This window comes from Candidatus Thiodictyon syntrophicum, from assembly GCF_002813775.1.
Taxonomy (GTDB): Bacteria; Pseudomonadota; Gammaproteobacteria; order Chromatiales; family Chromatiaceae; genus Thiodictyon; species Thiodictyon syntrophicum.
Map to the genome: position 1 here is coordinate 688,186 of NZ_CP020370.1, position 56,702 is coordinate 744,887.

General features: G+C 63.1%; 54 protein-coding genes and 3 pseudogenes (2 of these 57 only partly in view). 14 read left to right on the top strand and 43 right to left on the bottom strand.

Going from position 1 to position 56,702, the window contains the following annotated elements; genetic code table 11:
• The 4 genes from THSYN_RS02970 to THSYN_RS02985 form a co-directional block, all read left to right on the top strand.
• Positions 1-415, top strand: partial view of an MMPL family transporter gene (locus THSYN_RS02970; protein WP_100917830.1) — the end only. It extends 1,922 nt beyond the left edge of the window; the window shows 415 of its 2,337 coding nt (coding positions 1,923-2,337); its start codon lies beyond the left edge, outside the window; it ends in the stop codon at positions 413-415.
• Positions 412-1,239 carry a polysaccharide deacetylase family protein gene (locus THSYN_RS02975; RefSeq protein ID WP_100917831.1) on the top strand — a complete coding sequence of 276 codons (828 nt, stop codon included), beginning with the start codon at positions 412-414 and terminating at the stop codon, positions 1,237-1,239. The genes THSYN_RS02970 and THSYN_RS02975 overlap by 4 nt, the downstream gene beginning before the upstream one ends.
• Positions 1,236-1,976, top strand: a complete 741-nt coding sequence (locus THSYN_RS02980) for a class I SAM-dependent methyltransferase (protein WP_100917832.1) — start codon at positions 1,236-1,238, stop codon at positions 1,974-1,976. The genes THSYN_RS02975 and THSYN_RS02980 overlap by 4 nt, the downstream gene beginning before the upstream one ends.
• Before the next feature lie 120 nt (positions 1,977-2,096).
• Entirely contained in the window at positions 2,097-3,428 is a 1,332-nt protein-coding gene (locus tag THSYN_RS02985; RefSeq protein WP_100917833.1) for a cation:proton antiporter, read from the top strand.
• Positions 3,429-3,615: 187 nt separating this feature from the next.
• Here THSYN_RS02985 and THSYN_RS02990 read toward each other — a convergent pair whose 3' ends face one another.
• The 15 genes and pseudogenes from THSYN_RS02990 to THSYN_RS03060 form a co-directional block, all read right to left on the bottom strand.
• Positions 3,616-4,389, bottom strand: a complete 774-nt coding sequence (locus THSYN_RS02990) for a glycosyltransferase family 2 protein (protein ID WP_100917834.1) — start codon at positions 4,387-4,389, stop codon at positions 3,616-3,618.
• The gene (locus tag THSYN_RS02995; protein WP_100917835.1) at positions 4,386-5,207 is read right to left on the bottom strand and encodes a lysophospholipid acyltransferase family protein; all 822 of its coding nucleotides are present in this window, start codon (positions 5,205-5,207) and stop codon (positions 4,386-4,388) included. Before THSYN_RS02995 ends, THSYN_RS02990 begins: the two co-directional genes overlap by 4 nt.
• Complete coding sequence (locus THSYN_RS03000) at positions 5,188-6,228, bottom strand: chorismate transformation FkbO/Hyg5 family protein (protein WP_100917836.1); 1,041 nt, start codon at positions 6,226-6,228, stop codon at positions 5,188-5,190. Before THSYN_RS03000 ends, THSYN_RS02995 begins: the two co-directional genes overlap by 20 nt.
• Complete coding sequence (locus THSYN_RS03005; protein ID WP_100917837.1) at positions 6,225-7,568, bottom strand: NAD(P)/FAD-dependent oxidoreductase; 1,344 nt, start codon at positions 7,566-7,568, stop codon at positions 6,225-6,227. Before THSYN_RS03005 ends, THSYN_RS03000 begins: the two co-directional genes overlap by 4 nt.
• Before the next feature lie 333 nt (positions 7,569-7,901).
• On the bottom strand, positions 7,902-8,348 hold the full coding sequence (locus THSYN_RS03010) for a hotdog family protein (RefSeq protein WP_100917838.1): 447 nt from the start codon (positions 8,346-8,348) through the stop codon (positions 7,902-7,904).
• A gap of 284 nt (positions 8,349-8,632) precedes the next feature.
• A pseudogene (locus tag THSYN_RS37145) lies at positions 8,633-9,100 on the bottom strand (beta-ketoacyl synthase chain length factor); the annotation flags it as partial.
• A 49-nt stretch (positions 9,101-9,149) separates the two neighbouring features.
• The gene (locus THSYN_RS03020; protein WP_100917840.1) at positions 9,150-10,343 is read right to left on the bottom strand and encodes a beta-ketoacyl-[acyl-carrier-protein] synthase family protein; all 1,194 of its coding nucleotides are present in this window, start codon (positions 10,341-10,343) and stop codon (positions 9,150-9,152) included.
• Positions 10,344-10,547: 204 nt separating this feature from the next.
• Complete coding sequence (locus THSYN_RS03025) at positions 10,548-11,450, bottom strand: LpxL/LpxP family acyltransferase (protein WP_100917841.1); 903 nt, start codon at positions 11,448-11,450, stop codon at positions 10,548-10,550.
• Positions 11,447-11,752 carry an ApeI family dehydratase gene (locus THSYN_RS03030; RefSeq protein ID WP_100917842.1) on the bottom strand — a complete coding sequence of 102 codons (306 nt, stop codon included), beginning with the start codon at positions 11,750-11,752 and terminating at the stop codon, positions 11,447-11,449. The genes THSYN_RS03025 and THSYN_RS03030 overlap by 4 nt, the downstream gene beginning before the upstream one ends.
• Positions 11,749-13,116: an AMP-binding protein gene (locus tag THSYN_RS03035; RefSeq protein WP_100917843.1), complete on the bottom strand. Its 1,368-nt coding sequence runs from the start codon at positions 13,114-13,116 to the stop codon at positions 11,749-11,751. Before THSYN_RS03035 ends, THSYN_RS03030 begins: the two co-directional genes overlap by 4 nt.
• Before the next feature lie 42 nt (positions 13,117-13,158).
• The gene (locus tag THSYN_RS03040; protein WP_172965359.1) at positions 13,159-13,404 is read right to left on the bottom strand and encodes a phosphopantetheine-binding protein; all 246 of its coding nucleotides are present in this window, start codon (positions 13,402-13,404) and stop codon (positions 13,159-13,161) included.
• A gap of 353 nt (positions 13,405-13,757) precedes the next feature.
• Entirely contained in the window at positions 13,758-14,477 is a 720-nt protein-coding gene (locus tag THSYN_RS03045) for a P-loop NTPase family protein (RefSeq protein ID WP_100917845.1), read from the bottom strand.
• A gap of 255 nt (positions 14,478-14,732) precedes the next feature.
• Positions 14,733-15,449 carry an ABC transporter ATP-binding protein gene (locus THSYN_RS03050; protein ID WP_100917846.1) on the bottom strand — a complete coding sequence of 239 codons (717 nt, stop codon included), beginning with the start codon at positions 15,447-15,449 and terminating at the stop codon, positions 14,733-14,735.
• Positions 15,442-16,659 (bottom strand): ABC transporter permease, encoded by a 1,218-nt coding sequence (locus tag THSYN_RS03055; protein ID WP_100917847.1) that lies wholly within the window; start codon positions 16,657-16,659, stop codon positions 15,442-15,444. The genes THSYN_RS03050 and THSYN_RS03055 overlap by 8 nt, the downstream gene beginning before the upstream one ends.
• On the bottom strand, positions 16,656-17,849 hold the full coding sequence (locus tag THSYN_RS03060; protein ID WP_100917848.1) for an efflux RND transporter periplasmic adaptor subunit: 1,194 nt from the start codon (positions 17,847-17,849) through the stop codon (positions 16,656-16,658). Before THSYN_RS03060 ends, THSYN_RS03055 begins: the two co-directional genes overlap by 4 nt.
• 865 nt (positions 17,850-18,714) lie before the next feature.
• Between THSYN_RS03060 and THSYN_RS35155 the strand changes: the two genes are divergently transcribed.
• The gene (locus THSYN_RS35155) at positions 18,715-19,392 is read left to right on the top strand and encodes an IS701 family transposase (protein WP_157817418.1); all 678 of its coding nucleotides are present in this window, start codon (positions 18,715-18,717) and stop codon (positions 19,390-19,392) included.
• Here THSYN_RS35155 and THSYN_RS03075 read toward each other — a convergent pair.
• Positions 19,387-20,397, bottom strand: a complete 1,011-nt coding sequence (locus tag THSYN_RS03075) for an IS1 family transposase (RefSeq protein ID WP_100917404.1) — start codon at positions 20,395-20,397, stop codon at positions 19,387-19,389. The genes THSYN_RS35155 and THSYN_RS03075 overlap by 6 nt on opposite strands.
• A gap of 117 nt (positions 20,398-20,514) precedes the next feature.
• On the opposite strand from THSYN_RS03075, the gene THSYN_RS03080 reads away from it, so the two are divergent.
• Entirely contained in the window at positions 20,515-21,282 is a 768-nt protein-coding gene (locus tag THSYN_RS03080) for a transposase (RefSeq protein WP_236848781.1), read from the top strand.
• Between the two features lie 223 nt (positions 21,283-21,505).
• Here the strand turns inward: THSYN_RS03080 and THSYN_RS03085 are convergent, their stop codons facing one another.
• Complete coding sequence (locus tag THSYN_RS03085; RefSeq protein WP_157817419.1) at positions 21,506-22,687, bottom strand: hypothetical protein; 1,182 nt, start codon at positions 22,685-22,687, stop codon at positions 21,506-21,508.
• A gap of 534 nt (positions 22,688-23,221) precedes the next feature.
• On the opposite strand from THSYN_RS03085, the gene THSYN_RS03090 reads away from it, so the two are divergent.
• Positions 23,222-24,412, top strand: a complete 1,191-nt coding sequence (locus THSYN_RS03090; RefSeq protein ID WP_100917851.1) for an IS4 family transposase — start codon at positions 23,222-23,224, stop codon at positions 24,410-24,412.
• 87 nt (positions 24,413-24,499) lie between these two features.
• Here the strand turns inward: THSYN_RS03090 and THSYN_RS03095 are convergent, their stop codons facing one another.
• The 4 genes and pseudogenes from THSYN_RS03095 to THSYN_RS03110 all read right to left on the bottom strand — a co-directional run.
• Complete coding sequence (locus THSYN_RS03095) at positions 24,500-24,910, bottom strand: type II toxin-antitoxin system VapC family toxin (RefSeq protein ID WP_216644667.1); 411 nt, start codon at positions 24,908-24,910, stop codon at positions 24,500-24,502.
• Positions 24,907-25,179: an antitoxin gene (locus THSYN_RS03100; RefSeq protein WP_100917852.1), complete on the bottom strand. Its 273-nt coding sequence runs from the start codon at positions 25,177-25,179 to the stop codon at positions 24,907-24,909. The genes THSYN_RS03095 and THSYN_RS03100 overlap by 4 nt, the downstream gene beginning before the upstream one ends.
• 109 nt (positions 25,180-25,288) lie before the next feature.
• Positions 25,289-26,755, bottom strand: coding sequence for a glutamate synthase subunit beta (locus tag THSYN_RS03105; RefSeq protein ID WP_100917853.1), 1,467 nt, complete (start codon positions 26,753-26,755; stop codon positions 25,289-25,291).
• Between the two features lie 40 nt (positions 26,756-26,795).
• Positions 26,796-27,581, bottom strand: a pseudogene (locus THSYN_RS03110) (GltB/FmdC/FwdC-like GXGXG domain-containing protein); the annotation flags it as partial.
• A 140-nt stretch (positions 27,582-27,721) separates the two neighbouring features.
• Here THSYN_RS03110 and THSYN_RS03115 point away from each other — a divergent pair.
• Positions 27,722-28,729, top strand: coding sequence for an AAA family ATPase (locus THSYN_RS03115; protein ID WP_100917854.1), 1,008 nt, complete (start codon positions 27,722-27,724; stop codon positions 28,727-28,729).
• 144 nt (positions 28,730-28,873) lie between these two features.
• On the top strand, positions 28,874-31,264 hold the full coding sequence (locus THSYN_RS03120; RefSeq protein WP_236848782.1) for a S8 family peptidase: 2,391 nt from the start codon (positions 28,874-28,876) through the stop codon (positions 31,262-31,264).
• Between the two features lie 168 nt (positions 31,265-31,432).
• Here the strand turns inward: THSYN_RS03120 and THSYN_RS03125 are convergent, their stop codons facing one another.
• The 8 genes and pseudogenes from THSYN_RS03125 to THSYN_RS03160 all read right to left on the bottom strand — a co-directional run.
• A complete protein-coding gene (locus THSYN_RS03125) occupies positions 31,433-32,617 on the bottom strand; it encodes a hypothetical protein (RefSeq protein ID WP_100917856.1) in 1,185 nt (394 codons plus the stop codon).
• 15 nt (positions 32,618-32,632) lie between these two features.
• The gene (locus tag THSYN_RS03130; RefSeq protein WP_172965225.1) at positions 32,633-33,406 is read right to left on the bottom strand and encodes a hypothetical protein; all 774 of its coding nucleotides are present in this window, start codon (positions 33,404-33,406) and stop codon (positions 32,633-32,635) included.
• Positions 33,387-33,851 carry a hypothetical protein gene (locus tag THSYN_RS03135; protein WP_100917858.1) on the bottom strand — a complete coding sequence of 155 codons (465 nt, stop codon included), beginning with the start codon at positions 33,849-33,851 and terminating at the stop codon, positions 33,387-33,389. The genes THSYN_RS03130 and THSYN_RS03135 overlap by 20 nt, the downstream gene beginning before the upstream one ends.
• 92 nt (positions 33,852-33,943) lie before the next feature.
• Complete coding sequence (locus THSYN_RS03140; protein WP_100917859.1) at positions 33,944-34,213, bottom strand: J domain-containing protein; 270 nt, start codon at positions 34,211-34,213, stop codon at positions 33,944-33,946.
• A 42-nt stretch (positions 34,214-34,255) separates the two neighbouring features.
• Positions 34,256-34,906: a hypothetical protein gene (locus THSYN_RS03145; protein WP_157817420.1), complete on the bottom strand. Its 651-nt coding sequence runs from the start codon at positions 34,904-34,906 to the stop codon at positions 34,256-34,258.
• 52 nt (positions 34,907-34,958) lie between these two features.
• Positions 34,959-35,198: a hypothetical protein gene (locus tag THSYN_RS03150; RefSeq protein WP_157817421.1), complete on the bottom strand. Its 240-nt coding sequence runs from the start codon at positions 35,196-35,198 to the stop codon at positions 34,959-34,961.
• A gap of 277 nt (positions 35,199-35,475) precedes the next feature.
• Positions 35,476-36,942, bottom strand: a complete 1,467-nt coding sequence (locus THSYN_RS03155; protein WP_100917862.1) for a glutamate synthase subunit beta — start codon at positions 36,940-36,942, stop codon at positions 35,476-35,478.
• Positions 36,935-38,695: pseudogene (locus THSYN_RS03160) on the bottom strand (GltB/FmdC/FwdC-like GXGXG domain-containing protein); the annotation flags it as partial. The gene THSYN_RS03155 and the pseudogene THSYN_RS03160, both read right to left, overlap by 8 nt.
• A 203-nt stretch (positions 38,696-38,898) precedes the next feature.
• On the opposite strand from THSYN_RS03160, the gene THSYN_RS03165 reads away from it, so the two are divergent.
• The 3 genes from THSYN_RS03165 to THSYN_RS03175 all read left to right on the top strand — a co-directional run bounded on the left by THSYN_RS03165 (position 38,899) and on the right by THSYN_RS03175 (position 41,763).
• Positions 38,899-39,855 carry a hypothetical protein gene (locus THSYN_RS03165; RefSeq protein ID WP_100917863.1) on the top strand — a complete coding sequence of 319 codons (957 nt, stop codon included), beginning with the start codon at positions 38,899-38,901 and terminating at the stop codon, positions 39,853-39,855.
• A gap of 12 nt (positions 39,856-39,867) precedes the next feature.
• Positions 39,868-40,437, top strand: a complete 570-nt coding sequence (locus THSYN_RS03170; RefSeq protein ID WP_100917864.1) for a hypothetical protein — start codon at positions 39,868-39,870, stop codon at positions 40,435-40,437.
• Between the two features lie 342 nt (positions 40,438-40,779).
• Positions 40,780-41,763 (top strand): Rpn family recombination-promoting nuclease/putative transposase, encoded by a 984-nt coding sequence (locus THSYN_RS03175; RefSeq protein ID WP_100917865.1) that lies wholly within the window; start codon positions 40,780-40,782, stop codon positions 41,761-41,763.
• A 380-nt stretch (positions 41,764-42,143) separates the two neighbouring features.
• Here the strand turns inward: THSYN_RS03175 and THSYN_RS03185 are convergent, their stop codons facing one another.
• From THSYN_RS03185 to THSYN_RS03205, 7 genes are all read right to left on the bottom strand, one after another.
• A complete protein-coding gene (locus THSYN_RS03185) occupies positions 42,144-42,935 on the bottom strand; it encodes a hypothetical protein (protein WP_157817422.1) in 792 nt (263 codons plus the stop codon).
• A gap of 196 nt (positions 42,936-43,131) precedes the next feature.
• Complete coding sequence (locus THSYN_RS33360; protein ID WP_157817423.1) at positions 43,132-43,335, bottom strand: hypothetical protein; 204 nt, start codon at positions 43,333-43,335, stop codon at positions 43,132-43,134.
• 189 nt (positions 43,336-43,524) lie between these two features.
• A complete protein-coding gene (locus tag THSYN_RS03190) occupies positions 43,525-44,031 on the bottom strand; it encodes a hypothetical protein (RefSeq protein ID WP_100917868.1) in 507 nt (168 codons plus the stop codon).
• A 183-nt stretch (positions 44,032-44,214) separates the two neighbouring features.
• Entirely contained in the window at positions 44,215-44,721 is a 507-nt protein-coding gene (locus THSYN_RS33365; protein WP_157817424.1) for a hypothetical protein, read from the bottom strand.
• 108 nt (positions 44,722-44,829) lie between these two features.
• Positions 44,830-45,327, bottom strand: a complete 498-nt coding sequence (locus tag THSYN_RS33370; RefSeq protein ID WP_157817425.1) for a hypothetical protein — start codon at positions 45,325-45,327, stop codon at positions 44,830-44,832.
• A gap of 12 nt (positions 45,328-45,339) precedes the next feature.
• Complete coding sequence (locus THSYN_RS03200; RefSeq protein ID WP_157817426.1) at positions 45,340-45,687, bottom strand: hypothetical protein; 348 nt, start codon at positions 45,685-45,687, stop codon at positions 45,340-45,342.
• Positions 45,688-45,901: 214 nt separating this feature from the next.
• Positions 45,902-46,513, bottom strand: a complete 612-nt coding sequence (locus THSYN_RS03205; protein ID WP_100917871.1) for a hypothetical protein — start codon at positions 46,511-46,513, stop codon at positions 45,902-45,904.
• Between the two features lie 189 nt (positions 46,514-46,702).
• On the opposite strand from THSYN_RS03205, the gene THSYN_RS33375 reads away from it, so the two are divergent.
• Positions 46,703-47,131, top strand: a complete 429-nt coding sequence (locus THSYN_RS33375) for a hypothetical protein (protein ID WP_157817427.1) — start codon at positions 46,703-46,705, stop codon at positions 47,129-47,131.
• 46 nt (positions 47,132-47,177) lie between these two features.
• On the opposite strand, the gene THSYN_RS03215 is transcribed toward THSYN_RS33375, so the two are convergent.
• Complete coding sequence (locus THSYN_RS03215) at positions 47,178-47,564, bottom strand: hypothetical protein (protein WP_100917873.1); 387 nt, start codon at positions 47,562-47,564, stop codon at positions 47,178-47,180.
• A 243-nt stretch (positions 47,565-47,807) separates the two neighbouring features.
• Positions 47,808-48,158, bottom strand: coding sequence for a hypothetical protein (locus THSYN_RS33380; RefSeq protein ID WP_157817428.1), 351 nt, complete (start codon positions 48,156-48,158; stop codon positions 47,808-47,810).
• A 361-nt stretch (positions 48,159-48,519) separates the two neighbouring features.
• Here THSYN_RS33380 and THSYN_RS03220 point away from each other — a divergent pair, with 361 nt between their 5' ends.
• A complete protein-coding gene (locus THSYN_RS03220) occupies positions 48,520-48,879 on the top strand; it encodes a helix-turn-helix domain-containing protein (RefSeq protein ID WP_157817429.1) in 360 nt (119 codons plus the stop codon).
• A gap of 117 nt (positions 48,880-48,996) precedes the next feature.
• Here THSYN_RS03220 and THSYN_RS03225 read toward each other — a convergent pair whose 3' ends face one another.
• From THSYN_RS03225 to aroB, 5 genes are all read right to left on the bottom strand, one after another.
• Positions 48,997-49,407 carry a type II toxin-antitoxin system VapC family toxin gene (locus THSYN_RS03225; protein WP_100917875.1) on the bottom strand — a complete coding sequence of 137 codons (411 nt, stop codon included), beginning with the start codon at positions 49,405-49,407 and terminating at the stop codon, positions 48,997-48,999.
• Positions 49,404-49,676, bottom strand: a complete 273-nt coding sequence (locus tag THSYN_RS03230; protein WP_100917876.1) for an antitoxin — start codon at positions 49,674-49,676, stop codon at positions 49,404-49,406. Before THSYN_RS03230 ends, THSYN_RS03225 begins: the two co-directional genes overlap by 4 nt.
• A 115-nt stretch (positions 49,677-49,791) precedes the next feature.
• Positions 49,792-51,258, bottom strand: a complete 1,467-nt coding sequence (locus tag THSYN_RS03235) for a glutamate synthase subunit beta (protein WP_100917862.1) — start codon at positions 51,256-51,258, stop codon at positions 49,792-49,794.
• Entirely contained in the window at positions 51,251-55,918 is a 4,668-nt protein-coding gene (gene gltB / locus THSYN_RS03240; protein ID WP_100917877.1) for a glutamate synthase large subunit, read from the bottom strand. The genes THSYN_RS03235 and gltB overlap by 8 nt, the downstream gene beginning before the upstream one ends.
• A 720-nt stretch (positions 55,919-56,638) precedes the next feature.
• Positions 56,639-56,702 carry the end of a 3-dehydroquinate synthase gene (gene aroB / locus THSYN_RS03245; protein ID WP_100917878.1) on the bottom strand. It continues 1,010 nt past the right edge of the window, so the window shows 64 of its 1,074 coding nt (coding positions 1,011-1,074); the start codon falls outside the window, past its right edge; it ends in the stop codon at positions 56,639-56,641.

A 56,702-nucleotide genomic window follows, 5' to 3' on the forward strand; every position in this document is an offset into this window, starting at 1 on the left:
GGCCATCGCGCTGTCGCTGGCGGGTCTGGCCGCGATCTTCGGCCTGCTGTTGGTTGCCACCCGCTCGCCGGTGCGCGTGTTGCGCATCGCCGCCCCGCTGGTTGCCGCCGTGGCCGTGACCATCGCCGGGCTGGTCCTGGCCGGTCAGCAACTCACTATCCTGCACCTGGTGGGCATGCTGCTGGTGGTGGCCGTCGGTTCCAACTACGCCCTGTTTTTTGACCAGGGGGCGGTCGCGGGGGGCATGGCACCGCGGGTCCTGGCCTCACTCGTACTCGCGGTCGGCACGACCGTAGCGGGTTTCGGCATTCTGGCCTTCTCCAGCGTGCCGGTGCTCAACGCGGTCGGCTGCACCGTCGGTCCGGGGGCGGTGCTGGCCCTGGTCTTCTCCGCCATCCTGACGCGACGCCCATGAGGGTCCCGCCGCCGCCCCACGCGCGCCGCCGATGGCGCCCCACGCCGCTCTTGCAGGCGAGCGTCGCGCTGCACCTCGGGGCCTTGGGGTTGCTTGCGATCCAGCCGGGCTGGTGGCCCTGGGCGGTGGGTGGGGTGGCCGCCAACCACCTGGCCCTGACCGCGGTCGGTCTCTGGCCGCGCAGTCGCGCCCTCGGCCCCAACTGGGTGCGACTGCCGACGGCGGCGGGGCAGATCGCGCTCACCATCGATGACGGCCCCGACCCGGAGGTGACGCCGGCGGTGCTCGAACTGCTCGAGCGGTTCGACGCCCGCGCCAGCTTTTTTTGCATCGGCGCCAAGGCTGCGCGCTATCCCGAACTGTGCCGGGAGATCGTGCGGCGGGGCCATGCCGTCGAAAACCACGGCCAGCATCATTATCATCAGTTCGCCCTCCTCGGGCCGCGCCGTATGGCCCGCGAGATCGCGGCCGGTCAGGACAGCCTGGCCGCCATAACCGGCCAGCGGCCGTCTTTTTTTCGGCCCACGGCCGGCCTGCGCAGCCCCTTCCTGGAACCTATCCTGGCCCGCCACGGCCTCTATCTGGCCAGTTGGACCCGCCGCGGCTATGACACCCGCAACCGGGACGGTGACGACGTGGTCCGTCGCTTGACCACTGGTCTGGCCGCCGGCGACATCCTGCTGCTGCATGACGGCAACGCGGCCCGTACCGCGGGGGGCGCGCCGGTGATCCTGGTCGCACTGCCCCGTGTTCTGGAACGAGCGGCCGCCGCCGGCCTCACCCCCATCACTCTGCGTTCCGCCCTGGAGCGGCCCCCGCTATGATCGTCAGCCCCGCGGCCCTACGCAGACGCCTCATCGACCAGGCCAGCGAGCCTTACCGGGCACTAGGCAGGTTTGCCTACCATTTCGCCCGCGGCAAACTCGGTCGCGATCCGGTGTTCGTTGGTATGCTGGAACGCGGGCTCTTCCCGGACGCGGCCCGCATCCTCGATTTGGGTTGCGGTCAGGGCCTGCTGGCGGCCTGGCTGCTGGCCGCCCGGCAACTCTATGATGCCGGCGATTGGTCGGCGCAGTGGCCGGCCCCCCCGCGGGTCGCCGAGCTGCGCGGCATCGATCTCCTGACGATCGATGTGCAGCGCGCGCAGCGTGCCTGCGGCAGCTGGGCCCGCTTCGAAGCGGGTGATATGCGGCAGATGGATTTCGGCCAGGCGGATGTCGTGGTCATCATGGACGCTGCGCATTACGTCGATGGGCCGTCGCAGGACGACCTCCTGCGCCGGGTAAGGGCCGCCCTGCCGCCCAATGGCCTCTTCCTGACGCGCGTGGGAGACGCCGGCGGCGGTCTGCGGTTCCAGTTGAGCAACTGGATCGATCGCGCGGTCGCCCTGTTCCGCGGGCTGGGCTGGCGGCGCTTGTATCCCCGCCGCCTGCCGGATTGGATCCAGGCGCTGGAGGCCTTGGGCTTCCGGGTCGAGACCGCCCCCATGAACGGTCTGCTGCCGTTCGCCAACGTCATGCTGATCGCCCGGCTGGGCGAAAGCGCCGCGGTCGGCAACTAGGTCAGTGTCATGACAATAGCGATAAGCGCATGACAATTCGGAAAAAATCTGTGTTCATCTGTGTTCATCTGTGGATCTTAGGATCACCGGTCCGGTCATCTCGGTAAATGGAGGCATGATATGACGGCGTCCGCCGCGGCCGTGACCGTCCATCAGACTGAGACCCTGCTGTTCTTCACTCTGCTGCAATTGACGGTGATCATTCTGGCCGCCCGCCTGGGGGGAGGGGTCGCGCAGCGCCTCGGGCAGTCACCCGCGGTGGGGGAAATCATCGTCGGCATCCTGCTCGGGCCGTCCCTGTTCGGCGTGCTGGCGCCCGACCTTTTCGCCTATGTCTTTCGCTCGGCCGCGCCCGCTCCGATGCAGATGTTGTCGCAAATCGGACTGATCTTGCTGATGTTTCAGATTGGCCTGGAGTTCGACTTCGCGCACCTGCTGGACCGGCGGCACCGCCGCGCCGTCACCTATATTGCCGCCGCCGGCATGGTGGCGCCATTCGCCCTGGGCTTCGGCTTCGGGTACGCCACGGCGCCCTTGCTGTCACCCGGTGTTGACCCCGTCGCCTCGGCGCTCTTTATTGCCACCGCCTTCTCCATCACCGCGCTGCCCATCCTCGGGCGCATGATGATCGAGTTCAAGATCACCCATCAGCCCATCGGCGTCATCGCCATCAGCGCCGCCGCGATCAACGACGTGGTCGGCTGGCTGCTGCTCGCCCTGGTCACCGCGCTCTCGCTGGCCCAGTTCAACGCGCTTGACTTCGGCCTCAAGGTCCTGCTGGTCGCGGGATATTTTTTGACCTGGTGGTTCGGCGTGCGCCCCCTGATGAAGCGCCTCATCCGCATCAGCCAGGCCGGACCGGCGCCGACGGGCGAGAAGGCCGGGCGCGGCAAGCTCACCCATAATCTCCTTGGTATCCTGCTGGCCGGCATCTTCATCTCCGCCATCACCACCTATCAGATCGGCATCTTCGCCATCTTCGGCGGTTTCATGATGGGGGTGATACTCTATGACGAGCATGAGCTGATCGCGGCCTGGAAGGAACGCATCGGCCACTTCGTCATGGTCTTCTTTCTGCCCATCTTCTTCACCTACACCGGTCTGCGTACCAACATCGGAAGCCTGAATTCCGCTTCTGCTTGGGGTTGGTGCCTGTTGCTGATCGCCCTGGCGACCCTGGGCAAATTCGGCGGCAGCTATGTCGCGGCGCGCTGGGCCGGGCTCTCGCATCTGGAGGGCAAGGTGCTCGGCATCATGATGAACACCCGCGCCCTGATGGAACTCATCGTGATCAACGTCGGCTATGATTTGGGCGTCATTTCCCAGCAGGTCTTCACCATGCTGGTCCTGATGGCCATCTTCAGTACCGTCATCACCACCCCGGGCCTGCGCCGCTGGTTGCCGGGCTTGGGGATCGGCATTTATACGGCCCAGCCCCGTCACGGCGGCTAAGCATCGAATACGGTGGTGGTCGTTTTCGTTGTCGTTGTCGTTGTCGTTGTCGTTGTCGAGGTTATCGTAGCGCCCCGGATTCTCTCCGACCTCGAAGTGCATCGCTTATCCGATTACGATTACGACAACGACAACGACAACGACAACGACCGCGATGCCAAAGGCATTCCCAGTGGACTTGTGTAAGTTATCGGTGAACCATTCCCAAGCGTCGCCGCAGGAGCGCGGGCAGGCGCCGCAGGAAACCCAGCAGCAGCCGCGTGTGCATCCAGGTCAGCAGGGCATTGTCGCGCAGATAGTTGAAGTGAGAAACGCCACCCTGGTCGGCGCGCAGATAGCTCACTGGGGCGGGCCGGTTGATGGGGCTTACACCGCACCAGCACAGGCGCACCGCCGCCTCGGGATCGAAATCGAAGCGGCGCATCCAGCGCTGCGCGTGCATCACCCGACACAGGGGTGCGATGGGATAGACGCGGAAACCGTAGAGCGAGTCGCCAATACCCAGCCACAGGGTTTCCAGGTTGGCAAACCAGTTCGATACCTTGCGGCCCTGGACCCGCAGTTTCGGTGCGTCGGCGTCGAACCTCGGCACACCCAGCACCATCGCGTCCAGCGTCCCCATGGAAGTAGCCATGAAGTCAGGGATGGCCGCGGCCGGATGCTGGCCGTCCGCGTCCATGGTGAGGGCGTGGGTGAAGCCGGCACTCGCGGCCAGTTCCAGGCCATGCAGAACCGCCGCGCCCTTGCCGCTGTTGACGGGTAACACGAACACCCGCAGCCCGGGGTCGCCGGCCGCCATTTCCTGGAGGCCCGTAGCGGTCCCGTCAGTGCTGCCGTCCACCACCACCCACACGGGTGTCCAGTACCGGCGGGCCGCGCGTACCACGTCATAGACCAGGGCGCCGGAGTCGTAGCTGGGGATCAGCACCAGATGGGTACCGGTCGAGGCGGGCGGTATCATGACTGCCCGGCAGGAGGCGGCAGGGGGCTATTGCGCAACTCCTCGCTGAAGTAACGCTCCAGTTCCGCGGTGAATTCACCGGCCTGTTGCGGGGGCGCGAAGCGGCGGCCCAGCCGGATGCGATAGGTGATCGGTAGCGTAGGGCGGCGCCACAATGGCCAGCCCTTGCCGAGGAAGGCCGAATCGCTCTCGATGAATACCGTCTGGATCGGCACCCGGGCCCGCCCGGCGATGAGAGCGGCCACCGGCGTGCAGGCGTTGACGGGCCAGCGGGTGGTGCGGGTGCCTTCAGGAAACAGCAACAGGTGATTGCCGTTTTTCAGCTCGGCGATGGCCTGCCTGATCATGCTCAGCGGTGCATCGTTGCGGATGTAACCGGCCAGCCGGGCGCTGGCACCCAGGAAAACGTTGTCGACGATGTCCACCTTCATGATGCAGGCGAGGTCGGAAAGCCGCGACATCACCAGCAGGGCATCGAGCAGGCCGGGGTGGTTGGGCGCGATCACCAGCGGCGGCCCGCCGCGCAAGGCATCGAGGGCCTGGATATCGAAACGGCAGGCACCAACCAACCCCAGGATACCGAGGTAGGCGCGGCACATGACGGTGATCGCCCAACGGCCAAGCCGGTTGGCCAAAGACTTCGGCAAGAGCGCATAGAATGGTATCGCCAGCAATGACCACGCCAGCGACAGCGCGGCGAGCAGGCCCAGACCGAACCATAGCGCAACGTATTCGTACGCGCTCCGGCTGGCGCGCCGGCACCATCCCGGCGATACGCTCAGGTCGCGGCTGCGGGTCTTAGCCGGGGGCAATGGCATGACCGCCGGAGGCCTCGATCTCGACCAGCAGGTCCGCGCGGCAGACATCGGCCTGCAAGAACACGGCCGCTACCGGGGCGCCGATGAACTCCAGCAATGCGCGGCGCACGCTGACCAGGTCTCCGGCGTAGCGGATATAGACCTTATAGGCGAGATTGCAGAGCCGGAATCCGGCGCCCGGGGCGCGGCGGTTCGCTGCCGCGACGACGGCGGCGATGTTATGGAGCGATTCGCGTGTCTGCGCGTCCACATCGCCCGCGTGCAGGGTCTGATGACCGACGATACTGGCCGTGCCGGAGATGAACAGCAGGTCGCGCCCACGCAGGTTGACCAGTGACGCGCGCGAGAACGTAGGGCTGCGCGGGCCGTATTGGTTGGGGTAGTCGTAGGCACTGATCTGGCGAGGGTTTTCAATGCCCAGCGGGTCCGCGCGGGCAGCCAGGAAGGCGACCTGAAGGGCCGCGCCGGCGCTGCCCAGCGCGCAGGCGGCCGGCACGTTGCCGATGACGCTGCGGCCGTGTGAAAGGAACGCGTCCTGACGGCCGATGTTGAACTGGCGATAACGCTCCAGGTGGTGACTGACGCGGTTGACCCCGGGGAAATAGTTCCAAAAGCGCAGGATGGCGTGGTAGCCGCGGGATTGGATCAGTTCAAAAATCGACTCGTAGGCGGCTTGGGTCGCGGCCTGCAGGGGCCCGCGACCATCCCCGGGCGTCACCCTGGTCGGTTCGTCGCGCGTCAGACAGCCGAACAGCAAGGTGTCACCCTCGCGGTAATGGATGCCCTGATGCCGGCCGGACCTCAGTGCCTCCGCGGTGGACCAGACCTCGCAGATGGCATCCTGCCCCTCCAACAAGGGCATGTCCACCGCCAGGAGCGGCAACCCCGCGGCCTCATCGGCAATGGCGGGGTGGGAAAAGCAGAGGCCGCCGAGCGCGTCGGGCCAGCCGTCGCGGGCCGGTTGCGCAAGCCGCGCAACGGGGAGATAGTCCAGCCGCAGAATATCCCCGGGAGGCGTCATCGGCAGCCGATCTCTTGCGTATCTTCGACGTAACGCACATTCACCTTGCGCTGCTGCCAGGCCATGAGCGTGGACTTCAGGTTCGACAGGGCCGACAGGTAATAGATCACCTTGAACGCAAAGACCGAACGCCAGATCGGCGTGGTGCCGAAGATGTCGCCGGCCAGGACCGACAGCAGCGCCTCCTTGACCCGGAAAACATTGCGCGGTGCCATAAACATGTCGCGCATGGTGGGGCTGGTAACACGATAGATGAACCAGGAGAATTCCTTGGGCCCGTGTTTGATGGCGCGATCGAACGCCCGCAAGGCCTGGGCCGCCTGCGCCGGTTCGCGCAGGCAGGTATCCACCGCCGCGGCGCCGGCGAAGGCGCTCTGCATGGCCAGCATGACGCCGGACGAGAACACCGGGTCGATGAAGGCGTAGGCATCGCCGAGCAGCAGCCAGTTGGCGCCGTGGGTACGGTCGCAGGTATAGGAAAAATTGCCCGTGGCCTCGACGCCCGTCACCAGTTCGGCGCCCTGCAGCCGCTGCGCGAGGGCGGGGCACAGGGGGATGAGATCCAGGAAGAACTCGCGCACCGGCTTGGTGCGGGTCTTCATGTAATAGGGCCAGGTGACGACCCCGACGCTGGTCGCGCCGTCGGCGAGCGGAATGAACCAGAACCACCCATGCGCAAACCAGAAGATGGTGATGTGGCCCTCCTTGCGGCCCGCGTGCCGTTGCGCGCCCTTGAAGTGAGCATAGAGCGATGAGCTGTTGTGCTTGGGGTTGCGGTGCTTGGCCTTTAATTGGTTGCCGAGGAAGGTGTCGCGGCCGGATGCATCAATGAGGAAGCGGCAGTGCCAGGTCTCGGTACGGCCATCATCATGCTCCGCCCGTACCATGGCACCTGCATCGTGCGGGAGGAATTCCACATTGCGGACGCGACAACCTTCGATGACATCGGCGCCCTTACGCCCGGCATTGCGGATCAGGATCTCGTCGAACTGCGAACGGCGCACCTGGTAGGCGTGCGGCATCGATTTATCCCAGGCCTCGGCGAACTCGAATGACTGACTGTGGTCGTGCCAGGGGGAGATGAATTCCGCTCCCCATTTCGGCATGCCGATCGCCTCCACCGCGGCACGCACGCCCAGTCTGTCGAATAACGGCAGGTTGGCCGGCAGCAGCGATTCGCCGACGTGGAAGCGGGGATGGTGCGCCCGCTCCAGCAGGGTGACCCGATGGCCTTGCTCGGCCAGCAGGGTGGCCGCGGTGGCGCCGGCCGGCCCCCCGCCGATCACCAGGACGTCACAGGATCGAGCGGCGTGACTTGGTTGTGTGAGATCAGACGGCATGGCAGTTCTCCCCGTTGCGCGGTTGACGGCACAACCTCGCGGAGGTCTCGCCGCATGGACGAAAAATCAGACGAATGTCAATGGACTGAGCAATCCGACTGCGGACGCGCCGGTAATTGTATCATAAAAAACGACGGCGGTTTCCTTTATACCCCAAGCCGGGTGCGATCAGAACTGATGTGTTAACGCACATGTCGTAGGGTGCGCGATGCGTACCCTACAGCTATCGGACGTTCTCACGGACCGGGCGTCGTTGTCGTTGTCGTAATCGTGCTCGGATTATTCGATTACGACAACGACAACGACAACGTACCCGCGATCTCGGTCACCACATCAGTTCTGATCACACCCCCCAAGCCCCCCGACGACGGTCAAACGGCCGCCGGCGACGGGCAACCCCCCGCCCTCGACCAGAAACCGGTAGATGGCACTCGGGCCCAAGGCCAGTTCGCGCCAGACCGAAATCCGCAGCGGGGCCTCGATCTGGTCCAGGTAATCCTGGGACAGCGTGATCTCCTTCACCGCCGCCAGCAGTGACCGCTGCGCCGTGTCGGGGGCCGCGCGCGCGGCCAGGGCCGCGTGCAGGGCGGTCGCCTGGCAGGCGTATTCGATGGCGTGGACAGCGGCGAGGCGCCCATTGCGGCGCAGTGGATGGTGCGGGTCCCCATGGGACACCGCGGTACAGACCAGGGACTCCGGGTCCCAGGACACCAACGTATCGAGCAGGCACATGGGGGCGGCGTGGGGCAGTAGGGCGCAAAGGTCATTGCTGTCGGACATCGCTAGCCTACCCGGACCAGCAGGTCCAGGTCCTCGAGATAGGGTAGCCGGACCGCCCCCCCGCCGCCGACCGCAATGCGAAAGAGCAGCGGCAGGACCCGGGCCGCGGCATTGCCGGTACGCAGGACCTCAAGCGCCGGGTCCAGGCCCGGGGGTAACCGGTCCGGCTCGCCCGCGCCGACCAAGTCCAAGGCGAGGGTGGCCAGGGGCGGCGCCGCACCGCGCGCCGCCGCGCTCAGCACCAGGGCGCAGGCGAAGGGGCCCTCCAGGTGGCGATGGGAATCCAGCAGCGCGGGGCCGGGCAGGTCATAGGCCACCAAGAGCACGGGCCGGTCGGTATCGGCGAGCTGGGCGGCGCACTCCAGGAGACCAGCGGCCAGACTGCCGTCCCAGGCGGAGAGGCTGGTGGACGCCTGGCGGCAGCCGTGGGCGATGGACCAGTAGCCGGCCACCGCGTTGTGGACCGAGTTGTGGAAGACGGTGGGTGAGACCGGGGTGTGGCGACCGAAGATGTCGGTGCAGAGCCGATCGATGATGCCCAGGTCCGACTCGGACGCGGTAAACACGCTTGACAGTTCGCGCGGGTCCAGCGCGAGCCCCGTGCTTGCCTGCTCCGCCGCGGCCAGGGCCAGCCGGGTCCCGAGTGTTGCGCGGCGCCGCTCGTTAGGCGGCAGTGCGGCGGGTGCCAGGGGGGGATAGGGGCCGCAGCATAGGGCCGCCGACCGGTCAGGACGGCCCCGGCGCTCTCCCAGTCCGGCAGGCCTGGGGCCACCAGGCCCACGCCGAGCAGGTGCAGTGGGGTCATGGCCGCCCCAGGATCAGGCAGCAATTGCTGCCGCCGAAGCCGAATGAATTGCTCATGACCCGGCGGGGTGCCCCCGGGCGGGGGTGCTCCAGCACCCGCAGGGCGAGATCCGGGTCCTGGACCTTGGTCCCCTGGGTACCGGGGAGCAGCCCGCCCGCCATGCAGACCAGGCACAGGGCGGCCTCGACAGCCCCGGCCGCCCCCAGGGTGTGACCGGTCGCGCCCTTGGTGGAGCCGGCGGCGACCCCCGACCCGAAGACCCGGGCCATGGCCCGATCCTCCGCGCGATCGTTCACCGGGGTGCCGGTCCCGTGGAGGTTGACGTAATCGATGGCGGCGGGGGCCAGCCCGGCCCGCGCGAGCGCCGCCGTCATCGCCAGCACGGCGCCGTCGCCGTCCGGATGGGGCGAGGAGATATGGTGGGCGTCGCTGCTCTCCCCGGTGCCTAAGAGGACCGGCTGGCCGGGCGCAGACGCGACCCGTTCCAGCAGCAGAAAGCCCGCGCCCTCCCCGATGCTGATGCCGGTCCGCCCCAGGCCCCAGGGGCTGGCCGGCCGGGGGGAGAGCAGTTCCAGCGACTGGAAGCCGTGGAGGGTGGTGGCGCACAGGGTATCGACCCCGCCCACCACCGCCGCATCGCACAATCCGGCCCGCAGGTAGCGGTCGCCGGCGGCAATGGCCTTGGCCCCGGAGGAGCAGGCGGTGGAGATGACCAGGGCAGGACCCGCGAGCCCCAGGAGGCGTCGGCAACAGGCGGCGAGCGCAAAATTGGTATGGGTATGGGCGTAACGCAGGTCCGCCCCGAGCGTGTCGCGACCCTGCTCAAAGTATCGCCGATAGCACTGCTCCGTGTGGTTGAGTCCGGCGGTGCTGGTGCCGAGGAAGACCCCGACACGCCCCGCCCCATGGCGCCGGATGGCCTCGGTGACCCGCTCCCGGAAGCCGTCCTGCCCCAGGGCCAGGGCGGCCAGACGGTGATTGCGGCAGTCGAAGTCGGCGAGCGCGCCGGTCAGGGGCGCCGTCTCCAGCCCCTCGACCTGGCCCACCCAGGTGTCCAGGTCGAGGCCGGGGAGCGTGCAGCGGCGCAGCCCGGGGCTTTCCCCGCCCAGGGCGGCGAGGGTGGCGGCACACCCGGCGCCGAGCGCGCTCGTCAGGGTGTAGGCGGTGATACTGGCTGGGATGGGGGGCATGGGGACATCCGGTTCCGGCGGTCGGGTCGAGGCGCATCGGATCAAGAAACAAGCGGTACGCGAATGAACGCAAATCAGCGCGCAAAAGGCAAGGGGGGATTGTCGGCGGCCTGGGCTCTTGGTGGGTCTTGGGCGGGGTCGGTAGCCCTGAAACCTGTGCTCAGCCGTCGCCGCTCAGCCGTCAGCCGGATGTATATCAGCGCCTTACGAGCCTTCGCCGTCGTCCCAGAAGTCGTAGAAATTAAACCAGTTGTAGGGGGCCATGCGCGTGTGGTGCTCCAGGCGGGCGGCATAGCGCTGGACCCACTCGGCCAGGATCTCGCGCCGCCGGGGACGCGGGGCATCGAGCCGGTCCGTGAAGGGCTCGAAGTACACGTCGTATCGGTTACCGCCGCGGTAGAGCCCGAAGAACAGCAGCACCGGGACCCGGGTGACCGCCGCCAGGGCCAGGGGACCCAAGGGAAAGGGGGCGGTGCGGCCAAAGAAGCGGCAGGCAATCCGGGGCTCCCCCGGGGCGTTGCGGTCGCCCAAGAGCCCGACGACGCCACCCGCGTCCAGGGCCTCCTTGACCGCCAGCAAGGTGTTGGGTGCGCCCAGCGGGATCACCGTCTGCGCAATCCCGGGGTTCAAGGCCGCCAGCACCGAGGTGACGATCTCATTATGTTCGGGCTGCATCAGGATCTTGAGCGGGAGCCGCTCGCGCTCCACGCCCGGGGCGCGCAGGACCTCGAAGCTCCCCAGGTGCGAGCCCAGGAGCAGGAACCCCTGGCCGGACGCGACCAGCGCGGTCACCCACTCTTCCCCATGCAGCCGGACCGCAAGCAACGATTGGCGCCCGGCGATCAGGAAGACCCGGTCCAGGATGGTGGCGGCGAAGCAGTGGATATGCCGCGCGACCTGGACCAGACCCGCCGGGCGACCCCAGACCTGCGCCAGGAAGCGGCGTGACGCCGCCCGCTGCGGACCGGCCCTGACGAGGAAGTACAGGGTAATGGGATAAAGCAGGAGGCGTGCCGCCCCGCGGCCCAGGTGCAGCGCGACCCACCGGATGATAGCGACGGCCAGGCGATTCCCACGCTCGCGCTGGTCCGCCCAACCGGCGCTCATTGCGCCGGTGCGACGCGGATCAGACCGGAGCAGATCAACTCGTTCGCACGCAGACAACGGAAGGCCACCAACCCATCCGCCCGCGCCGCGCCCCCGGCGGGGGGCTCGAAGCGGACCTGCACCGGCTCATTCGGGCTCAAGGGGGCGTGGAATTTGGCGAACGCGAGCGCGTAGAAGGGACCGTCCCAGGCCGCGAGGACCTGCTCCAGGATCAGCGAGCCCGGCACCACCGGCAGGTTGGGGAAATGGCCGGCGAGGGCCGGATGCCTGCCCGGGATGACGAAGCCGCCGGCGCCGCTCATCGCGCGCCGCCCCCGCGGGCCTGCACCAACTCCAATAGCCGCTCGCGCGGGCACTTGCCCGTCTCGTTGCGCGGCAGCCGATCCACCAGGACCAGGGTGCGCGGCAGGAAACAGGGTTCGATCCGCTCGCGCAGGGCCGCCAGCAGGGCCGCCCGGTCGAGTCCGGGGGCGACGGCGACCACGGCCAGGCGCCGCACCTCGGGCCCCTCACCGGCGGGGATCACGAAGACCCCGTCGGTGACCCCCGGGATGGCGTTCAGGCGCAGGTTCAGATCCGCTAGCGAGGCCCGCTTGCCCGCGATCTTGACCATGTCGCTGCCGCGTCCGAGCAGTTGGAAGGTCCCGTCGTCATGCAGCTTCAGGATATCGCTCAGGGGGACCGGTGCGGGCAGGAAGTCCGCCGTGACCGCACACCGCTCGCCTTGGGCCGCCGCGCTCGCGCTGTCATACCACTGCCAGTGCGGGCCATCGAGCGTCCGCCGACTGGCGATGGAGCCGGCCTCGGTGCAGCCGTAGATCTCGCACACCCGGGTGCCCAGGCGCTCCTCCACCAGCCCCGCCAACTCCCCGCTCAGGGGCGCCGTGGCGGAGATCACCAGCGCGATCTCGGGCCAGTCGCCCATCGAATCGACGCAGGTTGCCAGGTGGATGGGGGTCGTCACCAGCACGCGCGGTGCCGGGACTCGGGCGAGGGCGAGTCGCAGGTCCTCCGGGAAGAAGGGCCGGCCCGCGTCCACCGCGGCGCCGACCGCCAGCGGGACCGCCACCGACAGCTCCAGGCCGTACATGTGCTGGGGCGGCACCGTCGCCACCACCGTGGTCGCGGGTCCGATGCCGAAGCGCCGCGCCGCCACCGCGGCGCAGGCCATTACGTCGCCCCAGCGCTTGGGGTGGGGCTGGGGCTTGCCGGTACTGCCCGAGGTGAAGACCAGGATCGCCTCCCAGGCGGCGGCAATGACCGGGGCTTGGGCCAGGGGCGGGGGCCGCGCTGCGGCCGGATCGACCGGCGCTGCCACCAGCCATGCGGGAGGAGCGAGTCCTGCCACCGGCGAGTCGCTCAGGCACAGTGCGCCGGGGTAGGCCGCGACGATCTCCTCGATGCTCTGCACCAGGCGGTTGGGCGGCAGGAGGGTCTGGACCCCGCGCACCAGGGCCGCGCACAGCGCCAGGATGAAGAGTCCGCGGTCCTCGCACAGGTTGATCACATAGGGGGCCGGCGGCAGTGCCGCGGCAAGCCGGACGGCCTGCGCCAACAGGTCCACCTGCGACAGGACTTGACCCGGCCGGCGCACCAGCGGCGAGGATGCCCCGGTGGCGGGCCCCAAACCGGGCATCAGTGGGACCGCGGCGATGGTGTCTGGCATCGGGCTCTCTACCGGCTAACGCCGACTGGACCGCGCGCCGGGTCACCGGTTGGCGCGAATGTGCTCGGTCAGGCTGCGCAGCGAGGCGAAGACCGCCCGCAGCGCCGGATCCTCGGAGCTCAAGGTGACGCCGTATCGCTGCGAGACGGCGAGCGCCAACTCGAGGGCGTCGATCGAGTCGAGTCCCAGCCCCTGACCGAACAGCGGCGCGTCGGGATCGATCTCCTCGGGCCTCACGTCTTGCAGCTGCAGCGTCTCGACGATGAGGCGGCCGACCTCGCTCAGCAGTGAATCTTCGCCCATTCGCTTCTCCCCTTATCACACGACCGGTCGCCCACTGACCAAGCGCCCATGAGCGGGCGCCGACGCCCAAGGGCTCGGGTTATCTGGTCCGCACGGCCGCGCGATTATGGGGTCAACGCCGACCGGCCGCAAGCCGGGTCGCGGCACCCGGCGGCGCGGGCGGGATGCCGCCGCTCGGCCAGCGCCGGCGGCCGGGCATGCGCTGCCGCTTAGGCGCGCAGCAGGCCGAACCGGACCCGGCGCCCCGCGGCGCGCAAGCCAACCTCTTCCAGGGTGCACGGCACCACCGCCTCGGGCGCGACCCGGCCCCCGCGCAGGCGTCCCCAGGCTCGCCCACCTCAGCCGGAAACCGGCGCCGACGCGGGGGTGAAGAGGGTCGGCCCGACCTGATCGAGTTGCTGGTAGACCCGGCGCAGCCAGACCTTGACACGCTGACGGTCCATCAGGCCCAGGCCGGAGTCTTTGTTGTGGGCGCCGGCCCACAGGCTGATGCCCTGGTGGTCGATCTTGCGCATGGTGCCGGCGTGCAGTTCGGGCAGGTCCAAGACCAGGCCCCCGAGCTGCTGGGTGCGCGCGCGCACCGGCGACGCGTCGAAGGCGGAAAAATCCCGGCCGCGGCCGTAGTTTCTGACCGCGACATAGGCGGCGTGGTCCAGGTAGCGCTCGCACAGGGCGGCGAGCAGGGCGATGCCGTCGGCGCCATCGTCCAGCACATGCCAGAAGATGACCGGAATCTGCTCCTCGCCGGCCAGGTTGAGCAGATCGTTCTGCTCGATCCAGCGGTGCAGCGGCAGCGAGGTTTGGGCGGCGAGGTCCACGAGGATGTCCTGGTCCGTCGCCAGTGCGGCCTCCATCAACTGGTCGGCGCTCTCGAACTCATCCAGCGCGATGGGCCTGCTGTAATCCGCGTAGAAGCGCAGGAGCGCGCCGTGCGACCGGTCGGTGTCGAAGGCGGTGAAGGGGAGTTGGTGGTCGATGTGGTACTGGGCCAGCAGCCGCGCCAGGACGGACTTGCCGACCCCGCCCTTCTCGCCGCCGACGAAATGGATCTTGCTCATACTGCTGCCTGCCTGATTGGACGGGGGAGGACCCCGGGGTGGGGGGCCGGCGGAGCGACTGCCCGCCGGGGCAGCATGGTAGCCCTTCGCGCCCCAGTCCCCAACCCCCGGCCGCCGCGAGGACGAGATCCGGGTCGGTCGACCCTCAGGCCGGGCGCGACCGCGCGGTTCGCTGCGACTCGCCGTCGGGTGATCGCCCGGCGCCTGGCCGAGGCGCGCCAGCAGCAATCCTCGCGCGGCGGCGCCGCGCCGACCTCAATCCGGCACCCGTCCCTCCCCGGCCTCCTCCTCGGTGCGCCCGTCGCGGATGCGGTAAATGCGCCGGAAGGTCGGGATGATCTTCTCGTCGTGGGTCACGACGATGATGGCGGTCTGATACTGGCTCGCCAGGCGGTTGAGTATGCGGATCACGCTCAGCGCACGCTCGCTGTCCAGGGGGGCGGTGGGCTCGTCCGCCAGGATCACCGGCGGTCGGTTGATCAGGGCGCGCGCGATGGCCACGCGCTGTTGCTCACCGCCCGAGAGCGCAGACGGCATGGCCGCGGCCCGGTGGGCGACGTCGAGCGCCGCCAGCAGTTCCCGCGCCCGCGTCCGCGCCAAGGCGTTCGGACAGCCCGCCAGCATCGGCAGCAGCGCGACATTGTCGGTGACATCCAGGAAGGGGATGAGATAGGGTGCCTGGAAGATAAAGCCGATCTTGTCCCGCCGCAGGGCACGCAGATCCGGGATGCGCCAACCCTCGTCGTAGATCGGCGCGTCCCCCAGGGTCATGCGCCCGGCGCTGGGCTCGATCACCGCGCCCAGACACTTGAGCAGCGTGCTCTTGCCGGACCCCGAGGGGCCGACCAGTCCCACCACCTCACCGGGGGCCACCGCCATGTCCACCCCCTTGAGTGCATCCACGGCGGTGTCTCCACTGCCGTAACGCTTACGCAGTCCCTCGATCCGAATCCCGTGGGTTGACTCAGCCACCGATGGCCTCCGCCGGGTCGACCCGGAGCGCGGCGCGGATGGCGACCAGACTCGCCAGCACGCAGATGATGACGACGATCACGAAGCCCCGGGCGGCATCGCCTGGCAGCAGCAATACATACTTGGGGAAGATGGGCGCCCACAGGGTCGCCACCGTCTTGCCCACCAAGAAACCGATCACCCCGAGCCCCACCGACTGCTGCAGGATCATCCCGGCAATGGTCCGGTTACGTGTGCCGATGAGCTTCAGCACCGCGATCTCGCGGATCTTGCCCAGGGTCAGCGTATAGATGATGAAGGCGACGATGGCCGCGCTCACCACCGAGAGGATCACCAGGAACAGAAAGATCTGGCGCGCCGAGGTGACAATTAGCTTGGCCTGGAGGATCTCATCCATCTCGGCCCTGGTATAGACCGTCAGGTGTTTCCAGCGCCGGATGTCCGCCGCCACCAGATCCGGGTCGGCGCCCGGCGCCAGGCGCACGAGGATCGCGTTGACCGAACTGCTCTGGGTCTGGGCGGCGAGCACGGCGTCCAGCACCTGCGGCTCACCGGGGCGGTTGAAGACCGGATTCTCCCCGGTGCGGCGCCGCTGTTGGACGATGGCATCGTTGTCCTTGAGGAACTGGGCCTCCTGGGCGTCTTTCAGTGGAATGAAGACCATCGGATCGCCGCCCGAGGAGACGGTGCGGCGGCTGAGCCCCACCACGGTATACAGATGGCGGCGGATACGCACCTGCTCACCCAGCCGGAAGCCGGTCATCAGGTCCGCGACCGCCTCGTAATGACCGCGGGTGAGGTGGCGCCCGGCGACCAGGAACTCCGGCTGGCCCGGCTCGCCGACCCCGCCGGGGACGATGCCGACGACCATGGCGCGGCGCTCCCGCGCGGCCTGATCGCCCGCCAAGGGGCGCACCTGCATGGTGAGATAGGTGACATTGGCGGCGCGCGCCACCCCGGGCAGGGTCTGGATGCTCCGGTAGAGGTCATCCGCGAGGTTGGATGGTTCGGCGTAGGGACCGAGGGTGTCCTTTTGGACCGCCCAGAGGTCGGCCCCGCTGTTGTCGAGCAGGACCTGCGCATCATCCACCATGCCGCGGTAGATCCCGGCCATGGACAGCGTGACCCCGATCAAGAGCCCGAGCCCCATGCCGGTGAAGGCAAACTTGCCCCAGGAATGCAGGATGTCGCGCCCGGCCAGGCTGATCACTGCGCCACCCCCGGGAGCTGCCCGACCACCTTGACCGCACGCCCGGGGCGCAGCGGTGCCTGACTGTGCAGGACCACCTGATCACCCGCCTGGAGGCCGGAGCGGACCTCAACCCAGCCATCCAGGTCACGCGCCCCCGTCTCGATGACGACGAAGCGCGGGCCCGCGTCCCCCAGCCGCCAGACGCCGAGTTGGCCGTCGCGGCGGTGCAGGGCCGCATTGGGCAGCGCCGGGGCGGGCGGCAGGGCGGCCAGGGCGACCGTGACCTCGGCCAGTTCGCCGAGTCGGGGCAGCGGGTCGGGCAGGGTCGCAAAGGCGACCTTGGCCAACAACTCTTCGGTGATGGCATCGGCCCTGGGCTCCACGCGCAAGACCTCGCCCGCCAAGGTCCCCAGCGGCTGGGAGCGCAGCGCAATGCGGGCCCCCAGACCGGCGGCCAGCGCACCGGCGCCGAGCTGATCGAAGCGGGTATCCACCCACAGTTGCCGCGGGTCGATCACCTCCACCACCGACTGCCCCGCCACCACGGTGCTGCCGGGCTCGGCATCACGCGACACCACCAGCGCATCCACCGGGGCCAGCAGGCGCAGATTGGCCCGCTGACGCACCAGGGCCGCACGCTCGGCGCGCACCCGCACCAGGTCCTGCTCGGCGGACTCCAGGTTGGCCAGGGCCAAGGCAAGACCGGCCTGCGCCACCTCGCCTTCCTGACGCTTGGCCTCGACGGTATCCTCACTGGCCGTGCGGACCAACAGCAACTGCTCGTAACGGCGCATCTGGGCGCCGGCGAAATCACGTCGCGCCTGGGCATCGCGCACCTGCGCATGGGTCGCCACCACCCCGGACTCGGCCCGGCGCAGGGCCGCGTCCTGGCCGGCGACGCGCTCGTCGAGGTCGACCGGGTCCATCTCACCGAGCAGTTGCCCGGCCTTCACCCGCTCGCCCACCTGCACCTCGACCCGCCCGACCCGGCCGGCGAAGGTCGGACCGACCCGATAGGTATAGCGCGCCGCGACGGTTCCCACCCCGAACAGGGCCGCCGTGATCGGGCGCTGTGCAACGGTGACGAGGGTCACCGGCACCGGGGCCAAGGGACCGCTGGTGAAGGCCAGCCACCCAAAGGCCCCGAGCAGCGGCACCAGCAAGGCAAACAGAGACAAGGCGCGCCGGCCTGGGTTGGGGAATTTCATGGCAACTCGCGAGGATGGGGGATGCAAGAGGAAGGCTCGACGAAGGTTCAAACCCTGGCCGGAGGACCAGGGATCGCCGTCTCGACGGAAGTACCGCTCGCCGTGACAAGCAGCGGCGGTGCCGGCCTTCCGGGGTTGGCCGCTTGGTCTTGCGAACTGCCGCGATAGTGAACGCGGCGGCGCAGCGACGCCTTGACCCACGTCAATTCCATGTTCCAAGACCTGATCGCTGGACGCTGTGCTGCATTGAACGGCGCAGCCGAGGTGGTACGCCCCCCATTTTCCGTTTCTCTAGTGCTAGAGCGGAAATTGTAGTCTGCCACAGGTTTGCGAATAGAGGTGTGATGGCGAGGCATAAGTCAAGACCTGAAGTTTCCGGCTTTTCCAGGGGGGGTACCAGAAGGGCGGGGGGTTACGCTGGGGGGATTTTCGAGGGGTTTGCGCAGATCCAGCCAAAACCAGCCAAAACTCCCGGCCCCAAGTATCTGCCCCTGTGCAGCTTTCAGAACCCGGAAACTTCAGGTCAAGACCTGACCCCGCGTCCGTAAGCGACCGGCGTTCCGAGGGAGCGGGTGCCGGGAGTCGATGGGTTCCTGCGCCCATCCTATCGGGGATGACTCAAGCTGGGAGCCGGATGATGTAACACTCCAAGTCCGGTTCTGCGAGGAGCCGGGAACGAATCGTCGTATGGCAGAGATAGCGTAGCACCGCCGGGAAACCAGGCGGCAACAGAGAACACAAACTTCGGCCTAAGCGACGACAAGAACCCGGCTTACTTCTACTTTGTAAAATTGCAATAGGCCATTGAATTTGATATAATTTTAGCAGCGGTAAAAATATATTCGGAGCGTGTAAGAGAAGCCTGGTGAATAAAACAAACTATGGTCAACCGGACTATGCTTTGAAAAGGATAGTAAAGCATCTATCAAATCATCTTGAAGGCTATCATGAATGCTTTCTGACCAAAACTTCCGATGGTTATGAGTTATGTCGAGGTTACATCAACGGCCTTCTGAAAACAGAGTCTGGTAAGCGTAACATCGAACGCCTTAACGAAGAGATCGAGATGCCGGATAACAGCTATCAGCAGCTTCAACACTTTATCACGGATTCCCCCTGGTCTTCAGAGAGAGTCATGCGCTTAGTTGCCCAAAATACATCTGATCTGTATGCCGACCAACACGACTATCGCTCTCGTGACGTCGGTTATATTATTGACGAATCCGCACATCTAAAGAAAGGCAACTATTCGGCGGGTGTTTCCAGACAATATGCTGGGGTGGTCGGAAAAGTGGATAACTGCCAGGTTGGCGTCTACGCGAGCTTAGTTTGGCAGTGTCACAGCACGTTGGTTAACTGTCGCCTCTTTCTACCAGAGTCATGGACCAGCAATCCAGAGCGTTGTGAAAGAGCGGGCATACCTCCTGACGCGCGTGCTTTCAAGACCAAGCTGGAACTGGCGCTCGATATGGTGACAGCAGATATGGGGCACTGGTTCAGTTTGGTTCTTCCTTATCCTTATGTTTTTGTAGTATTTTTATAACCTGGGCTGTCGAACTCTAAGGACCTCATCCCACGAGAGTCCCTGCTGGAGAATCCCCAGAGCCACCGCAGGAACCTGTTTTGTCGTGAAGTGGCTGCGAATAAAGTTATGGACAATCCACAACATATCCAATGTTCTTTGCAAACCAGAAATGCTCTTCGCGTACGTATTCGTTCGGCGGCGATAAGCAGAATTCTTTCGCCGAAATGAAGCGTTCGATGCTTCCAAATGATTAGCATGAATATCGGCTGGCGTCACATCTTGATCGGTTTCTGGATGCTCCGGATGAGGGGTTTCGTATTTGGGACGCGAGTGCCCCGTTCTATCAGTTCCTTTCCCTTTATTCTTAAGGCGCACCTTCACACCGCGACGAAGCACTTTCGGTGGGCGGCCGCGTTTTCCGGTTCGCAATACTTCGTGGCAAATTTCAAACAGGAGATTGCCATACCGACGTTCCCCGTCGGTGACTAGAGTGACATCGCCAGTACGCAGGATGACATCTCTAAGTATTTGTATGGCATATGAAAATAGGCTGCGATCCTTTTTCCCGCACTGAAGCGCCCAGATAAATCGACTTGCCCTTTCCATCAGTACGATCGTCCAGCCTTCACAATCCTCCGGGGGGACATTCCTATTCACTTTCGTATAAAGCTCATCACCTTCGATCAGTTGCTCAATAAAGGTGTGCGTCAGGGCATATATGACCAGCACATCCTTGCAATCGGCCAGGCGACGCTCCCATAGGAGCAACGTATTCTTCGCAATCGCGAAGGCCCGGCAGGCGGCGTTCAAGCCGATCCCCTCAGTGCGCGTTTTGAGCACTTGAATGATGAAGCTGGTCGGTTTCCTGAGCCCCTCGATAAGGGTGGCTTTGGTCTCGGAAAAGAGCCTATTGCAACTTTGACATCGCCACAGCAAACGCGTACCGTTATGACCGGTTTGATACGTCTTGTGATGCCGACAATTCTGTGAATTGCAATGAGGGCATGTCCATTGTCCGTTCAAGAAGTTCTCACTTATTCAAAAAGTGACGGAAACCCGCGCCGAACTAGATATATTACATATATTTCAATGTCTTGTAAACAGGAATTAAACTGAACCAGTGCCGATATGGCGGCAGGCGTGGAATTTGGCTGGGTCGGTGGAGACGGCGTCTACGGACATGGATGGGAATTAAGTAATGCTATAGATAACATGGGCTTAACGTTTGTTTTCGACGTTCATTGCAATCAGCTAATTTATACCGTTGAACCAACGATTTCAGTTCCTGAGAAGAAGCCTGGGCCGGGTCGCCAACCGACGAAGCCACAAACAGATATAGATCCCATAACGGTGAAGAACTATGGCACTTCTCTAAGTTCTCATGCATGGCGAAACGTTACAGTTCGCGATGCGGTTAAGGGGCCGTTGACGCTCTCAATTCATGCGGAAAGAGTGTGGGTCTGGGATGGCAAAGGTGATCGTGCAATAGAGCGAGTCTTGGTAATAAGCCGAAATCTGGCCGACAATAAGATCAAATACTCGCTAAGCAACGTTGACTACATGGAGACACCGATTGAAAGGCTAGCATACATGCAAGCCCAACGATATTGGGTGGAGCGTGCCTTTCAGGAGGCTAAATCCGAAATCGGGATGTCTGATTATCAAGTTAGGAAATGGAATGCCTGGCACCATCATATGGCACTTGTCATGCTCTCACTCTCCTTTATCGTAAAAGAGCGTATTACGCACAAACTTGAATACCCTTTATTAAGCTGCCGGGACGTTCGGCTGATGATTATCGCGTTACTAACGCAGGATGAGGCTATGGTTGAAAAGCGTATTGCACAAATGGCGGTCAGGCATGATCAACGGCGTAGCGATATCGAGCGGCGTTACAAGATAGCCTAGCCAGGCTAGTTGAAAAGCGGCCAGAATTCAAGTTAACAAAGTAGAATTACTCTCCGACCACGTATTTCTTTCGTAAGCGTGAATAATGGCGTTAGGATTTTCCATCTAACGCTTCCGCCATTCTTGAAAGAACGCCCGGGGATTACCAACGCAAGGTACTAGCGATCACCTAACTACGAAACACCATTCGCTCTTACCGCTCTAACCATCAGGCATCACTGATTCAGCGCCGCACATAATCCATGACCAGCCTGGCAAACAACCTTCTGAGTGCTTTCACAACAACTTGCGCATGCGTCTTGATCTTGAGTGAATAAGACGCTTCAGCCTGCGATTGAAGGGCGCGAACCCCCATCCCTAATGAGTTGTTAAACGATCGAATCTCGTTCATAGCCAGGGAGATCTCACCGCATTGGGGTAATGGCATGTCAACCGGCTGCATTGCACATGCGCTCTCGATATCGGATATAGCAGAGAGATCGGAAGAGAACACAATGCCATGCTGCGCCAGCCACTCCCGATCGTTGCCGATCATTGCCTCAATCTTATTTCGACACTTCTTTTTCCTCAAACTATTAAGGGGGGCTGTTTGATGGCGTATTGGCCGATCAGCGAGCAACGAAATATATTTTCTTCTTTTTTGACATACCCCGTCCCAAAGATCCAATGTATTCGAATCGAACAGGTCCTTCCAACTCGGGGCCAGCTCATTGAAAAGACGCACATACCCCAAGACTTCAAGATCGCATGACTCATTCAGTCGGATGTTTGCTTCCAATGGTCCAGTGAGCCGTTTCCTCACGATTGCAGAGAGGATGTCATCGATGATGTCAGCGTCTTTCTGATAGGCGATCAGCTTGATACTCTCACGGCCAAAGCGTGCCTCCCAGGGCTTCAGGGTTTCCTGATACCGGCAATAACGATTCTCTCCATCCGCCAGTTCGTCGACATAATCGGCCATCGTACCACGATAGCCACTCATGATCGCCTCCGAATAGGATGAGCGGATCAGTGAGTAATGATCACGGACAACCACGATAATCGTTGGCCGATAATGGGAAAAATCCCGCGCGAACAACTCGATCTCGCGATCACGGAATCTCGACGAGAAAAATTCCGAGCTTACAAGAATAGTACCGTTCTTACCCTTCTCTATTTCATGAGCCAACTGCGTCACGGCGACGGCCCGCGAAACCCGGCGGTGATTCGGTATAAAAGTCCTCAGGCTTTCGTCCAGATAGCCAGCCGTCAGCAAACTATGACTACCCTGGAAAAAAAGATAATCCAGCTTGGGATATCCTATTCCTAGCTTTCCGAGTGCACGTGCATTCCTTGTACAATACTGCTGAAACGATGTCGTGCCGGTTTTTTCCAGACCGATATGCAATACCAGGGAACTGCTCATGATTCCTTATTCCTTAATACACTTAGGAGAGTCGCTCAGAGAAACCAAACTACCCGCGTATTCACTCGATAAATGAGCCCCCGGTCGGGGCTCAGGGTCACTCAGGACTTAACCCCTATTTCCGGCCGTATTTATTGCCGGTGCCATATCTCCTCAAACGACTAATCAGGAAGACACCGGTTAACCATCGACGAAGATGGATAGCCTCTACCGCAAAGGGCCTATGCAGAAAGAGCGTCGGCACAGAACATCCATTTGTCGGTGCAGTCATTCTCAGCCGACCATGTTACGGAGTCATGTCGTCCGCGTATCGCTGTGTATCGATCTGCTTCAGAGTGTTTCGATTGTTTTCGATGACTCGATATTGCGGAGAACCATCGCGTAAATCGGGCGTAAATCGGGGACGTACCCTGAGGTATCCCCACGAAAACAGCCATAAAAACAGCGGCCTAGAATTCATTTTCAGTTTCGGTGTGCGTGCATGAGGGTTTGTTGCCACACTGTTAGGAAGGCAAAGCCCACAGGAGGCCCCTCATGCACGCGTCGATATTGTTGCACTCTTGGCTCGGTCAGTGGCTGTCATGTATCCACTTAAAACGCTTGGTATCGCTCTTCGACATGGTGGCCGCCTGCGTTGCCGGCACGGGTTTATCCATCACCTCGGTGGGACGGCGCCTGCCAGGCCCGACGTCCTTGAAACACAAGATCAAGCGTGCCGACCGCGTGATCGGCAATCCTCACCTGTATCGCGAGCGCACGGCGATCTACGGCGCCCTGTCCCGGGTGACCCTGGCCCGGATTCCCGAACCGCTGATTCTCATCGACTGGTCGCCTATCAAGGTCGATCAATCCTTTCAACTGTTGCGCGCGTCGATCGCGGTCGGCGGTCACGCCTTGACCCTCTACGAGGAAATTCATCCCACCTGCGACCTCGGCAACCCCAAGGTCCAAGAGCGTTTTCTCCACACCGTGGCGGGCTTGTTGCCGCCTGGTGCCGCACCCATCATCATCGCCGATGCCGGCTTTAAGGTGCCTTTTTTCCGTGCCGTCGAGGCCCTTGGCTGGCGCTGGGTCGGACGCCTGCGGGGGCGCGACTATGTGCGCCTGAACGCCGATTGGATTAGTGGCAAGTCGTTGTTTACGAAAGCAACAACAAAACCCGTTCGGCTCGGCATCGGCGACTGGGTGAGAAGCAACCCATTGCCCGTCGTCATGGTCTTGGTCCGTCTGCCCAAGTGCGGTCGTCATGATAAGACAGCATCCGGGCGCATCGCACGCTCGCGCAAAAGTCGCAAGGCCGCCCGCAGTCAGCGTGAGCCGTGGCTGCTCATGGCGACGCGCCGTTTGGGGCATTTGGCAGCGAAGGCGATCGTGCGCATCTATCGCCAGCGCATGCAGATAGAAGAAGGCTTCCGCGACATGAAGAACCTGTACTTTGGTCAGGGCTACGAGGCCAACCGTTCACACGACCTCAAGCGCCTTTCCATTCTCGTTATGATTGCCGCACTGGCGGCTTTCCTACTCTTTATGATCGGTGCGACGGCGGAGCGATTGAACCTCCAGCGCGGTATGCATGCGAGCAGTTCCAAGCGCCGCGTCTATTCCCTGTCGTTTCTTGCCTCGCTCATTCTGAATATCACGAAAGTGGAGATCGCTCTATCCGAGTTCCTAGCGCCGGAAGAGCAGGTGGCCCAATTCCATCAGGCGCTATTGTTGGGTGAATAAACGGAGGCGAAATTCGTGGGGATACCTCAGGGACGTACCCCGGTTTGCCCCTCGTCGAGATGCTTGCTGTTGGTCGCGAAGCGCCCGCTAGCCGAGCCAGTTCTCCAACCGCAGCCCCGGAACCCGCCCGAAGTCATCCAGATTGTTCGTGACCAGGATCAGACCCTCGGCCAAGGCATGGGCGGCGATCTTGGTGTCCATGCACCCGATCGGCTGCCCTCTTCGCCGTAGGTCCGCGGCCACGGCGCCGTACCGGTCGGCAGCCCGTACACCCCAGTCCAGGACTGGCACATCGGCGAGAAACGCGTCGATCAAAGCGCGGCGGCGCGCGGCCTCGGCTGGCAAGAGCGCCTGTCCGTAACGCAGTTCGGCCCGGGTCACGGCGGAGATCGCGACCTGATTCGCCCGCAGCGCGGTGCGGACGCGAGCGACCAGTGCCATGTCATGCCTCTTGAGGAAGTAGCTTGCGATGTCCGTATCCACCAGGTACCGGATCATTCCGTCCAGTTTTCCAAGGGGTTGCGGGGACTCTCGACGGGGTTTTCACGCTCGGCGAGGAAGTCGTGCGGTAATGGCGACTCGTCCAGGAGGGCAAACAGCAGCGCCAAGCGGTCCTCGTCGGGACCCGGTGCTTTGGAACTCAGGGTAATCTCGCCGGTCGCCTCATCCTTGCGCACCCAGACCTCCTCGCCGGCCAGTTCAAAGCCCGGGGGCAGGCGTAGGGTCTGTTGGTGGCCGGTGGTCTCGAGTTTAGCGGTTGCGATCATGGGGATGGTCTCGCAGTAGGAGCTACGGGGTAGGTTACACCAATCGGACCGGCAAAGAAAAAGCGGCCCGCAGGCCGCTTCTTCGTCAGTCTGGTCTGCCGCTGCTCACCTACCTCGGCAAATCCGACCGCCCCATCAACCACTCATCCACCGCCCGCGCACACTGCCGCCCCTCGCGGATCGCCCACACGACGAGCGACTGCCCGCGCCGCATGTCCCCCGCCCCGAACACCCCAGGCACCGAAGTCTGATAGGCCCCCACCCCCTCAGTCGTCGCCTTGACGTTGCCGCGCGGGTCGAGTTCCAGCCCCGTCTCGGCCTTGAGCGCCTCGATCATGCCGACGTGTACGGGATGGACGAAGCCCATGGCGAGCAGCACCAGATCCGCCTTGAACTCGGCCTCGGACCCCGGGACCTCGGACATCTGCCAGCGCCCTTGGGCATCCTTGTCCCACTGCACCAGACAGTACTTGACCGCCTGGACCCGCCCCTGGTCGTCGCCGACAAAGCCCTTGGTCAGCACATTCCAGTGCCGCTCGCAGCCTTCCTCTTGCGATGAAGAGGTCCGCAGCTTGTTCGGCCAGTCCGGCCAGGTCAACCCCTTGTCCTCCTTGACCGGCGGCTTGTCCAGGATCTCGATCTGGGTGACCGACTTGGCGCCGTGGCGGTTGGAGGTGCCGATGCAGTCCGAGCCGGTGTCGCCGCCGCCGATGACCAGGACCCGTTTGCCGTTGGCGTTGATGAATTCGTCATCCGGGACATAGGACCCCTGGACCCGCTTGCTGTTGCGGGTGAGGAAGTCCATGGCGAAGTGGATACCGGTCAACTCGCGTCCGGGTGCGGGCAGGTCGCGGGGCGCTTCGCAGCCGCCGGCCAGGACCAGGGCGTCGTAGTCGGCGCGCAGCTTGGCGACCGGGATGTCGCGGCCGATGTGGGCGTGGGTGTGGAACTCCACGCCTTCGGTGCGCATCTGCGATTGACGCCGGTCGATGAGCTTCTTGCTGAGCTTGAAGTCCGGGATGCCGTAGCGCAGCAGGCCGCCGATGCGGTCGGCCTTCTCGTAGACGGCGACCTGGTGTCCGGCGCGCGCCAGTTGCTGGGCGCAGGCGAGCCCGGCGGGGCCGGAGCCGACCACGGCGACGCGCTTGCCGGTGCGCCGCTCCGGGACCTGGGGTTTGATCCAGCCCTGTTCCCAGGCCTTGTCGACGATGGCACATTCGATGGTCTTGATGGCCACCGGGGCGTCGCCGATGTTGAGCGTGCAGGCGGCCTCGCAGGGGGCGGGGCAGATGCGGCCGGTGAACTCGGGGAAGTTGTTGGTGGAGTGCAGGACCTCGATGGCCAGTTGCCAGTCGCCCTTGTAGGTCAGGTCATTCCAGTCGGGGATGATGTTGTTGACCGGGCACCCCTGGTGACAGAAGGGGATGCCGCAGTCCATGCAGCGCGCGGCCTGGGTGCTGACCTCGGCGTCGGTCAGCGGGATGACGAACTCCTGATAGTTGACGACACGGTCGGACACCGGCTCGTAGCGGCGGTCGCGCCGGTCGTGTTCCATGAATCCGGTCGGCTTACCCATGGCTGTTCTCCCGCGTGACCTTGATCGGGCGCTGCTTGGTGGGTTGCAGTTCGACCATGGAGAGGTTGCAGCGGTCCTCGAAGGTGCCGTCGCCATTGAGCACATAGGCGATGCCGCCGGACATGCCGGCGGCGAAGTTGCGCCCGGTGTGACCCAGGACCACGGCGATGCCGCCGGTCATGTACTCGCAGCCGTGGTCGCCGACGCCTTCGACCACCGCGGTGGCGCCGGAGTTGCGCACGCAGAAACGTTCGCCGGCCACGCCGCGGAAGTAGCACTCGCCGCTGATGGCGCCGTAGAGCACGGTGTTGCCGATGATGATGTTGTCTTCGGCGCGGGCGATGGCGCAGTCCCGCGGCGGGTAGATGATGAGGCGCCCGCCGGAGAGGCCCTTGCCGACATAGTCGTTGGCCTCGCCTTCCAGCTCGATGGTGACGCCCTTCGCACTCCAGGCGCCGAAGGATTGGCCGCCGGTGCCGCGCGCCTTGATGTGGATGCTGTCCTCGGGCAGGCCGGCGTGACCGTAGCGCTCCGCTACCCGGCCGGAGAGCATGGCGCCGAAGGTGCGGTTGTAGTTGTGCACCCGGGTCTCGATGGCGACCGGCTCGCCGCGTTGCAGGGCGGGTTGGGCCTGCTTGATCAGATCGTGATCGAGCGACTGGTCGAGGCCGTGGTCCTGGGTCTCGCGGTTGGAGATGGCGACCTCCAGGCCGACCTTGGGCTTCATCAGGAGGCGGGTGAAGTCCAGGCCCTGGGCCTTCCAGTGGTCGAGGGCGCGGCGCATCTCCAGGCGATCGGACTGGCCGATCATCGCGGGCGTCGCCCTTGCAGCCCAAATATTCGCCGTTTTTCCTGGCCGCTTGGCTGCTATGATTCGACTCAGGCGGACCGACCCGGACCGCACGACTGATCGCGGCGTTTCTCTCGTTCGAGCATCGTCATCGACCCGCTAACGAGTATCGATCCATGCCGAGCGCTGACCAACTCAAGGCCCTGCTCAAGTCCCATGCGGAGGGGGACGACGATCGCTTTTACTCGGTCGCCATGCAAGTCGCCGCCCACGAGGCACGCGCGGGGCATGGCAAGCTGGCGACCGAACTGCGGTCACTCATCGACGACGCCAAGGCGCGCCGCGCGATGGGTCAGCCCGAGACCGGTTCCGACCAGGGCCCGACCCCCATCGGCAAGCCACGCGGCGCGCTCGCCGAACTGTTATCGGCGACCTACCCGAAGGCAAGGCTTCCCACCATGGTGCTGAACGACCCGCTCGCCGCGCAGCTTCAGCGGATCATCAAGGAACAGCGCCACTTTGCCTTGATCCGCGAGCACGGGTTGACCCCAAGGCGCAAGCTCCTGCTGGTCGGCCCACCGGGGACCGGCAAGACGTTGACCGCCGGGGTCCTCGCCGGAGAGCTTGGCATTCCGCTGTTCACGGTGCGTCAGGACGTACTGATCTCCAAGTTGCTGGGTGAAACCGCGGCAAAGCTGCGTCAGGTGTTCAATGCCATGGCTGCCACGCGCGCTATCTATTTTTTCGATGAGTTTGACGCACTCGGCTCCCAGCGTGGCCTGACCAACGATGTCGGTGAGATCCGCCGCGTCTTAAACAGCTTCCTGGTGATGATCGAGCAAGACCTGTCCAACAGCATCATCATTGCTGCAACCAATCATCCGGAGATTCTGGACTACGCCCTGTTCCGGCGCTTCGACGACGTGCTCCACTACGACTTGCCCGGCCAAGAGCAGATTCACCTGCTGCTCCTGAACCGGCTGAGCGGCTTGGCCGTCCGGGGTATCGATTGGGATACACTGTCGCAAGCGGCGGCGGGACTGAGCTTCGCGGAGATCACCCGGGCGGCCGACGAAGCGATTAAGGATGCCCTGATCCATGACCGTAAGACTGTAACCCAGACCGACATCGCCGGCTTCATCAATGAGCGCCAAGCCATCGCGAGCCGGCTGGCAAGGAATTAAACCTCAAGCAGGCGACAAGGAACCATGACGGACTCAACCCGTGACCGACGCCCGCACCTGATCCTGGCGAACACCGCCTCGACCGAGGCATTTCAGACCCCAGGGACGCCCATCACAGGGCCCAAACTCCCTGGGCGCGACCGCGTGACCCATGGCGCCAGCCTATTGGCCCAATTGGCGGCCATCAAGCCCGTTGCCGAACGGGCGAAGGTCGAGCAAGAGCAGGCGGGGATGGACGCCGGCTTTGGACTGAGCATCAGCTTCACCGGGTTCCCGGACGTGGAACTTGCCTTCGAGAGCCTGGCCCGGGAACGCACTGGGATCGAACTGCTGAACGTCCGCCAAGACCAGACCGAGACGGTCGCGACCGTCTTCGTCCCCGACGGGAAGTTGCCCCACTTTGAACGCCTGATTCAGGACTACCTGGCGGAACACAGGGACCGCTCCGGCAATGTGCGCGACCACCATGCGCTCGTCAATACCATTCAGAGCATCCGGACCGCGGCGATCAAGGAGCTATGGACCGACACGGAGGACGCTTTCCCGCGAGATGAATCCGCGGCCATCTGGTGGGAAGTCTGGCTGCCGATCCGCCAGGACCGCGAACAGACTGTCATCAACTTCCGACGCCTGGCGACGGGGCTGGATTTCGCTGTCGGCAAGGGGCAGGTCGATTTTCCTGAGCGAACGGTGGTGCTCGTCAAGGGCTCCGTCAGGCAGTTCAAGCGCTCGATCATGACCCTGAACAGCATTGCCGAATTGCGCCGTGCCAAGGAGGCCGCGGGCTTTTTTGACGCCATTGCGCCACAGGAACAGCGCGAGTGGCTCGATGATCTGCTGAAGCGAACGCAGTACGCTCAACCGGGCGCGGAAGCGCCGGTCGTTTGTGTGCTCGATACGGGCATCAATCGCGGCCATCCATTGATCTCGCCCGCGCTTGCGGTGGACGACTTGCACAGCGTCGAACCGGGATGGGGTACGGATGACGTTGATGGCCATGGCACCGAGATGGCTGGCCTGGCGCTTTTCGGTGATTTGAGCGCCGCGCTCGAATCCGCCTGGCCGGTACTCATCGAGCACCGCCTGGAGTCTGTCAAGCTCCTGCCTCAGAATGGCGGCAACGCCGGGGATAGCCTGCATTATGGGTATCTAACCAGCGAGGCGGTCGATCGCCCTGAGATTTCCGCGCCATTTCGACCTCGCGTTTTCAGCATGGCAGTCACGGCCACGGATGGGCGCGATCTTGGGCGCCCCTCGGCGTGGTCCGCGGTCATCGACCGGTTGGCCGCGGACGCGCACGGTGCGGGGCTCATCCCGCGGCTCATCTGCATTTCGGCCGGGAACGTCCGGGACCCCAATGCCTGGCTCAGTTACCCAGACTCATCGGATTCAGACGGAATCCATGATCCCGGCCAGGCGTGGAATGCGTTGACCGTCGGCGCATACACTCAACTCACCGATATCACCGAGCCGGATGCGAGTGCATACCAGCCCATCGCCCAGGCTGGCGAACTCAGTCCATTCAGCACGACCTCCGTGACCTGGCAGAGGAGCGTTTGGCCGCTCAAACCTGATGTGGTATTCGAGGGCGGCAACGCCGGCCGCGACGCCGTTTCCGCCAGTGCGCTACCAAGCCTGAGCCTGCTGACCACGCACAGGGCGCCGACCGAACGCCTGTTCTCGACGACCAACGCAACCAGCGCCGCAACCGCCCAGTGTGCGTGCATGGCCGCGCAACTCATGGCAGCCTATCCGGGGCTTTGGGCTGAAACCATTCGCGCCCTAATCGTCCACTCTGCCGAGTGGACCGCCGCCATGCGTGGACAATTCTTACGCGCCAACGGACGTGCGAACAAAGGCGAGGTCGAGAACCTGATTCGCCGCTGCGGGTACGGAGTTCCTGATCTGGAGCGTGCATGCTGGAGCGCATCGGACTCACTAACCCTGATCGTTCAGGACCATCTCACGCCGTTTCAGCGGGATAAGGGCAAGGAACCCAAGGCCAGAGAGATGCACCTTCATCAACTGCCCTGGCCCTTGGAAGAATTGGAAGCCTTGGGTGAAACGCCCGTGGAGATGCGCGTCACCCTATCCTATTTCATTGAGCCCAACCCTTCAGAGCGCGGCATTCGTTCCCGTTATCGCTACGAGTCCCATGGCCTGCGCTTCGACGTACGCCGACCGGCCGAATCGATCGAGGAGTTCCGGGCCAGGATCAACGCTGCTGCCCGCGACGAGGAGGAAGGCACCCGCAACAAGGGTGGGGACCCGGACTGGACGCTTGGTGTGCAAAAACGCCATCGTGGGTCACTGCACTCAGACACCTGGCATGGAACCGCCGCGGACCTGGCGAGCCGCGGGGTTCTTGCGGTCTTTCCGGCACTTGGTTGGTGGAAGACCCGCCCGGGACTTGGACGTTACGATCGGTCAGTTCGTTATGCGCTGCTGGTATCGATCCGGGCGCCGGGGGTCGAAGTCGATCTTTACAACACGGTGGAGTCGAAAATACTTGTACCGGTTGAAGCACAACCATGAGTAGCGCTGATGATTATGAGACTTGGGGGCATCCAGCTTTCCTCGTCACGAACTCATTCCGGAAGCGGACGAGCCAGATACCTTTTCTTAAGAGCGCATTTGGTTCATTGGCCCCACAATGTATTTGACCCTGACCCCTTATTCCCTCAAGACCTGACCCTGAACCCTTCAAACGTTCCCTGACCCTGCGTCTGAAACATACTTGCGCAATTCTTTAGTGTAACGCTCTAGCCACTTCCGATAACGTGGTTTTCCGTCGTCGAATTTCAATATCTTTTCATATTCTCGATGCGGGGCATGTAACAGAAGATCGGCTTTTCGACAATAGAAAAAAGTATAAATCTCCTCTCGCTTTTTTAGTGACGAAGCCTTTTCCGCTAGCTCCTCGACAAACGCATCGTGAAACCCCTCAAAATCTTGCTCCACTTGCTCTATGCACTTTGCAACATCATACGGAACTTCAATCTTAAGCTGAGCCGTGATCTCGCTGAGTTCGCCTTGTGCCCGAGCGTTCCGAAGAGCGTCGACAACTTCTCTAACGGAAGCCGAAAACGCATCCTTATTTATTCTCGACCAACACTCGCTGACCAGTCGCAACTCGTCATTATTGTTTGCCAGAAATTTTGTCAGAAATGTGGCGACGCGGGCATCCCAAGTCTCTCGCGATTCTGAAAGCTCCAGGCGTAGTATCTCCTCCTTAGGCAGCTTTCTTTTTGGCTCGCCGAAGGCAATGACTTGGAGAAAAAAATCCTTTTCAGATTTGTAACCATCTGCGTCGGGTGCCGAATAATCGTTGTCTGGATCTTTGTCTATTGGCGCCAGTCGATCCCTAATTCTGTCGAAGCTCGCGAGGCGCTCTCTCTCGTTCCGACTCATCTCCTCGTGATGCAGTATCGTGTCAATCGGCCAAGGTGCACCCGGAATCGTGCATATCTCCGCAAGAAAGCGCTTTACAGGAGCTTCCTTGTTTTCGGGGGGGAGCCCAGCCTTTGTAGTGGGGGTTTCGGCTGCGTCGGCATCTTCTCTGTTGCTGGGTGCGACCACATTTTCGCCCAAGCGGGACCAGCCAACCTGAAATAACGCCTTGATTGGCGCCGGATGCTTTTTGTAAAACGGTTCCCGCCCAGATAACAGCGCCTTTTCCCTCATCCCCAGAGAGATTACGGCAGCCGCGACCTTGCAGGCTAGCTCGATATCGTGGCTATTGTGCATGGACCAATAGCGCCGCGCCAGCGCCAGGCTGGCATTTACAAGCCCCCGCTTGACTATACTGTATTGTTCTTCGCTCAGCTCAGCTTTGAGAGTGCGAAGCACCGCGAAAACAGGAGCTTCGGCAACAGTCGCGACAGTCATTAAACCTTCGGCTAATCAATCAAGGGGAGCAAAAAAATCGTCGAGGGACTCACCGGGCTGCAATCCCGTAACCCTTTGCTCCAGTTTGTTCTGGGCATTCGCAAATACTTCATCGGCTAGACCGAAAATGCTTTTGCGGCTCTTAATCGCGTCGGCAAGTATTTTCGCAAGAGTAGGATGCTGCCCGTTGATCAGGTGATATAAGTATTCCCGCGAGCCGGGTTCGGGCGCTTCGGCATAGGCTTGATCCGCGCCGGGGTCGTACCCGTACAGACCGTCCTCCGTGTCTTCGGTTTCCGATCTCGCTTCCGCATCTGCGGTATGCATAATCTCTAAACCATAGAGAGCAAGATGCAGATACATGATCCCAGAATCCGAGTGGGAGATGATCTCCATTAGTTCAGCCAACTGATCCGCGTCGTCTTCCCGACCGAAAATGTAAGTGAAGAATTCCAGTGCATATTGGCTGGCAGCATCGGGGTCTTCGCGAATGCTCGTCTCCCAGTGAATAGGCTGTATCTCGATGACGTCGCGCAAGATTTCCGGCGTAATCAACCAGCTTGCAATGCTCGGGATCGTATAATCGTGTTCACCCAAAATCTTCGCCAATACGAGCGGGTCGGTTTGACGCAGGACCTCTCTTGCTAATTCATCCCCCCGTGCGGAGGCAAAATCCTCCAGAGCGGTCCCAGCGCTCTTTCCTGACTGCTCAGCCAAGGCGACAATCATGTTTGCCATATCCTGAGTCGATAAGGCCAGTGCCTTTTCGTTAGTTAAAGTCACTTTCATAAGCCTCGTCTTGCATGTCATATGGAATAGTGTCATCGTCCGTCTCATCGCTCTCGTCGCTCGCTCCGGGTCGATCTTCCCAATACCGTAGCGTTGTCAAAACCGCGAGCGCAAGGGTTTCCGGGTCGGCTTGTTCGAACGACTTGATGAAGTCGCGGGCGTCCCGGTGTACTTCAAGATGAGGGCGAATCGCACCCCATTCCGGAATATCGCCGTCCCCAAGGAAATGGGACAGGAACGCCCCAGCCCGTAGACGAACCATTTGATGCACTGCCAGCGCGACATAATCGGCTGTCAAAGACTCGAAATTCTCGATTCCGAAAAGCGTGCGCCTGGTAGATGCGAGGAATCTTTCCAATGCGTCTGGCTCTTCCTGATCCCGATATGATGAAAGCGTCTCACAGAAGAAACTATAGGTTTCATCGAAAGAGTCTATTGGAGTCATTTTTTCCTCTGCTGTGCTGTTTAAGCGACCGAAGGATCGCGCGCGGGTCTTCGGTTACCACCACAATCCGGGATGAGCGTCAAGTTGCTGCATCAGATGCATCTGTCCCAATAAGCGGAAGCGAGCTTTGCAGCATCCAGGACGATGGCGTTTCGCAATGCCCGGTCGTAGTCATGGCGCAACTGCTGGTCCGAGAGAGTCTCAAACGCCTTGCGTACAATCTGAAAGCTTTCTGCATCTCCGGTTTCGCGGTCTGGATGGTAGCGCATCGCAAGCGCCCTATAAGCATCTTTTACATCTTGCGTGGTAGCCTCGGATGAAATGCCGAGGACCTGATAATGCGTGAGGCCAGCCGTAATCATCGTAAATACCAGGAAACCGAAAGAAGTCTCGGGTAGTGCATGCTAAAACCAAAGATAGGAACCCAAAGCCACCAAGAGCCCACTAATCACGGCGCTTCCCAGGGCAATCAACCAGTCGCGGCGCGATTTCTGTCGTTCCTGTTGAGCCAGCTTCGCGGCATATTCGTCAAGGGCCGGACCGTAGGACAGAAGTTCGCTATAGAAGCGCTTGATGACTTCTACATCGGAGACATAGCCGTCAAGGGTAGCCCCAATTTCGGCCCCCACGTCCTTTCGCGCCCGGTGCTCGGTGACCTGTCCGGAGAGTTCGTTGAGCTTCCGCTTGATGTCCCAATAGTTTGGGATTACCTGGTTGAGGACTTCCAGCGGGTAATTATCGACCACCTGAGTGATCTTGACCCGCAACGACAGGATCGTACCGTCTAGCGCGTCGAACGCCGCCCGGTAGATGTGGCCGATAGACTTGTGGATGTTGCGGGACGCATAGTCGGGATCGGCGGCACCGGCCGGCGCCTGACTTCCCACGCGCGCCACGATGACCCGCATCAAGTGGTCGAGCGCGTCGCGAAGCTCTTTGATGACCTGTAGGTTGGACCGGGAGTCCGGATCGACCTCTTCTGAATAAAGGATAAGCGCCTTGGCCTGAACGTATAGGTCGGCGAGCGCCCTCAGGTCCGGGATGTCTTGGTCCAAGGTAGGCTGTTCCTGCGGGGGATCGGACGGCAAATCCATGTCTGATAGTCCCTCAAGGCAGGTTCAGCGCCTTGACCTTACGGATGTGCTCGACGTACTCGGTCGCAGTGTAGAACCGTCCGGCGCTCAGTCTCACCGAGCCGCGGTTACGCTCCGCGTAGAGCGCTGCCTTTTTCCGGTCCACGTCTGCCGCGGGGGAGATATCCTCAAAATCCCGCTCTATTAGTTCAACCAATCCAGTGACGCCAAACTCGTCACACAGTGTCTTACGGGTCTCTTCGGCGAGGGTCATTGCCATGGCATCGTTGGCGTCGTCGACTGGGGCGACATGCTCACCGGGTGGTTTTCCTGGTGGGGTCGGTTTGAGAAATTGCCGGGTGCGCGGGCGGGGTCTTGTGTCGACTCCTCGGTAAATCTCTGCGCAGGATAGTAGTCCCGCCCGCCGCGCTACGCAAGGGACCGCCCCCTTTGCGAGCCGACGGCTGGTCGTCACCGGAGGTCGGCCGTCCCCTTACGGAAGCGGCCACTGAAGCCGCTTTCTCCATGATTCGGCTGGCGGGACGCCAGCCCTACCTCGGCAAATCCGACCTTCCCATCAACCACTCATCCACCGCCCGCGCGCACTGCCGCCCCTCGCGGATGGCCCAGACAACAAGCGACTGCCCACGCCGCATATCCCCCGCCCCGAACACCCCAGGCACCGAAGTCTGGTAGGCCCCCACCCCCTCGGTCGTCGCCTTGACGTTGCCGCGCGGGTCCAGTTCCAGCCCGGTCTCGGCCTTCAGCGCCTCGATCATACCGACGTGGACGGGGTGCACGAAGCCCATGGCGAGCAGCACCAGGTCCGCCTTGAACTCGGCCTCGGAGCCGGGAACCTCGGACATCTGCCAGCGGCCCTGAGCGTCTTTGTCCCACTGCACCAGGCAGTACTTGACCGCCTGGACCCGGCCCTGGTCGTCGCCAATGAAGCCCTTGGTGAGCACGTTCCAGTGGCGCTCGCAGCCTTCCTCTTGCGATGAAGAGGTACGCAGCTTGTTCGGCCAATCGGGCCAGGTCAGGCCCTTGTCTTCCCGGACCGGCGGCTTGTCCAGGATCTCGATCTGGGTGACGGACTTGGCGCCGTGGCGGTTGGAGGTGCCGATGCAGTCCGAGCCGGTGTCGCCGCCGCCGATGACCAGGACCCGTTTGCCGTTGGCGTTGATGAACTCGTCATCCGGGACATAGGAGCCCTGCACCCGCTTGCTGTTGCGGGTGAGGAAGTCCATGGCGAAGTGGATGCCCGAGAGTTCCCGGCCGGGTGCCGGCAGGTCGCGGGGCGCTTCGCAGCCGCCGGCCAGGACCAGGGCGTCGTAGTCGGCGCGCAGCTTGGCGACCGGGATGTCGCGGCCGATGTGGGCGTGGGTGTGGAACTCGACGCCTTCGGTGCGCATCTGCGATTGGCGCCGGTCGATGAGCTTTTTGCTGAGCTTGAAGTCCGGGATGCCGTAGCGCAGCAGGCCGCCGATGCGGTCGGCCTTCTCATAGACGGCGACCTGGTGGCCGGCGCGCGCCAGTTGCTGGGCGCAGGCGAGCCCGGCGGGGCCGGAGCCGACCACGGCCACCCGCTTGCCGGTGCGCCGCTCCGGGACCTGGGGCTTGATCCAGCCCTGCTCCCAGGCCTTGTCGACGATGGCGCATTCGATGGTCTTGATGGCCACCGGGGCGTCGCCGATGTTGAGCGTGCAGGCGGCCTCGCAGGGGGCGGGGCAGATGCGGCCGGTGAACTCGGGGAAGTTGTTGGTGGAGTGCAGGACCTCGATGGCCAATTGCCAGTCGCCCTTGTAGGTCAGGTCATTCCAGTCGGGGATGATGTTGTTGACCGGGCACCCCTGGTGACAGAAGGGGATGCCGCAGTCCATGCAGCGCGCGGCCTGGGTGCTGACCTCGGCGTCGGTCAGCGGGATGACGAACTCCTGATAGTTGACGACACGGTCGGACACCGGCTCGTAGCGGCGGTCGCGCCGGTCATGTTCCATGAATCCGGTCGGCTTACCCATGGCTGATCTCCCGCGTGACCTTGATCGGGCGCTGCTTGGTGGGTTGGGGTGGACGGCTTTGATTGGCCTGCATCTCGGCCAGGGCCTGTTTGTAGTCGACCGGCATGACCTTGATGAAGCGCGGCAGGTACGCCTCCCAGTCATCGAGGATGCGGCGGGCGACCTCGGAGTTGGTGTAGTGCAGGTGGCGCTCGATGAGGCCCTTGAGGCGCTGGGCGTCGAAGCGCGTCATGTCGCGGCTTACGTCGACCAGACCGTGGCCCTCCAGGTCGCCGCCCTGGTGGTCGAGCGCCTCCAGGGCCGCGTCCTCCGGGGTGATGGGTTGCAGTTCGACCATGGAGAGGTTGCAGCGGTCCTCGAAGGTGCCGTCGCCATTGAGCACATAGGCGATGCCGCCGGACATGCCGGCGGCGAAGTTGCGCCCGGTGTGACCCAGCACCACGGCGATGCCGCCGGTCATGTACTCGCAGCCGTGGTCGCCGACGCCTTCGACCACCGCGGTGGCGCCGGAGTTGCGCACGCAGAAGCGTTCGCCGGCCACGCCGCGGAAGTAGCACTCGCCGCTGATGGCGCCGTAGAGCACGGTATTGCCGATGATGATGTTGTCTTCGGCCCGCGCGATGGCGCAGTCCCGCGGCGGGTAGATGATGAGGCGCCCGCCGGACAGGCCCTTGCCGACATAGTCGTTGGCCTCGCCTTCCAATTCGATGGTGACGCCCTTCGCACTCCAGGCGCCGAAGGATTGGCCGCCGGTGCCGCGCGCCTTGATGTGGATGCTGTCCTCGGGCAGGCCGGCGTGGCCGTAGCGCTCCGCCACCCGGCCGGAGAGCATGGCGCCGAAGGTGCGGTTGTAGTTGTGCACCCGGGTCTCGATGGCGACCGGCTCGCCGCGTTGCAGGGCGGGTTGGGCCTGCTTGATCAGGTCGTGGTCGAGCGATTGGTCGAGGCCGTGGTCCTGGGTCTCGCGGTTGGAGATGGCGACCTCAAGGCCGACCTTGGGCTTCATCAGGAGGCGGGTGAAGTCCAGGCCCTGGGCCTTCCAGTGGTCGAGCGCGCGGCGCATCTCCAGGCGGTCGGACTGGCCGATCATCTCGCTGACGGTCCGGTAGCCCAGGCGGGCCATGATCCGGCGCATCTCCTCGGCGACGAAGAACATGTAGTTGATGATGTGCTCGGGCTGGCCGGTGAAGCGCTTGCGCAGTTCCGGGTCCTGGGTGGCGACACCGACCGGGCAGGTGTTCAAATGACACTTGCGCATCATGATGCAGCCCGAGACGATCAGCGGCGCGGTGGCGAAGCCGAATTCGTCGGCCCCCAGCAGGGCGCCGATGACGACATCGCGGCCGGTGCGCAGACCGCCATCGACCTGCACCGCGATGCGCCCGCGCAGGTTGTTGAGTACCAGCGTCTGATGGGTCTCGGCGAGACCAATCTCCCAGGGGGAGCCGGCGTGCTTGATCGAGGTCAGCGGGGACGCGCCGGTGCCGCCGTCGTAGCCGGCGATGGTCACATGGTCGGCATGGGCCTTGGAGACGCCCGCGGCGACGGTGCCGACGCCGATCTCAGACACCAGTTTGACCGAGATCCGCGCCTTGGGATTGACGTTCTTGAGATCATGGATCGCGGTGCTCAGCCCGACGCTCCGACCGATTGGACGATCGATGGGTCGAGGCGAACAGCAGCGGGGCACACAGCCAATTCTCCCCAAGGACAAGCCGACGGGCGGCGTGGATGCGTGCTTGTCCGCAACCCGCTAATCGCTTAACCTTTTCCTGAAACCTTAAGATCGCGCGGCCAAACCAGGGAACGCCAGATTGCACCCGGCCTCCGGCGGGGGGCCAGCGTACAAGGTATTTTTGCGTTCCGAGCGCGAAATTGCCTCCCACCTCGCCGGCCTTGGTCGGCTGCGCCAATGCTGCGATACCGAATGACAGTAAAGCGAAGGGGAGTGAACTTATGAAATTGCTGCAACTTCGTCTCGCATCGGTCCGTTACGATGGCGACAATATCGGCAACGATATCACTATCGACGTTCAGGCCGGCAGCGTATTCTTCTCCATGAACAAGAGCCTGTACGCTGGGGCTAGTGCTTCTATCGGCAAGATAGTCGCCGAATTTACTGCCGCAAGCAACCCCTCGGTAATCCCCATTGTCGCATCCGTCACGGAGCGCGATCCGGTGTTCAATGACTCAGGTCGGAGTGCAGGGGAATTTTCGGTCGCTCTCGGTGCCGCAATTCTCCAGACGTTCCACTTGGCCATACCCGTAGAAGAGAAAGGGGCCGTGCGCTCCGCCGGCACCGCGCTATTTACACTTGAGTTCACAGCGGAACTGGCAGAGGCGATACGATACCTGCCGCCGTCCTCTGACGGATTTACCGTGGTATTGGAGGAGCCGAGCAGGAAGAGAATATCCCTGCCGACCGCGCTGGCGGTGCAGGTCGAGCGTATCGCAGGCGGACGCGAGTATTTTGTGATCCGTGAAGGGTCGCTGAAGGGCAAGCGTGCCTCTGTCTCACTGGGGAGCGACAAGCACTCGCGGCTCGCCGCGGAGAACCCACAGACACCGCCGATACAACTGGTCTTCTCCCTTTCAAAGAAGGAACTCAGCACCGAGGACGGTCGGTCCACCTATGCTGCGGTCTCTGATGTGGAGCCGGTCTCCCCCGGGCTCTATGACTTGGAGATCCCGGACGCCCCTCACGTCGGAGGTCTCAACTATCCTGATGCGCCCCATGCGCGCACTTGGTTTCGCATCGGGCATCAGGGGCGCAGTTACCTGCATCCCGGTGCCATGTCGCTCGGCTGCGTGACCGTCACCGAAACGGCCCGGTGGGAAGAACTTTATCACCTGCTGATCGTGGCAAGAAAGGGAGATGGCGTTTCGGTCGGCGTCCTGCGGGTTGTCGAGTGAGTGCGCCCGCAGATGGATAAGACACAGTTCCGCTCCCTCGCGCTCGTCGGTCCGCTGGCGATTCTCGCAATCGTCGCAGGCTGTTCCCCGCAACCCGACGGAGAATTGAAGTTGCAGGCGGGCGACGAGGCCAGACCGGAGGTTATCCTGCGGAAGTTTCGGCTGGGAACGGATGACGCCGACCGCTGGCTTGCACAGGCGGTCTATGACGATGGTCTGGCCGTCATGAATCGCCAGGTAGCCCCCGAACTGCGGTGGGGACCGGCTTACAAGGCGTTCTGTTACAGCGCGCAACTGCACCCGACGGCCCAATCACTTTGGCACTGTGCCGATGTCTTGGTCGGGTCGGCGCAGGGCATGACCGGCCCCGAGGCGCCCGCCCTGCGGCGCGCCGTGCTCTGGCGTATTGCGATGCTCTTCACGTCCGCGCTGGTGCTCGACCAGTTCGATCGTGGGCTCACGACCGAGCAGCGAGCGCAGGCGCAACGGGATCGGGACTGCATTGCGGATTATCTGAGCGATCACCACGGGTACCGGCCGCGCTGCGGAACGGCTGCACTATTGATCGACCAGGCCGAATGACAAGGGCAGGCTTTCGCGATTACAATGGCGTGCGCGCCGCGGGACGTTTCGGCTTTGTGGCGGCTTGGTGTCGCAACGCAATAGTGGCGTCCCCGGAACTCTCGCACGCCGTTCCGGCTCGGCGTGGTGCCGATCCGGCGGCCGTCGGTGAAGGTGGCGGCGGGGCCGTCCCGCGCCCGGATCGGGCCTATCATCAGCCGCACCGCGCAGTGCGCCCGGAGGTTCCCCATGACCCGATACCTGAAAGCGATCTACGAGGGTGGCATCTCTACGGCGCCTCCCACCATCTCCCTGCTGCAATGGATTCGACCCTGGCCGTTTATTCCTTAAATCTCTGATGCCATGAACGAGATCGCCACACCCCACGACACCTTCTTCCGCGAGAGCTTCGGCCGCCGGGAGATCGCCCTGGACTTCCTGCGACACCATTTGCCGGCCGAACTGCTGGCCGAGATCGACCTCGAAACCCTGGAAATTTCAAAGGACACCTACGTCTCCGCCGATCTGCGCTCGGCCTACTCCGATCTGGTCTATCGGGTACGCCATCGCGACGGACCCTTGACGATCTATGTCCTGTTCGAGCACAAGAGCAGCCCCGAGCACTGGACCGCGCTGCAACTGCTGCGCTACCTCGTGGCCGAGGGCGATGCGTACCGCAAGCAACACCCCAAGGCCCGCTTGCTTCCGCCGGTCTATCCCTTGGTGATTTATCACGGCAAACGCCGCTGGCGCGCACCCGGTAATTTCCAAGACCTGATCGCGCCCCTTCCGGCGGTATTGTTGCCCTACGTGCCGCGGTTTACCTACGCGCTACATGACATCTCGGCCCGCACCAACGCGGAGATTAAGGGCGAGGTACTGACACGCCTGGTGCAGTTGGCGATGCGTTGGATCTTCAGCCAGGAGCCCCTCGCGCGGCTGAGTGACCTCCTGACCCTGATCGAGCAGGTCGAGGACCGGGCCACTGCGCTTACGATCCTGGAATCCCTGCTGCGCTACTATGTCCAAGGCACCGGGCGTGTGGAAGAACACGATGTCCGCGCCCTGCTGGAAAAGAACCCCACCGGAGACCCGATCATGCAAACCTTTATCGATCGCTACATTGAGCAAGGCAGAAAAGAGGGAATCGAGCAAGGGATTGCGCGCGGTCGACAGGAGGGTTGGCAGGAGGGCGAGGCCGCTATGCTCCTGCGGCTGATCGACCGGAAATTTGGTCCTCCGAGCGAGCCGGTGCGCGAACGCATTACCAGCGCGGATCCCGAAACCCTGCTGCGCTGGTCGGACCGTATCCTCACCGCGGACAGTCTGGACGCTGTGTTGCATTGAGCGGCGCAGAAGACATGCTACGTCCCCTATTTTCCCCTGGGAGCATCCCGGGGCGGCGGACGGCGACCTGTGCGTGCAGGGCCTGGTCAATCTGGAGAAGACGATCCCGGATAGCGTGCTGGAGGTGATCCCGGTGCACGGGCACGGCGAGTACGGGGGCGAGGCGGAGGGGCTGCACTATGTCACCCGTACCCCGGGGGTGGGGAGCGATGCCCGGCGTACCGCGCCGGTATTATTCAAAGGAAATATTAGCGTACATCCCCGTTCTTTGTCCGTCCCCGGCTCTCCCCTATTTTTGCGGTGAGGGCTGCCACGTCCACAATGGCCTCGCGAGGGCGCACGACGCCGTTGGTTCGTCCTCATAGGACTCTGATTAGGCTTTATCGCCGCCCGCGCTGGGCCCGCGCCCCTTCTGGTGTTTGATTGATGACCCCAATCCATACCGCGATATCGACATTGGATATTAAACCCATCTTTTTTATCGCTGGAGTAACTTTGAGTTCAGTCATGATGCGTTGGGAGATCTCCCGAGCTTGAATTTCGGCACTCTCAGCATAATAAATGACTACGCCTGACACATCACCTTTCAGCTCGGCGACATCCATGACCTGATAACCGCCGGAACTGATCACGTCGGTGAATCTTCGCGCCTGGTCGGGCTCCTGGTTCGTCGCAATGTGAACACTATATTGCCTGTCAGTGCCTATCGTATAAGGAACAGGTTGCGCACCAACGCGACCTAAATAAATCTCACCGACGTCGCCCTCAATGGGAAAGGCAAGACTGAAGTATGAACTCGTCTTATCAAGTAGTATCCAGGCGCCTTCCCCCGTCACGCATCCAGCTTCTTCACTCGGCTTCGGTGTTGTTGCCTGACAAATAGCAGCGCTTCTCGCCCGATCCTCTTTACCGCCGGTATGGGAATACTGCAAGACAAAATCATCCAAGAAAGTTTTTGAATCGTCAGCCGACGGTTCCACGGCAAGCTTCAGCACCAACAGCCGAAGATGCGACGGCGTCTGGAGAGCCCGTTTGTCGTTTGCAATACGTGTCGTAAAATAGTGGCCTACGATCTTCATGCCCTTTAGATCGCCAGCAGATACGGCTAACGCACGTTCTCCGAAAAGGAAAAGTACCGCAGCGATGACTGATGCAGACAAGAAATGTGGCATTTTCGCGATCTCCTAGTGATTAGCTACGCTTGAGAACCAGGCTTGACATCAAGCCCAACGCGGGGCGCGCCTGCTCCAGGCCGGGGCAGCGACCTCGGACCTTAATGGTGCGCGCCCGCCCTTCGGCCGCCCATTGGGTAATCTTCTACCAGGCTGGCCCGTACCCGCTCTTCCCCGATTACCTCGGATTTAAAAATTAGGGGCAGCGCCAGTTTTGGCCATCACGGGTGAAATAGCGGTGCCTCTCGCAGACGTGGATGTTGCGCATATGGCACCAGCCGACGGCTGGTTCCCCGCAAATGGCGCATTTCTTTTCGCGGAGAGAGGCACAACCCGGCAACAATACGCTGGCCAGTCCAACCAACACCAAACGTTTCTTTTCATCAATAGTCGTCGACATGATCTCTCTCCAACGATTACCGCGAGAACGTTCAAGCCAACGGCGCACCATAGCGTGTCCCGGACATTGATGATATCTCGGGAATGCTTGTGATCGACGGCTCGCATCGCGCGCAAGCCTTCACCCGAGGACAACGACTCAACTGTCGGGTTGCTGAGCGCGCCGTGCTTGCCATAGTTCTTGGCTCGACTACCTTGGGGTCGGTGCGGCGGACCATCTTGTGCACCCCCGGTAAGCTTGCCCGTCGCGACACGTTATCATAATCGGGGGCGCGTTCACCTCTCCCGCAGCGGCTCCCGAGCCGGCGATACTGCCTTTGACCTCATTGCCATTGGCGTCGTGATACGAGAATTTGCCCTCCCGTGATACCAGTATTTCCTTGGGTGCTTTCCAAATGAGCCCGCCGCTGAGTTCGTCCACACCGCAGTAATGCGCCGCAATGAAGTCCCTGACGACTTCGCGCCTCGCATCAAGCGTGAAGTTAATCGTCAGGTTCATCTTTCCGCACCGGGAGTCACCGGCATAAGGGGTGTCCTGTGCGCTCTTCGCGTGGGCGTCCTCGATTGCCTGGGCGGTCACGCGGACCCTCTTGCCCGGAGGAGCGGTGTCCGTCGGCCCCTGTGTCTCTCGTAATTCCCCTTGGCACCCGGCAGTCAAAAATGTCGCGAACACCACCCCGATCGAGAGATTCTTCATGCGCTAGGTTCCACTGATAGTAATGAGAATCACGTCTACCCCTTTGCCTGGGGAGAAGCACCCGATTGTCAAGATCCCAATGGGCGTTCTCGGCCGCTGTTCATTTGTGTCATCTTTCGGCATATTTTCCGGCCCCCAGCAAGCCAAGAACGCCTGACAATCCGCTATTGCGATGCCTCCCCCCTATTCACCGGCCGCCGACTGTAGACCAAATACGATAATCGGCGTCTCGCCGTCCTGCCGCTTCTGCGAAATCCAGTGACGGCCCTTGGCATCGGTTGCCTTGACGCCTTCACGGTCTACCTGCACCGTGCCGTCTCGCGCGATCCCCACGACGGCCTCATCTTGAAACTTCAGTCCCCCATATTCCGTGTAGCCGATCGTCTTATCAATGGCGATCTTGATATCATGGGAGCCCAGGCCATCAATGATGAACTCCGGATCGCCGGTGCGGCCGCCTGTCAATACCATCGTGGCCGGTATCTGTACTCCGGGTTTGAGAGTCTTGAATCCTGTTCCGTTGGTCGTGGTCGTGATTTCGATGTCAGAAGCCGGATTTGGATAAGTCGTCGCGAAACGGTATACGTCGGATCCTCCAGGGTGCGAATTCCCTGGCTGAGGCCCTCCGGCATGTCCCGGCGAAACAGTCATGGCGCCGAGGATCACCGCCACAAAGAGTTGAATCTTCATCGTGCTTTCTCCGCTGAGTGAGTGTGGTCAAGACATTACATCGAGCCTTAGTTGACGGAAAGTCAGTTTCTCATCTTGGTTTGACTCCGCCCCCTTTTCTTCCGACGCCTATCGGGAAGCGACGGGAATTTCACCGAGGTCGATCGCTTTCATCTCGGGCGATATCTCGACAAGCGCCGGATTACCGTTGTTATCCAGAACATCGCTGAAGCGGACACTGGTAGGAGTCACAGTGTAGCGTCCGGGTTGGACGCCGACGAAAGCAAATACACCACCGGCACTTGTTCTTGAAAGTTTGTCCGTTCCGTTTGAAACCATACGCACCGTGCCTTCCGACTGTGTGAATCCTGAGAACTTCCAGAGGCATAGCTCAAGGGATCCCACAGGGTTTCCCGTTCCGCGTGCGATGAGCTTACCGCGAAGTTCCGCTCCACGGTTTTCCCGCTGAGGTTGATCATACGTTTGGACACGAACCGGCCTAAGAATTGTTACGTCAACGGTTGACGAAGCGTCTGTTAAAGGCTTGGCCGAGGTACAACCACTTGTGGCTGCCGCGAAGGCTAAGGCCCCAGCGATAAAGGCGATGACGTTCCGATAAGCGTTCATTTTTGCTCAGTGCTACTTGAAAATATCCTTGCAATGTTCTCGTTTCTGAATCCAGGTCCAGCCTTTCTGGATGTAGGCGACCCCGGTGTTGTCGCTCACGATCAAGATGGGATCTCCCTTTTTTAGGCTCTTTCTGGATATCTTCTTTCCGGATTGATCACAGAAGACAATGTCCTTGTTAAGAAGGACCTGCCCGCCGGAATGCGTAAGGGCGTTTTCGCTCAGATAAACAAACGTTTGCGATTCCGCGCCAACAGCCGCCGCTGGTCTGGGGTGAAACGCAATGGCGCCGATGAGCGATATGCCGAAAAGGGCGCTTGCCCAGCCAAGTGACCATTTGTGCCTCGAACTCATCATCACTTCAGTTCTCCGTCAGTTGAGTGGTTTGCTTGCCGGGACGGTACCGCTGTGTCGATTGCCTTCGGATCAGCGACCGGGGTCCGCGGCGCCGAGGGTCAAGGGAACAATTCCAAGGCGTGAGCCGCGTTCGCCGGGGATGCCTGGACGAACGTTAGACTCAGCCTCGGCTGCCAAGTGATTAGGCAATACCTGACCAGGACCTCTCGCTTCGACCTTAAAGCAATTTGGCAACGACCGCCGCCGCCTGCTCCGCGAATGCCTTGCGCAGTATCTTCGGATTGGCCCGGATTTCCTCCATCGTAAATTTCGTCTGCTCGGAGAAAGGCGTTGGCGCTGCCCAGTCCTCTGCCACCAATCTGCCGTCGGCCGTCTTGAGCTGATAGTTGACGCGCAGCATTGCGACCCAGTAGGAAGACAAGGCGTTGGTCTTGGTGATGCCGAACACCGGCACTTCGAGTAGGAAGCGATCACGGCCATCGTCAGCAACGAGCTTACCGAATCGCGGATCGCGCTTTAGCCGCTGGGTAAATTGCTCACGCACGATTTCTCCAACATCTATCCCGGAGTCCTTCAGGAAAGATGTGAATTTCTCCGCGGCGGATTGTTGCATCGTGGCGGCCGTCGCCGCCCCAGCGACCCCGAAGAGCACCCCCAGGGACGCCTCAGAACCGATGATGAAGGGCCGGTTGGTGATGCGGACCGATTTATCGACGGACACAGAGCGAATCGCTGCCAGGTCCTCCGGCTTTAGAGCCTTGCTGGCGCCGCATCCGGCGATGGCAACTGAGGTCAGCAACACGAGCAGTAAGCGGTAAAAGGTGGGCATCAGATTCTCCTGGCGTTTCTGGCGTTTCGGGCGATCGTCATAAAGACGACACCAAGGTTCAAGCAAAAGTGTCGCGCGCCGGTACGACACCAGCCCGCTCGCGGCGACCGCACTAGCAGCCTGAAGGCGCGCCCTGGCTTGTGAGCGAGGGTCAGGCCCTTCTTGGCTTGCGCAAGTGCCGTTCGACCGTTGTTGCGTTTCGCGCTATCAGGGACAACGCCAGTTCACGCCATTCTGCGTGAAATAGCGGTGTGTCTCGCAAACATTGATCTTTCTCATGTGACACCAGCCCACCGCTGGGCGACCACAAATGGCGCATTGCTTTGTCTTGGCGGTGTTCTTGCATATCCGCTTGCCGTCTTTGACATAGCACTGGGATTTGGTTGCGGCTTGGGCCTCCTGAATCGGGAGGACCAAGATACCGCCGGCGAGGAAGACCAACAGGGTAACGGCTACCAGCCTCTTCATAATTGCTTTCCGGAAACGCAATGGACTCTCGAACAAACGCGGGAAGCCCGCGCGCGCCGCCTGGGCATGCTGCGCACCAAGGCCGTCCGCGCGGCACAGTCGGGCCTTGCCGAGGCAGCGGATGCGATGGTGTTACGCATTGGGAACTGAAACGGGCTGCTTTGGCGAACAGTTGCCCACAGGTCCTGGCGGATAGTCACTGTTTCTTGACGAACCCGTAGACCGTCTTACCTTCTATGGTCATGGCTCGGCTGATCCAGACACCACGTTTTCCGTCCTTTGCTGATACGCCGTCCGTGTCCGTGGTGACGGTATCATCGGCGAGTATCTCCAGAGTGCAGGGATCGGGAAAGGTCAGTTGCGCCACCATGGAGCCCTTGGGGAATTTCAAGGTCCCGCCAGCCGGGATCTCGAGCTTCGCGACCTTCTGGTTGGGGCCGAAAGTGATTTGGCTACCCGCTGGTATCCGAGAGCCCTCAAGAAGCTTTACGCGATCGGCGGGGGCCAACTCTTCGGCGCGGCCGGATAATGAGGCGAAGACGAGGAAGCCGACAAGAATGATTCTGGACAAGACGCGAAGCATGGCCGTATCTCCTCAGTTTGTTGTCGTTCGGGTGCGGACACTGGCTGGAATCGGGGCGACCCGGGTCAGCGGGCGCTGGACCTCCTTGACTTCGACGGGCGGTCGCTTCCAGGTTCAATTTTGGGGGATCTCTGCTGTCGTATAAGGCACTCGGCCCCATCTCCCCCGAGAGTGGGGCGCGGCGTTCATGGACGCAAATGACTTCAGGCACCATACCTTTGGCCGTCGCGCTTTTCACCAGACCTACAAAGACTGGCGTGAGCGCTGTGCCACGTTTCCGGTGCTACGGGTCACGGTGATGCTACTTGAATAACTTGAGCCGTTCTGAAATTTGCGGACCGGCGTCACATTCACGCTGTCGTCGTTGCCGATTGCCAGGAAATAGTCCCCCGCGCAGAGGCTTCCAAACTGGACTTGGCCTCCGGAACTGCGTCGAGTTGCCACGGCGGCTGAGTTTCCAGGAACGCCGGAGCGAAGCTCAACGGTGACACCTTCGCCGAAGGTCTCAAGCGTTATGTTCCAGGTGGTGGTGCAAGCCTCTGCACGTGCCATGAGCAAAAGTGACGTAACAACTGCGCCGAGCATGGGTTTCATAGCGTTTTCCCCGCTAATATGTCATCTGAACGCGATTGGGTCAGTTGAATGGTGACCTACTGAGTCTCCGTCGGATGAACGACATCAGATCGAGCCCGCCTGGAAGTGCCGGACTTCCAAAGCCCCGCGACACCCTTGCGTCGCCTTGTCCAGCAGGGCCTCTCGTGCCCCGGCCTGGCCGCTCGCTGCCCGCGCTGCGATCCGGCGCCGGGTGCCGGGCCACTCCATGCTTCGCTGATCGGCGCTAACGGCGCACCGGGGACGCCGGTTGACGAGGATCGAAGGATAGTAACGGTCTCTTTCCGCACGGATGCCGATACTATCGTACCGGCGTGGGGATAGCAATACTATCCTTGCGCCCATGTCGATTTCCGAAAGAATCCGCGAGGCACGTGAGGTCAAGGGCCTGTCGCAGGCGGACCTGGCAGCGACGGTCGGCGTGAGCAGGGGCGCCTGCGGCCATTGGGAGCAGGGAAAAACGGTGCCGAGCGTGGAGCATCTCGCCGGTGTCGCAACGGTCTTGGGGGTCCGCTTCGAGTGGCTGGCGACGGGTAGGGGGCGTCGGGACTACGATCCAGCGGTAGGCGAGGAGCATTCGGTCAGTTGGGGACCGTCGGTTCCAGCCGTGTCCCAAGAAGAGCGCGAACTGATCGCGGTACTGGCGCGCCTCCCGCCGGTGTCTCGGTTGAGGCTGGTTGAGTTTCTTCGGTCGATTCCCTGATGGAGAACTCGTCAGCGCCCGAGTGGATCGGATACGGCATGCCTGCGGAACGTAAATCGGGGACGTGCCCCGGTTTACCCCTCGTCGGGATGCTTAGCGCTGGTCGTGAAGCGCCCGCTAGCGGAGCCAGTTCTCCAACCGCAGCCCCGGAACCCGCCCGAAGTCATCCAGATTGTTCGTGACCAGGATCAGACCCTCGGCCAGGGCATGGGCGGCGATCTTGGTGTCCATGCACCCGATCGGCTGCCCTCTTCGCCGTAGGTCCGCGGCCACGGCGCCGTACCGGTCGGCAGCCCGTGCTCCCCAGTCCAGGACTGGCACATCGGCGAGAAACGCGTCGATCAAAGCGCGGCGGCGCGCGGCCTCGGCTGGCAAGAGCGCCTGTCCGTAACGTAGTTCGGCCCGGGTCACGGCGGAAATCGCGACCTGATTCGCCCGCAGCGCGGTGCGGACGCGAGCGACCAGTGCCATGTCATGCTTCTTGAGGAAGTAGCTTGCGATGTCCGTATCCACCAGGTACCGGATCATTCCGTCCAGTCTTCCAAGGGGTTGCGGGGACTCTCGACGGGGTTTTCACGCTCGGCGAGGAAGTCGTGCGGTAATGGCGATTCGTCCAGGAGGGCAAACAGGAGCGTCAAGCGGTCCTCGTCGGGACCGGGTGCTTTGGAACTCAGGGTAATCTCGCCGGTCGCCTCATCCTTGCGCACCCAGACCTCCTCGCCGGCCAGTTCAAAGCCCGGGGGCAGGCGTAGGGTCTGCTGGTGGCCGGTGGTCTCGAGTTTGGCGGTTGCGATCATGGGGCTGGTCTCGCAGTAGGAGCTACGGGGTAGGTTACACCAGTCGGACCGGCAAAGAAAAAGCGGCCCGCAGGCCGCTTTCTCGACTGCCCCCGGGGGCGGGACGCCCCCGCTCCTATCGCGGCAAATCCGACCGCCCCATCAACCACTCATCCACCGCCCGCGCACACTGCCGCCCCTCGCGGATGGCCCAGACGACGAGCGACTGCCCACGCCGCATATCCCCCGCCCCGAACACCCCAGGCACCGAAGTCTGGTAGGCCCCCACCCCCTCGGTCGTCGCCTTGACGTTGCCGCGCGGGTCCAGTTCCAGCCCGGTCTCGGCCTTCAGCGCCTCGATCATACCGACGTGGACGGGGTGCACGAAGCCCATGGCGAGCAGCACCAGGTCCGCCTTGAACTCGGCCTCGGAGCCGGGAACCTCGGACATCTGCCAGCGGCCCTGAGCGTCTTTGTCCCACTGCACCAGGCAGTACTTGACCGCCTGGACCCGGCCCTGGTCGTCGCCAATGAAGCCCTTGGTGAGCACGTTCCAGTGGCGCTCGCAGCCTTCCTCTTGCGATGAAGAGGTACGCAGCTTGTTCGGCCAATCGGGCCAGGTCAGGCCCTTGTCTTCCCGGACCGGCGGCTTGTCCAGGATCTCGATCTGGGTGACGGACTTGGCGCCGTGGCGGTTGGAGGTGCCGATGCAGTCCGAGCCGGTGTCGCCGCCGCCGATGACCAGGACCCGTTTGCCGTTGGCGTTGATGAACTCGTCATCCGGGACATAGGAGCCCTGCACCCGCTTGCTGTTGCGGGTGAGGAAGTCCATGGCGAAGTGGATGCCCGAGAGTTCCCGGCCGGGTGCCGGCAGGTCGCGGGGCGCTTCGCAGCCGCCGGCCAGGACCAGGGCGTCGTAGTCGGCGCGCAGCTTGGCGACCGGGATGTCGCGGCCGATGTGGGCGTGGGTGTGGAACTCGACGCCTTCGGTGCGCATCTGCGATTGGCGCCGGTCGATGAGCTTTTTGCTGAGCTTGAAGTCCGGGATGCCGTAGCGCAGCAGGCCGCCGATGCGGTCGGCCTTCTCATAGACGGCGACCTGGTGGCCGGCGCGCGCCAGTTGCTGGGCGCAGGCGAGCCCGGCGGGGCCGGAGCCGACCACGGCCACCCGCTTGCCGGTGCGCCGCTCCGGGACCTGGGGCTTGATCCAGCCCTGCTCCCAGGCCTTGTCGACGATGGCGCATTCGATGGTCTTGATGGCCACCGGGGCGTCGCCGATGTTGAGCGTGCAGGCGGCCTCGCAGGGGGCGGGGCAGATGCGGCCGGTGAACTCGGGGAAGTTGTTGGTGGAGTGCAGGACCTCGATGGCCAATTGCCAGTCGCCCTTGTAGGTCAGGTCATTCCAGTCGGGGATGATGTTGTTGACCGGGCACCCCTGGTGACAGAAGGGGATGCCGCAGTCCATGCAGCGCGCGGCCTGGGTGCTGACCTCGGCGTCGGTCAGCGGGATGACGAACTCCTGATAGTTGACGACACGGTCGGACACCGGCTCGTAGCGGCGGTCGCGCCGGTCATGTTCCATGAATCCGGTCGGCTTACCCATGGCTGATCTCCCGCGTGACCTTGATCGGGCGCTGCTTGGTGGGTTGGGGTGGACGGCTTTGATTGGCCTGCATCTCGGCCAGGGCCTGTTTGTAGTCGACCGGCATGACCTTGATGAAGCGCGGCAGGTACGCCTCCCAGTCATCGAGGATGCGGCGGGCGACCTCGGAGTTGGTGTAGTGCAGGTGGCGCTCGATGAGGCCCTTGAGGCGCTGGGCGTCGAAGCGCGTCATGTCGCGGCTTACGTCGACCAGACCGTGGCCCTCCAGGTCGCCGCCCTGGTGGTCGAGCGCCTCCAGGGCCGCGTCCTCCGGGGTGATGGGTTGCAGTTCGACCATGGAGAGGTTGCAGCGGTCCTCGAAGGTGCCGTCGCCATTGAGCACATAGGCGATGCCGCCGGACATGCCGGCGGCGAAGTTGCGCCCGGTGTGACCCAGCACCACGGCGATGCCGCCGGTCATGTACTCGCAGCCGTGGTCGCCGACGCCTTCGACCACCGCGGTGGCGCCGGAGTTGCGCACGCAGAAGCGTTCGCCGGCCACGCCGCGGAAGTAGCACTCGCCGCTGATGGCGCCGTAGAGCACGGTATTGCCGATGATGATGTTGTCTTCGGCCCGCGCGATGGCGCAGTCCCGCGGCGGGTAGATGATGAGGCGCCCGCCGGACAGGCCCTTGCCGACATAGTCGTTGGCCTCGCCTTCCAATTCGATGGTGACGCCCTTCGCACTCCAGGCGCCGAAGGATTGGCCGCCGGTGCCGCGCGCCTTGATGTGGATGCTGTCCTCGGGCAGGCCGGCGTGGCCGTAGCGCTCCGCCACCCGGCCGGAGAGCATGGCGCCGAAGGTGCGGTTGTAGTTGTGCACCCGGGTCTCGATGGCGACCGGCTCGCCGCGTTGCAGGGCGGGTTGGGCCTGCTTGATCAGGTCGTGGTCGAGCGATTGGTCGAGGCCGTGGTCCTGGGTCTCGCGGTTGGAGATGGCGACCTCAAGGCCGACCTTGGGCTTCATCAGGAGGCGGGTGAAGTCCAGGCCCTGGGCCTTCCAGTGGTCGAGCGCGCGGCGCATCTCCAGGCGGTCGGACTGGCCGATCATCTCGCTGACGGTCCGGTAGCCCAGGCGGGCCATGATCCGGCGCATCTCCTCGGCGACGAAGAACATGTAGTTGATGATGTGCTCGGGCTGGCCGGTGAAGCGCTTGCGCAGTTCCGGGTCCTGGGTGGCGACACCGACCGGGCAGGTGTTCAAATGACACTTGCGCATCATGATGCAGCCCGAGACGATCAGCGGCGCGGTGGCGAAGCCGAATTCGTCGGCCCCCAGCAGGGCGCCGATGACGACATCGCGGCCGGTGCGCAGACCGCCATCGACCTGCACCGCGATGCGCCCGCGCAGGTTGTTGAGTACCAGCGTCTGATGGGTCTCGGCGAGACCAATCTCCCAGGGGGAGCCGGCGTGCTTGATCGAGGTCAGCGGGGACGCGCCGGTGCCGCCGTCGTAGCCGGCGATGGTCACATGGTCGGCATGGGCCTTGGAGACGCCCGCGGCGACGGTGCCGACGCCGATTTCCGAGACCAGCTTGACCGAGATCCGCGCCTTGGGATTGACGTTCTTCAGATCATGGATGAGCTGCGCCAGGTCCTCGATCGAATAGATGTCGTGGTGCGGCGGCGGGGAGATCAGGCCGACCCCGGCGGTGGAGTGACGCACCCGGGCGATCCAGGGGCTGACCTTGTGGCCGGGCAATTGGCCGCCCTCACCGGGCTTGGCGCCCTGGGCGATCTTGATCTGGAGGTCGTCGGCGTTGACCAGGTATTCGGTGGTGACGCCGAAGCGGCCGGAGGCGACCTGCTTGATGGCGGAGCGCTCGGGGTTGCGGGTGCCGTCCGGCAGCGGGTTGAAGCGCTCGGACTCCTCGCCGCCCTCGCCGGTGTTGGACTTGCCGCCGATGGCGTTCATCGCCTTCGCGAGCGTCGAGTGGGCCTCGTAGCTGATGGAGCCGAAGGACATGGCCCCGGTGGCGAAGCGCTTGACGATCTCCTTGGCCGGTTCGACCTCGTCGAGCGGGATCGGAACCTCGGCCCATTTGAAGTCCATGAGCCCGCGGAAGGTCAGCAGGTGCTCGTTCTGCTCGTTGATGAGGCGCGCGAACTGCTCATAGGTCTCCCAACTGTTGGCGCGCGCGGCGTGCTGGAGCTTGGCGATGCTGTCCGGGGTCCAGGCGTGGTCCTCGCCGCGCAGCCGGAAGGCGTAATCTCCGCCCACGTCCAACTGGGTGCGGTAGATCTGCTCGTTGCCGTAGCCCTCGGCGTGCCAGCGCGCCGCCTCCTGGGCGACCTGCTCAAGACCGATGCCCTCGACGGTGGTCTGGGTGCCGGTGAAGTAGCGTTTGACGAAGGGGGTGTTGAGGCCCACGGCATCGAAGATCTGGGCGCCGCAATAGGACTGGAAGGTGGAGATGCCCATCTTGGACATGACCTTCAATAGCCCCTTGCCGACCGCCTTGATATAGCGCTTCTGCGCCTCCTCAAAGCTCAGCTTCTCGGCGAAGCCCGGCAGCAGCGAGGCGATGGTGTCGAAGGCGAGATAGGGGTTGATCGCCTCGGCGCCATAGCCGGACAAGACCGCGTAGTGATGGATCTCCAGCGCCGCGCCGGTCTCCACCACCAGGCCCGCGCTGGTGCGCATCCCCTGACGGATCAGGTGATGGTGCACCGCGGAGGTGGCGAGCAGGGCCGGGATCGGGATCTGGTCCAGGTTGGTGTTGCGGTCCGACAGGATCAGGATATTGTAGCCGTCGTGCACCGACTGCTCGGCCTCCTGGCACAGGCGCTCCAGGGCCGCGCCCATGCCGGAGGCGCCCTCGGTGGAGGGGTAGACCATGTGCAGGGTGCGGGTGCGGAAGGCACCGCCCGAGTTGTCGTCGATGTGGCGCACGCGCTCTAAGTCCTGGTTGGTCAGGACCGGCTGGTTGACCTCCAGACGCCAGTGCTTGCCGGCCTCGTTGATGCCCAGGAGGTTGGGCCGCGGGCCGATCAGCGACACCAGCGACATGACCAGTTCCTCGCGGATCGGGTCGATCGGCGGGTTGGTCACCTGGGCGAAGTTCTGCTGGAAATAGCTCGACAGGTGCTTGGCGCGGCGCGACAGGACCGAGGGCGGGTTGTCCGCACCCATGGAGCCGACCGCCTCCTGGCCCGTCACCACCATCGGGGTGAGCAGGAACTTGATGTCCTCCTGGGTATAGCCGAAGGCCTGCTGGGCATTGAGCAGGGTGTCGGCGTCCGGGGCCATGGGGGCGACGTTGGTCGGCAGGTCGTCCAGGTGGATCTGGGTCCGGTTGAGCCACTCGCGATAGGGGTGGGCGCCGGCCAGCGCCGCCTTGATCTCGGCGTCGTCGATGATGCGGCCCTGCTCCAGGTCGATCAGGAGCATCTTGCCGGGCTGCAGCCGCCACTTCTTGACGATGCGCGACTCTTCGATGTCGAGCACGCCCATCTCGGAGGCCATGATCACGAGATCGTCATTGGTGACCAGGTAGCGGGCCGGGCGCAGGCCGTTGCGGTCCAGCGTGGCGCCGATCTGGCGGCCGTCGGTGAAGGCGACGGCGGCGGGGCCGTCCCAGGGCTCCATCAGGCCCGCGTGATACTCGTAGAAGGCGCGCCGCTTGGTGTCCATCTGCTTGTTGCCGGCCCAGGCCTCGGGGATCAGCAGCATCATGGCGTGGGCCAGGCTGTAGCCGCCCATCACCAGCAGTTCCAGTGCGTTGTCGAAACTGGCGGAGTCCGACTGGCCCTCGGGGATCAGCGGCCAGATGCTGTCCAGATCATCGCCCAGGACCTCCGAGCGCATGGTGTGGCGGCGCGCCGCCATCCAGTTGAGATTGCCGCGCAGGGTGTTGATCTCCCCGTTGTGGCAGATCATCCGGAAGGGGTGGGCGAGATCCCAGGTCGGGAAGGTGTTGGTGGAGAAGCGCTGGTGCACCAGGGCCAGGGCCGAGGCGACGCGCTCGTCCTGCAGGTCCAGATAATAGGAACCCACCTGGTCGGCGAGCAGCATCCCCTTGTAGGTGATGGTGCGCGCGGACATGGAGGTCACGTAGAAGGCGGTCTTGTCGAAGCCGGCCGCGCGGATCTCGTTGTCCATACGCTTGCGGATCACGAACAGCTTGCGCTCGAAGGACTGCGCGTCCGGGCAGTTGTCGCCGCGGGCGATGAAGACCTGGCGGACCACGGGCTCGGTCGGCAGCACGCTCTTGCCGAGCACGGTGTTGTCCATCGGCACGTCGCGCCAGCCGAGCACCCGCTGCCCGCCCTCGGTCAGGCGCCGCTCCACCGTTGCCTGGGTCTGCTCCCGCGCCGCCGGGTCCTGGGGCAGGAAGACCATGCCCACGCCGTAGGTCCCGGCGGGCGGCAGTTCAAAGTCCAACTCCGCCCGGAAGAAGGCGTCCGGGACCTGGAGCAGGATGCCGGCCCCGTCACCGGCCCGCGGGTCGGCACCCACGGCGCCGCGATGGGTCAGGCGTTGCAACAGTTCCAGACCCTGCCGGACGATGGCGTGGCTTTGCTGATTCTTGATATGGCAGACGAAGCCGACGCCGCAGGCGTCATGCTCGTTGGCTGGGTTATAGAGACCCTGTGCGGGCGGAAGGGCACGCAGGCTCATCGCTGACCTCGTAGGTACCTGGCATGACGGTTGGGACTGTGTCGCGCTGGGCGTCACGTATCCACCTGGCAACAGCCGGGGTCGCTTGACCCGGGCCGACCGACACAATCCCCGGAAATCCGGTGTCTTCGGACCCCAACTGGTGGCCGCTTGAGGCGTCCACCAGGCAGGAAACTGGAAACGGGGGCTTGAGCGTCGCCGGCCATTGAGTTTCGGCCGACGACGCGCGACCGCCGATCATAACGCGCAAGCATTCCCTGTGCCATGGCCGCGTGATGGGGCTGAGGGCGATCGGGGGGCGGCGCGAGGCCGGGCGATGGGCCGAATGGGGGCGGGGCGCACCATCGCGGGGCATCGGGGCCGGGATCAGGATGGTGCGAGGACGCGCCGGGACCCCGCCGGAACGACGAAGAGTTATTGTCCGCAAATCAACGCAAATGAACGCAAATGAAGAAAATAACAGATTACGTTCAAATCGTTACGCGGGATGCCGATGGTGGCTCGATCACCGCGCCGACGTTGATCGTCGTTCTGGCCGCAAGGAGACCGGAGGTCGAGGCTTTAGCCGGTCGACATCGCCTATTAGTGGCCCTGGTCCGGCTAAAGCCTCGACCTCCGGTGTGCAACGCCTGGGCGGCGTCCGGTCCTCGCAGCGGACCCTACAACGCTTCTCCCATTTGCGTTCATTTGCGTTCATTTGCGGACAAAACTCTTCATCACTCAACCGCCCAGGGTGGCCCGCAAGTGCGCCGGGTCGAACTGGTCGGTGACCACCGCCGCGCCG

Bases quoted from the DNA above. Each gene is read 5' to 3' on its own strand.
- THSYN_RS33380 (WP_157817428.1), bottom strand. From the start codon at position 48,158: ATGAAACCCATGCTCGGCGCAGTTGTTACGTCACTTTTGCTCATGGCA.
- THSYN_RS03140 (WP_100917859.1), bottom strand. From the start codon at position 34,213: ATGATTACGGCTGGCCTCACGCATTATCAGGTCCTCGGCATTTCATCC.
- THSYN_RS03135 (WP_100917858.1), bottom strand. From the start codon at position 33,851: ATGACTCCAATAGACTCTTTCGATGAAACCTATAGTTTCTTCTGTGAG.
- THSYN_RS03155 (WP_100917862.1), bottom strand. From the start codon at position 36,942: ATGGGTAAGCCGACCGGATTCATGGAACATGACCGGCGCGACCGCCGC.
- THSYN_RS03010 (WP_100917838.1), bottom strand. From the start codon at position 8,348: ATGTCCGACAGCAATGACCTTTGCGCCCTACTGCCCCACGCCGCCCCC.
- THSYN_RS03105 (WP_100917853.1), bottom strand. From the start codon at position 26,755: ATGGGTAAGCCGACCGGATTCATGGAACACGACCGGCGCGACCGCCGC.
- THSYN_RS03035 (WP_100917843.1), bottom strand. From the start codon at position 13,116: ATGCCAGACACCATCGCCGCGGTCCCACTGATGCCCGGTTTGGGGCCC.
- THSYN_RS03130 (WP_172965225.1), bottom strand. From the start codon at position 33,406: ATGAAAGTGACTTTAACTAACGAAAAGGCACTGGCCTTATCGACTCAG.
- THSYN_RS03060 (WP_100917848.1), bottom strand. From the start codon at position 17,849: ATGAAATTCCCCAACCCAGGCCGGCGCGCCTTGTCTCTGTTTGCCTTG.
- THSYN_RS33365 (WP_157817424.1), bottom strand. From the start codon at position 44,721: ATGAAGATTCAACTCTTTGTGGCGGTGATCCTCGGCGCCATGACTGTT.
- THSYN_RS03230 (WP_100917876.1), bottom strand. From the start codon at position 49,676: ATGATCGCAACCGCCAAACTCGAGACCACCGGCCACCAGCAGACCCTA.
- THSYN_RS03205 (WP_100917871.1), bottom strand. From the start codon at position 46,513: ATGCCCACCTTTTACCGCTTACTGCTCGTGTTGCTGACCTCAGTTGCC.
- THSYN_RS03235 (WP_100917862.1), bottom strand. From the start codon at position 51,258: ATGGGTAAGCCGACCGGATTCATGGAACATGACCGGCGCGACCGCCGC.
- THSYN_RS03000 (WP_100917836.1), bottom strand. From the start codon at position 6,228: ATGACGCCTCCCGGGGATATTCTGCGGCTGGACTATCTCCCCGTTGCG.
- THSYN_RS03220 (WP_157817429.1), top strand. From the start codon at position 48,520: ATGTCGATTTCCGAAAGAATCCGCGAGGCACGTGAGGTCAAGGGCCTG.
- THSYN_RS02975 (WP_100917831.1), top strand. From the start codon at position 412: ATGAGGGTCCCGCCGCCGCCCCACGCGCGCCGCCGATGGCGCCCCACG.
- THSYN_RS03095 (WP_216644667.1), bottom strand. From the start codon at position 24,910: ATGATCCGGTACCTGGTGGATACGGACATCGCAAGCTACTTCCTCAAG.
- THSYN_RS03045 (WP_100917845.1), bottom strand. From the start codon at position 14,477: ATGAGCAAGATCCATTTCGTCGGCGGCGAGAAGGGCGGGGTCGGCAAG.
- THSYN_RS03190 (WP_100917868.1), bottom strand. From the start codon at position 44,031: ATGAAGAATCTCTCGATCGGGGTGGTGTTCGCGACATTTTTGACTGCC.
- THSYN_RS03165 (WP_100917863.1), top strand. From the start codon at position 38,899: ATGAAATTGCTGCAACTTCGTCTCGCATCGGTCCGTTACGATGGCGAC.
- THSYN_RS03090 (WP_100917851.1), top strand. From the start codon at position 23,222: ATGCACGCGTCGATATTGTTGCACTCTTGGCTCGGTCAGTGGCTGTCA.
- THSYN_RS03085 (WP_157817419.1), bottom strand. From the start codon at position 22,687: ATGAGCAGTTCCCTGGTATTGCATATCGGTCTGGAAAAAACCGGCACG.
- THSYN_RS02985 (WP_100917833.1), top strand. From the start codon at position 2,097: ATGACGGCGTCCGCCGCGGCCGTGACCGTCCATCAGACTGAGACCCTG.
- THSYN_RS03225 (WP_100917875.1), bottom strand. From the start codon at position 49,407: ATGATCCGGTACCTGGTGGATACGGACATCGCAAGCTACTTCCTCAAG.
- THSYN_RS02980 (WP_100917832.1), top strand. From the start codon at position 1,236: ATGATCGTCAGCCCCGCGGCCCTACGCAGACGCCTCATCGACCAGGCC.
- THSYN_RS03215 (WP_100917873.1), bottom strand. From the start codon at position 47,564: ATGCTTCGCGTCTTGTCCAGAATCATTCTTGTCGGCTTCCTCGTCTTC.
- THSYN_RS03115 (WP_100917854.1), top strand. From the start codon at position 27,722: ATGCCGAGCGCTGACCAACTCAAGGCCCTGCTCAAGTCCCATGCGGAG.
- THSYN_RS03185 (WP_157817422.1), bottom strand. From the start codon at position 42,935: ATGCCACATTTCTTGTCTGCATCAGTCATCGCTGCGGTACTTTTCCTT.
- THSYN_RS03100 (WP_100917852.1), bottom strand. From the start codon at position 25,179: ATGATCGCAACCGCTAAACTCGAGACCACCGGCCACCAACAGACCCTA.
- THSYN_RS03030 (WP_100917842.1), bottom strand. From the start codon at position 11,752: ATGAGCGGCGCCGGCGGCTTCGTCATCCCGGGCAGGCATCCGGCCCTC.
- THSYN_RS03175 (WP_100917865.1), top strand. From the start codon at position 40,780: ATGAACGAGATCGCCACACCCCACGACACCTTCTTCCGCGAGAGCTTC.
- THSYN_RS33370 (WP_157817425.1), bottom strand. From the start codon at position 45,327: ATGAACGCTTATCGGAACGTCATCGCCTTTATCGCTGGGGCCTTAGCC.
- THSYN_RS33360 (WP_157817423.1), bottom strand. From the start codon at position 43,335: ATGTCGACGACTATTGATGAAAAGAAACGTTTGGTGTTGGTTGGACTG.
- gltB (WP_100917877.1), bottom strand. From the start codon at position 55,918: ATGAGCCTGCGTGCCCTTCCGCCCGCACAGGGTCTCTATAACCCAGCC.
- THSYN_RS02990 (WP_100917834.1), bottom strand. From the start codon at position 4,389: ATGATACCGCCCGCCTCGACCGGTACCCATCTGGTGCTGATCCCCAGC.
- THSYN_RS02995 (WP_100917835.1), bottom strand. From the start codon at position 5,207: ATGCCATTGCCCCCGGCTAAGACCCGCAGCCGCGACCTGAGCGTATCG.
- THSYN_RS03125 (WP_100917856.1), bottom strand. From the start codon at position 32,617: ATGACTGTCGCGACTGTTGCCGAAGCTCCTGTTTTCGCGGTGCTTCGC.
- THSYN_RS03020 (WP_100917840.1), bottom strand. From the start codon at position 10,343: ATGCCCCCCATCCCAGCCAGTATCACCGCCTACACCCTGACGAGCGCG.
- THSYN_RS03170 (WP_100917864.1), top strand. From the start codon at position 39,868: ATGGATAAGACACAGTTCCGCTCCCTCGCGCTCGTCGGTCCGCTGGCG.
- THSYN_RS03150 (WP_157817421.1), bottom strand. From the start codon at position 35,198: ATGACCCTCGCCGAAGAGACCCGTAAGACACTGTGTGACGAGTTTGGC.
- THSYN_RS03005 (WP_100917837.1), bottom strand. From the start codon at position 7,568: ATGCCGTCTGATCTCACACAACCAAGTCACGCCGCTCGATCCTGTGAC.
- THSYN_RS03025 (WP_100917841.1), bottom strand. From the start codon at position 11,450: ATGAGCGCCGGTTGGGCGGACCAGCGCGAGCGTGGGAATCGCCTGGCC.